This window comes from Actinomadura kijaniata, assembly GCF_014138665.1.
GTDB lineage: Bacteria > Actinomycetota > Actinomycetes > Streptosporangiales > Streptosporangiaceae > Spirillospora > Spirillospora kijaniata.
In genome coordinates this window covers 1-53,990 of sequence record NZ_JACJIA010000008.1, presented here as the reverse complement: position 1 = coordinate 53,990, position 53,990 = coordinate 1, and the positions used below count along the sequence as shown (strand labels likewise).

General features: G+C 70.3%; 61 protein-coding genes, 1 tRNA gene and 1 CRISPR repeat array (1 of these 63 running past the window's edge). Of the genes, 24 read left to right on the top strand and 38 right to left on the bottom strand.

Features of this window, described 5'->3' with window-relative positions; translation table 11 throughout:
- The 4 genes from HNR61_RS50715 to HNR61_RS27665 all read left to right on the top strand — a co-directional run.
- Positions 1–969: the 3' portion of an NADH-quinone oxidoreductase subunit B gene (locus HNR61_RS50715; RefSeq protein ID WP_182846133.1), read on the top strand. 144 nt of this gene lie to the left of the window's left edge; the window shows 969 of its 1,113 coding nt (coding positions 145–1,113); its start codon lies off the left edge, out of view; the stop codon is at positions 967–969.
- A complete protein-coding gene (locus tag HNR61_RS27675; RefSeq protein ID WP_182846132.1) occupies positions 966–1,520 on the top strand; it encodes an NADH-quinone oxidoreductase subunit C in 555 nt (184 codons plus the stop codon). The genes HNR61_RS50715 and HNR61_RS27675 overlap by 4 nt, the downstream gene beginning before the upstream one ends.
- Entirely contained in the window at positions 1,513–2,469 is a 957-nt protein-coding gene (locus HNR61_RS27670) for a complex I subunit 1/NuoH family protein (RefSeq protein ID WP_067812354.1), read from the top strand. The genes HNR61_RS27675 and HNR61_RS27670 overlap by 8 nt, the downstream gene beginning before the upstream one ends.
- Positions 2,470–2,592: 123 nt before the next feature.
- Positions 2,593–3,222, top strand: a complete 630-nt coding sequence (locus HNR61_RS27665; RefSeq protein WP_182846131.1) for a mycothiol-dependent nitroreductase Rv2466c family protein — start codon at positions 2,593–2,595, stop codon at positions 3,220–3,222.
- Positions 3,223–3,341: 119 nt separating this feature from the next.
- Here the strand turns inward: HNR61_RS27665 and HNR61_RS27660 are convergent, their stop codons facing one another.
- The 3 genes from HNR61_RS27660 to HNR61_RS27650 all read right to left on the bottom strand — a co-directional run bounded on the left by HNR61_RS27660 (position 3,342) and on the right by HNR61_RS27650 (position 5,051).
- A complete protein-coding gene (locus HNR61_RS27660; RefSeq protein WP_182846130.1) occupies positions 3,342–3,623 on the bottom strand; it encodes a hypothetical protein in 282 nt (93 codons plus the stop codon).
- Positions 3,624–3,931: 308 nt separating this feature from the next.
- Positions 3,932–4,363, bottom strand: coding sequence for a PPOX class F420-dependent oxidoreductase (locus tag HNR61_RS27655; RefSeq protein WP_182846129.1), 432 nt, complete (start codon positions 4,361–4,363; stop codon positions 3,932–3,934).
- Positions 4,364–4,406: 43 nt separating this feature from the next.
- The gene (locus HNR61_RS27650) at positions 4,407–5,051 is read right to left on the bottom strand and encodes a ComEA family DNA-binding protein (protein ID WP_182846128.1); all 645 of its coding nucleotides are present in this window, start codon (positions 5,049–5,051) and stop codon (positions 4,407–4,409) included.
- A gap of 346 nt (positions 5,052–5,397) precedes the next feature.
- Here HNR61_RS27650 and HNR61_RS27645 point away from each other — a divergent pair, with 346 nt between their 5' ends.
- From HNR61_RS27645 to htpX, 7 genes are all read left to right on the top strand, one after another.
- A complete protein-coding gene (locus HNR61_RS27645) occupies positions 5,398–5,934 on the top strand; it encodes a NuoI/complex I 23 kDa subunit family protein (RefSeq protein WP_174567347.1) in 537 nt (178 codons plus the stop codon).
- Positions 5,931–6,470, top strand: a complete 540-nt coding sequence (locus tag HNR61_RS27640) for an NADH-quinone oxidoreductase subunit J family protein (RefSeq protein ID WP_312898125.1) — start codon at positions 5,931–5,933, stop codon at positions 6,468–6,470. The genes HNR61_RS27645 and HNR61_RS27640 overlap by 4 nt, the downstream gene beginning before the upstream one ends.
- Positions 6,470–6,850: an NADH-quinone oxidoreductase subunit NuoK gene (gene nuoK, locus HNR61_RS27635; protein WP_182846127.1), complete on the top strand. Its 381-nt coding sequence runs from the start codon at positions 6,470–6,472 to the stop codon at positions 6,848–6,850. Before HNR61_RS27640 ends, nuoK begins: the two co-directional genes overlap by 1 nt.
- Complete coding sequence (locus HNR61_RS27630; protein WP_182846126.1) at positions 6,847–8,904, top strand: NADH-quinone oxidoreductase subunit 5 family protein; 2,058 nt, start codon at positions 6,847–6,849, stop codon at positions 8,902–8,904. The genes nuoK and HNR61_RS27630 overlap by 4 nt, the downstream gene beginning before the upstream one ends.
- Entirely contained in the window at positions 8,901–10,409 is a 1,509-nt protein-coding gene (locus HNR61_RS27625) for a complex I subunit 4 family protein (RefSeq protein ID WP_312898124.1), read from the top strand. The genes HNR61_RS27630 and HNR61_RS27625 overlap by 4 nt, the downstream gene beginning before the upstream one ends.
- Before the next feature lie 4 nt (positions 10,410–10,413).
- On the top strand, positions 10,414–11,886 hold the full coding sequence (locus HNR61_RS27620; RefSeq protein ID WP_182846125.1) for an NADH-quinone oxidoreductase subunit N: 1,473 nt from the start codon (positions 10,414–10,416) through the stop codon (positions 11,884–11,886).
- A 78-nt stretch (positions 11,887–11,964) separates the two neighbouring features.
- The gene (htpX, locus tag HNR61_RS27615) at positions 11,965–12,819 is read left to right on the top strand and encodes a zinc metalloprotease HtpX (protein WP_182846124.1); all 855 of its coding nucleotides are present in this window, start codon (positions 11,965–11,967) and stop codon (positions 12,817–12,819) included.
- A 7-nt stretch (positions 12,820–12,826) separates the two neighbouring features.
- On the opposite strand, the gene map is transcribed toward htpX, so the two are convergent.
- Positions 12,827–13,597 (bottom strand): type I methionyl aminopeptidase, encoded by a 771-nt coding sequence (gene map, locus HNR61_RS27610; RefSeq protein WP_182846123.1) that lies wholly within the window; start codon positions 13,595–13,597, stop codon positions 12,827–12,829.
- 35 nt (positions 13,598–13,632) lie between these two features.
- On the opposite strand from map, the gene HNR61_RS27605 reads away from it, so the two are divergent.
- Positions 13,633–13,911: a helix-turn-helix domain-containing protein gene (locus tag HNR61_RS27605; RefSeq protein ID WP_067812339.1), complete on the top strand. Its 279-nt coding sequence runs from the start codon at positions 13,633–13,635 to the stop codon at positions 13,909–13,911.
- Between the two features lie 153 nt (positions 13,912–14,064).
- Here the strand turns inward: HNR61_RS27605 and HNR61_RS27600 are convergent, their stop codons facing one another.
- The gene (locus HNR61_RS27600) at positions 14,065–14,553 is read right to left on the bottom strand and encodes a YajQ family cyclic di-GMP-binding protein (protein ID WP_182846122.1); all 489 of its coding nucleotides are present in this window, start codon (positions 14,551–14,553) and stop codon (positions 14,065–14,067) included.
- Positions 14,554–14,804: 251 nt separating this feature from the next.
- Here HNR61_RS27600 and HNR61_RS27595 point away from each other — a divergent pair, with 251 nt between their 5' ends.
- The 3 genes from HNR61_RS27595 to HNR61_RS27585 all read left to right on the top strand — a co-directional run bounded on the left by HNR61_RS27595 (position 14,805) and on the right by HNR61_RS27585 (position 15,848).
- Positions 14,805–14,960 carry a hypothetical protein gene (locus HNR61_RS27595; RefSeq protein WP_157419645.1) on the top strand — a complete coding sequence of 52 codons (156 nt, stop codon included), beginning with the start codon at positions 14,805–14,807 and terminating at the stop codon, positions 14,958–14,960.
- On the top strand, positions 14,960–15,697 hold the full coding sequence (locus HNR61_RS27590; protein ID WP_182846121.1) for a peptidoglycan-binding protein: 738 nt from the start codon (positions 14,960–14,962) through the stop codon (positions 15,695–15,697). The genes HNR61_RS27595 and HNR61_RS27590 overlap by 1 nt, the downstream gene beginning before the upstream one ends.
- Positions 15,698–15,766: 69 nt before the next feature.
- Positions 15,767–15,848: transfer RNA gene (locus tag HNR61_RS27585), tRNA-Tyr, on the top strand.
- Positions 15,849–15,936: 88 nt separating this feature from the next.
- On the opposite strand, the gene HNR61_RS27580 is transcribed toward HNR61_RS27585, so the two are convergent.
- The 5 genes from HNR61_RS27580 to HNR61_RS27560 form a co-directional block, all read right to left on the bottom strand.
- Positions 15,937–17,916, bottom strand: coding sequence for a tyrosine-type recombinase/integrase (locus HNR61_RS27580; protein ID WP_182846120.1), 1,980 nt, complete (start codon positions 17,914–17,916; stop codon positions 15,937–15,939).
- Positions 17,913–18,149 (bottom strand): helix-turn-helix transcriptional regulator, encoded by a 237-nt coding sequence (locus tag HNR61_RS27575; protein ID WP_182846119.1) that lies wholly within the window; start codon positions 18,147–18,149, stop codon positions 17,913–17,915. Before HNR61_RS27575 ends, HNR61_RS27580 begins: the two co-directional genes overlap by 4 nt.
- A 120-nt stretch (positions 18,150–18,269) precedes the next feature.
- A complete protein-coding gene (locus tag HNR61_RS27570) occupies positions 18,270–18,500 on the bottom strand; it encodes a helix-turn-helix domain-containing protein (protein ID WP_182846118.1) in 231 nt (76 codons plus the stop codon).
- A gap of 47 nt (positions 18,501–18,547) precedes the next feature.
- On the bottom strand, positions 18,548–19,615 hold the full coding sequence (locus HNR61_RS27565; RefSeq protein WP_182846117.1) for a bifunctional DNA primase/polymerase: 1,068 nt from the start codon (positions 19,613–19,615) through the stop codon (positions 18,548–18,550).
- Between the two features lie 433 nt (positions 19,616–20,048).
- The gene (locus HNR61_RS27560) at positions 20,049–22,214 is read right to left on the bottom strand and encodes a DUF927 domain-containing protein (protein ID WP_182846116.1); all 2,166 of its coding nucleotides are present in this window, start codon (positions 22,212–22,214) and stop codon (positions 20,049–20,051) included.
- Between the two features lie 623 nt (positions 22,215–22,837).
- On the opposite strand from HNR61_RS27560, the gene HNR61_RS27555 reads away from it, so the two are divergent.
- Entirely contained in the window at positions 22,838–23,113 is a 276-nt protein-coding gene (locus HNR61_RS27555) for a hypothetical protein (RefSeq protein WP_182846115.1), read from the top strand.
- A gap of 197 nt (positions 23,114–23,310) precedes the next feature.
- A complete protein-coding gene (locus tag HNR61_RS27550) occupies positions 23,311–23,982 on the top strand; it encodes an Imm1 family immunity protein (RefSeq protein WP_182846114.1) in 672 nt (223 codons plus the stop codon).
- A gap of 431 nt (positions 23,983–24,413) precedes the next feature.
- On the opposite strand, the gene HNR61_RS27545 is transcribed toward HNR61_RS27550, so the two are convergent.
- The 7 genes from HNR61_RS27545 to HNR61_RS27515 all read right to left on the bottom strand — a co-directional run bounded on the left by HNR61_RS27545 (position 24,414) and on the right by HNR61_RS27515 (position 31,136).
- Positions 24,414–24,773, bottom strand: coding sequence for a hypothetical protein (locus HNR61_RS27545; protein ID WP_182846113.1), 360 nt, complete (start codon positions 24,771–24,773; stop codon positions 24,414–24,416).
- Between the two features lie 293 nt (positions 24,774–25,066).
- On the bottom strand, positions 25,067–27,289 hold the full coding sequence (locus HNR61_RS27540; protein WP_182846112.1) for a hypothetical protein: 2,223 nt from the start codon (positions 27,287–27,289) through the stop codon (positions 25,067–25,069).
- 253 nt (positions 27,290–27,542) lie between these two features.
- Positions 27,543–27,872, bottom strand: coding sequence for a hypothetical protein (locus tag HNR61_RS27535; protein WP_182846111.1), 330 nt, complete (start codon positions 27,870–27,872; stop codon positions 27,543–27,545).
- 53 nt (positions 27,873–27,925) lie between these two features.
- A complete protein-coding gene (locus HNR61_RS27530; protein WP_182846110.1) occupies positions 27,926–28,891 on the bottom strand; it encodes a hypothetical protein in 966 nt (321 codons plus the stop codon).
- Positions 28,888–29,145 carry a hypothetical protein gene (locus HNR61_RS27525; protein WP_182846109.1) on the bottom strand — a complete coding sequence of 86 codons (258 nt, stop codon included), beginning with the start codon at positions 29,143–29,145 and terminating at the stop codon, positions 28,888–28,890. The genes HNR61_RS27530 and HNR61_RS27525 overlap by 4 nt, the downstream gene beginning before the upstream one ends.
- A gap of 56 nt (positions 29,146–29,201) precedes the next feature.
- Entirely contained in the window at positions 29,202–29,384 is a 183-nt protein-coding gene (locus HNR61_RS27520) for a hypothetical protein (RefSeq protein WP_182846108.1), read from the bottom strand.
- A 96-nt stretch (positions 29,385–29,480) separates the two neighbouring features.
- The gene (locus HNR61_RS27515) at positions 29,481–31,136 is read right to left on the bottom strand and encodes a hypothetical protein (RefSeq protein ID WP_182846107.1); all 1,656 of its coding nucleotides are present in this window, start codon (positions 31,134–31,136) and stop codon (positions 29,481–29,483) included.
- A gap of 228 nt (positions 31,137–31,364) precedes the next feature.
- Between HNR61_RS27515 and HNR61_RS27510 the strand changes: the two genes are divergently transcribed.
- Entirely contained in the window at positions 31,365–32,429 is a 1,065-nt protein-coding gene (locus tag HNR61_RS27510; protein WP_182846106.1) for a hypothetical protein, read from the top strand.
- Here HNR61_RS27510 and HNR61_RS27505 read toward each other — a convergent pair.
- The 16 genes from HNR61_RS27505 to HNR61_RS27430 all read right to left on the bottom strand — a co-directional run bounded on the left by HNR61_RS27505 (position 32,407) and on the right by HNR61_RS27430 (position 42,686).
- On the bottom strand, positions 32,407–33,027 hold the full coding sequence (locus tag HNR61_RS27505) for a hypothetical protein (RefSeq protein WP_182846105.1): 621 nt from the start codon (positions 33,025–33,027) through the stop codon (positions 32,407–32,409). The two genes, HNR61_RS27510 and HNR61_RS27505, sit on opposite strands and share 23 nt — an antisense overlap.
- Before the next feature lie 232 nt (positions 33,028–33,259).
- Positions 33,260–34,537 carry a DNA polymerase III subunit beta gene (gene dnaN / locus HNR61_RS27500; protein ID WP_182846104.1) on the bottom strand — a complete coding sequence of 426 codons (1,278 nt, stop codon included), beginning with the start codon at positions 34,535–34,537 and terminating at the stop codon, positions 33,260–33,262.
- Positions 34,534–34,869 carry a hypothetical protein gene (locus HNR61_RS27495; protein ID WP_182846103.1) on the bottom strand — a complete coding sequence of 112 codons (336 nt, stop codon included), beginning with the start codon at positions 34,867–34,869 and terminating at the stop codon, positions 34,534–34,536. The genes dnaN and HNR61_RS27495 overlap by 4 nt, the downstream gene beginning before the upstream one ends.
- A gap of 71 nt (positions 34,870–34,940) precedes the next feature.
- Positions 34,941–35,333, bottom strand: coding sequence for a hypothetical protein (locus tag HNR61_RS27490; RefSeq protein ID WP_182846102.1), 393 nt, complete (start codon positions 35,331–35,333; stop codon positions 34,941–34,943).
- On the bottom strand, positions 35,330–35,956 hold the full coding sequence (locus HNR61_RS27485; RefSeq protein ID WP_182846101.1) for a hypothetical protein: 627 nt from the start codon (positions 35,954–35,956) through the stop codon (positions 35,330–35,332). Before HNR61_RS27485 ends, HNR61_RS27490 begins: the two co-directional genes overlap by 4 nt.
- The gene (locus tag HNR61_RS27480; RefSeq protein WP_182846100.1) at positions 35,953–36,198 is read right to left on the bottom strand and encodes a hypothetical protein; all 246 of its coding nucleotides are present in this window, start codon (positions 36,196–36,198) and stop codon (positions 35,953–35,955) included. The genes HNR61_RS27485 and HNR61_RS27480 overlap by 4 nt, the downstream gene beginning before the upstream one ends.
- A gap of 14 nt (positions 36,199–36,212) precedes the next feature.
- Complete coding sequence (locus HNR61_RS27475; protein ID WP_182846099.1) at positions 36,213–36,806, bottom strand: hypothetical protein; 594 nt, start codon at positions 36,804–36,806, stop codon at positions 36,213–36,215.
- A gap of 153 nt (positions 36,807–36,959) precedes the next feature.
- Positions 36,960–37,304: a hypothetical protein gene (locus tag HNR61_RS27470; RefSeq protein WP_182846098.1), complete on the bottom strand. Its 345-nt coding sequence runs from the start codon at positions 37,302–37,304 to the stop codon at positions 36,960–36,962.
- Positions 37,301–37,501: a hypothetical protein gene (locus tag HNR61_RS27465; RefSeq protein WP_182846097.1), complete on the bottom strand. Its 201-nt coding sequence runs from the start codon at positions 37,499–37,501 to the stop codon at positions 37,301–37,303. Before HNR61_RS27465 ends, HNR61_RS27470 begins: the two co-directional genes overlap by 4 nt.
- 95 nt (positions 37,502–37,596) lie before the next feature.
- The gene (locus tag HNR61_RS27460) at positions 37,597–37,791 is read right to left on the bottom strand and encodes a hypothetical protein (protein ID WP_182846096.1); all 195 of its coding nucleotides are present in this window, start codon (positions 37,789–37,791) and stop codon (positions 37,597–37,599) included.
- Positions 37,788–38,504 (bottom strand): hypothetical protein, encoded by a 717-nt coding sequence (locus tag HNR61_RS27455; RefSeq protein ID WP_182846095.1) that lies wholly within the window; start codon positions 38,502–38,504, stop codon positions 37,788–37,790. The genes HNR61_RS27460 and HNR61_RS27455 overlap by 4 nt, the downstream gene beginning before the upstream one ends.
- A 39-nt stretch (positions 38,505–38,543) precedes the next feature.
- Entirely contained in the window at positions 38,544–39,485 is a 942-nt protein-coding gene (locus HNR61_RS46960; protein WP_220509889.1) for a DNA cytosine methyltransferase, read from the bottom strand.
- Between the two features lie 719 nt (positions 39,486–40,204).
- The gene (locus HNR61_RS27445; protein WP_182846094.1) at positions 40,205–41,248 is read right to left on the bottom strand and encodes a hypothetical protein; all 1,044 of its coding nucleotides are present in this window, start codon (positions 41,246–41,248) and stop codon (positions 40,205–40,207) included.
- Positions 41,245–41,586: a WhiB family transcriptional regulator gene (locus HNR61_RS27440; RefSeq protein ID WP_182846093.1), complete on the bottom strand. Its 342-nt coding sequence runs from the start codon at positions 41,584–41,586 to the stop codon at positions 41,245–41,247. The genes HNR61_RS27445 and HNR61_RS27440 overlap by 4 nt, the downstream gene beginning before the upstream one ends.
- Positions 41,587–41,709: 123 nt before the next feature.
- Positions 41,710–42,249, bottom strand: a complete 540-nt coding sequence (locus HNR61_RS27435) for a hypothetical protein (protein ID WP_182846092.1) — start codon at positions 42,247–42,249, stop codon at positions 41,710–41,712.
- The gene (locus tag HNR61_RS27430; protein ID WP_182846091.1) at positions 42,246–42,686 is read right to left on the bottom strand and encodes a hypothetical protein; all 441 of its coding nucleotides are present in this window, start codon (positions 42,684–42,686) and stop codon (positions 42,246–42,248) included. The genes HNR61_RS27435 and HNR61_RS27430 overlap by 4 nt, the downstream gene beginning before the upstream one ends.
- Before the next feature lie 328 nt (positions 42,687–43,014).
- On the opposite strand from HNR61_RS27430, the gene HNR61_RS27425 reads away from it, so the two are divergent.
- The 4 genes from HNR61_RS27425 to HNR61_RS27410 are packed head-to-tail and all read left to right on the top strand — an operon-like array spanning position 43,015 to position 45,641.
- A complete protein-coding gene (locus HNR61_RS27425; protein ID WP_182846090.1) occupies positions 43,015–43,512 on the top strand; it encodes a GntR family transcriptional regulator in 498 nt (165 codons plus the stop codon).
- Positions 43,513–43,534: 22 nt separating this feature from the next.
- A complete protein-coding gene (locus tag HNR61_RS27420; protein ID WP_182846089.1) occupies positions 43,535–44,392 on the top strand; it encodes a DUF5919 domain-containing protein in 858 nt (285 codons plus the stop codon).
- On the top strand, positions 44,389–45,213 hold the full coding sequence (locus HNR61_RS27415) for an inositol monophosphatase family protein (RefSeq protein ID WP_182846088.1): 825 nt from the start codon (positions 44,389–44,391) through the stop codon (positions 45,211–45,213). Before HNR61_RS27420 ends, HNR61_RS27415 begins: the two co-directional genes overlap by 4 nt.
- On the top strand, positions 45,195–45,641 hold the full coding sequence (locus HNR61_RS27410) for an NUDIX domain-containing protein (protein ID WP_182846087.1): 447 nt from the start codon (positions 45,195–45,197) through the stop codon (positions 45,639–45,641). Before HNR61_RS27415 ends, HNR61_RS27410 begins: the two co-directional genes overlap by 19 nt.
- A gap of 15 nt (positions 45,642–45,656) precedes the next feature.
- Here HNR61_RS27410 and HNR61_RS27405 read toward each other — a convergent pair whose 3' ends face one another.
- The 3 genes from HNR61_RS27405 to HNR61_RS27395 form a co-directional block, all read right to left on the bottom strand.
- On the bottom strand, positions 45,657–46,268 hold the full coding sequence (locus tag HNR61_RS27405; protein ID WP_376770277.1) for an NUDIX hydrolase: 612 nt from the start codon (positions 46,266–46,268) through the stop codon (positions 45,657–45,659).
- A 164-nt stretch (positions 46,269–46,432) separates the two neighbouring features.
- The gene (locus HNR61_RS27400) at positions 46,433–46,672 is read right to left on the bottom strand and encodes a hypothetical protein (RefSeq protein ID WP_182846086.1); all 240 of its coding nucleotides are present in this window, start codon (positions 46,670–46,672) and stop codon (positions 46,433–46,435) included.
- Positions 46,672–46,929: a type II toxin-antitoxin system prevent-host-death family antitoxin gene (locus HNR61_RS27395; protein ID WP_182846085.1), complete on the bottom strand. Its 258-nt coding sequence runs from the start codon at positions 46,927–46,929 to the stop codon at positions 46,672–46,674. Before HNR61_RS27395 ends, HNR61_RS27400 begins: the two co-directional genes overlap by 1 nt.
- Positions 46,930–47,028: 99 nt before the next feature.
- Between HNR61_RS27395 and HNR61_RS27390 the strand changes: the two genes are divergently transcribed.
- Positions 47,029–47,583 carry a hypothetical protein gene (locus tag HNR61_RS27390; RefSeq protein WP_182846084.1) on the top strand — a complete coding sequence of 185 codons (555 nt, stop codon included), beginning with the start codon at positions 47,029–47,031 and terminating at the stop codon, positions 47,581–47,583.
- 691 nt (positions 47,584–48,274) lie between these two features.
- Positions 48,275–49,822 carry a pentapeptide repeat-containing protein gene (locus tag HNR61_RS49415; RefSeq protein ID WP_182846083.1) on the top strand — a complete coding sequence of 516 codons (1,548 nt, stop codon included), beginning with the start codon at positions 48,275–48,277 and terminating at the stop codon, positions 49,820–49,822.
- Between the two features lie 228 nt (positions 49,823–50,050).
- Positions 50,051–51,116: direct repeats of the CRISPR family, unit length 29 nt; unit sequence CGGACCACCTCCGCCTGCGCGGAGAGAAC.
- A 90-nt stretch (positions 51,117–51,206) separates the two neighbouring features.
- Here HNR61_RS49415 and HNR61_RS50105 read toward each other — a convergent pair.
- Both HNR61_RS50105 and HNR61_RS27375 read right to left on the bottom strand, forming a co-directional pair.
- A complete protein-coding gene (locus tag HNR61_RS50105) occupies positions 51,207–53,132 on the bottom strand; it encodes a DNA/RNA helicase domain-containing protein (RefSeq protein WP_182846082.1) in 1,926 nt (641 codons plus the stop codon).
- A complete protein-coding gene (locus tag HNR61_RS27375) occupies positions 53,129–53,695 on the bottom strand; it encodes a hypothetical protein (RefSeq protein ID WP_182846081.1) in 567 nt (188 codons plus the stop codon). Before HNR61_RS27375 ends, HNR61_RS50105 begins: the two co-directional genes overlap by 4 nt.
- Positions 53,696–53,990: the final 295 nt, after the last annotated feature.

The window sequence follows — 53,990 nt, the reverse complement described above, 5'->3', positions numbered from 1 at the left end:
ATCGCGACCTCCATGGGGCGGCACGACTTCATCCGCCTCGGCGTGATCCCGCTGGCCCCCGGCCCCCGGCAGGCCGACCTGATGGTGGTGTCGGGCACCGTCAGCGACAAGATGGCCCCGGCCGTGCGCCGCCTGTACGAGCAGATGCCCGAGCCCAAGTACGTGATCTCGTTCGGGGCCTGCTCCAACTGCGGCGGCCCGTACTGGGACTCCTACTGCGTCACCAAGGGCGTCGACCAGATCATCCCGGTCGACGTGTACGTCCCCGGCTGCCCGCCGCGCCCCGAGGCGCTGCTACACGGGATCATGAAGCTCCAGGAGAAGATCGCCGGGGAGTCGCTGGGCGACCGGTACGCGCGGGCCGGCGAGCCCGTGGCGCCCGCCCCGCCCCGGCGACCGCTTTCGGCCACGGTGCTGCGCCGCCCCCTCCTGCCCCCGCCGACCCAGGACGAGACACCGACCCTGGAGGTCCCGGTCGTCCCGGACGAGGCCCTGCCGCCGGAGGCGCGGGGTCCCGAGTCGGGTCGGGCGGGCCAGACGGCCCCACTGCCGGCTGAGGCGGCGCCGGAGTCGGAGACGATGGAGGTCCCGGTCGTCCCGGACGAGGCCCTGCCGCCGGAGGCGCGGGAGCCCGAGCCGGGCCCGGCGGACCGGACGACGCCGCTCCCACCACCCGAGCCGAAGCCCGAGCTGACGCCGGAGTCGGAGACGCTGGAAGTGCCGGTCGTCCCGGACGAGGCCCTGCCGCCGGAGGCGAAGGCGGCGCCCGAGGTCGCGGGCCCGAGTGACGAGACGGCCCCGCTGACGCCGGTCACCGAACCCCCGCCCGAACCCGCGCCCGAACCCGAACCGCCGGTCGAGGCCGGGCCGGCCGACTCGACCGAGCCGCTGCGGCCGGTCGACAACTCGATCGTCCCGGGCTTCGACGACGGCGAGGACGACGACCAGATCGGGCGGGCCCCCCGGTGAGCGCGCAGGAGAGCGCGGCGGCCTGGACGGAGCGGTTCGGCGACGTGGCGGCCGTCGAGGAGACGTCCGGCGGGCTGGCGGTGACGGTGCCGGCGACGGCGTGGATCCCGGCGCTCACGTTCGCGCGCGACGAGCAGGGCTGCGGGTTCTTCGACTGGCTGACCGGCGTGGACGAGCTGGAGGACGGCTTCGCGGTCGTCGCGCACGTGTACTCGCTGGAGACGGGGTTGCACCTGCTGGTCCGCACGCGGGTGCCGCGCGAGGACCCGCGCCTGCCGACCGCGACCGGCGTGTACCGGGGCGCGAACTGGCACGAGCGCGAGACGACCGAGATGTTCGGCGTGGTCTTCGACGGGCATCCGAACCCGGTCCCCCTCCTGCTGCCGGACGGCTTCGAGGGGCACCCCCTGCGCAAGGACTTCGTGCTGGCCTCGCGCGTCGCCAAGCCGTGGCCGGGCGCGAAGGAACCGGGCGAGTCGGGCCACGGCGCGCCCAGCCGCCGCCGCGTCCGCCCGCCGGGCGTGCCCGAGGACTGGGGGTCCGGTGCTTGAGATCATCCTGAAGCTGGTCGCGGTCGCGGCGGCGTTCGCCGTCCTGCCGCTGATCGTCGGGCAGGTCGAGCACAAGGCGATGGCGCACATGCAGGGCCGGCTCGGCCCGATGTACGCCGGCGGCTTCCACGGCTGGGCGCAGCTGATCGCCGACGGCGTGAAGTTCGCGCAGAAGGAGGACGTGATCCCGCGCGCGGCCGACCGCCGCGTGTTCAAGCTGGCCCCGGCCGTCGCGCTGGTCCCGTACCTGCTGGTCCTGCTGGTGATCCCGGTCGGCCCGGACGGCCAGGTGGCGCTGGACCTCGGCATCGGCGTGTTCTTCGCGCTGGCCGTGATGGGCGTCGGCGTGATCGGCGCGATCATGGCGGGCTGGGCGAGCGCGAACAAGTACTCCCTGCTCGGCGGCATGCGCGTGGCGGCCCAGCTGATGTCCTACGAGCTGCCGATGGTGTTCGCGGCGTCCTCGGTCGCGATGGCCGCGGGCACCCTGTCGCTCAGCGGCATCGTCGAGGAGTGGCGCTGGTGGTGGCTGCCGTGGCAGGCGGTCGGCGCGGTGGTGTTCTTCGTCGCGGGCCTGGCCGAGCTGCGCCGCCCGCCGTTCGACATGCCGATCGCCGACTCCGAGATCATCTTCGGCCCGTACACCGAGTACGGCGGCCTGCGCTTCGCCCTGTTCATCCTGGCCGAGTACGCGGGCATCGTGGTGCTGTGCGCCCTGACGACGGTGCTGTTCCTGGGCGGCTGGAAGGGCCCGTTCCTGGACGCGGAGCTGGGCTGGCTGTGGACGCTGCTGAAGGTCTTCGCCCTGTCGTTCGTGGTGATCTGGCTGCGCGTCAGCTACCCCCGCCTGCGCGAGGACCAGCTCCAGAAGCTGGCCTGGGCGTGGCTGGTCCCGCTGTCCCTGGCCCAGCTCGCCCTGACCGGCGTCCTCCGCGTGGCCCTCGCCTGACCAGCGGCTTTCCGCCGGGAGGGTCGGCACCGCGCGGACGGTCCTGCCACCGCTGACCGGGTAGCGCCTGGCTGTGAACGGGAACGACACCCTCACATCCCTTTCGCGATCAAGGAGTATGTGATGGCTCCGACCACCGTGGACCTCTGGTTCGACCCGATCTGCCCGTGGACCTGGCTGACCTCCCGCTGGCTGACCGAGGTCGAACGGATCCGCGATGTCCAGGTGAACTGGCACGTGATGAGCCTGCCGATCCTCAACGAGGGCAGGCTGGACCAGGTGCCCGAGCGGTTCCGCGAGATGATGGGCCCCAAGGGCTGGCGTCCGGTGCGGGTGCTGTCGGCGGTGGCCGACCGGCACGGCAACGCCGCCGTGGGCCGCCTCTACACCGCCATGGGCACCCGCCAGCACCTGAACGGCGAGGACGTGACCCCGGACTTCATCGCCGGGTCCCTCAAGGACGCCGACCTGCCGGCCGACCTGGCCGCCGTCGCCGACACCACCACCTACGACGAGGCCGTGCGCGCCTCCCACCAGCGCGCCCAGGAGGCGTTCGGCCAGGAGACCGGCACCCCGGTCCTCGCCGTCACCGGCGCTGACGGCGGGCCGGTCGTGTTCAACGGCCCCGTTCTCACTCCCGCCCCCACCGGTGAGGAGGCCGGCCGGCTGTGGGACGCCGCGGTCCTGCTGGCCGCCGCCCCCGGCTTCTACGAGATCAGGCGCGCCCGCCCCGACGGCCCCGACCTGGGCTGACGGGCCGGTCCCGTCCCACCGCCCGGCCCTCAAAGGGGCGCGACCCGGGCGACCTTGAGATCAGCGGTTGCGCCAGGCGTTCCCGCGGGTCACGCGACGCGAACCGCGCACGTCACTCCTCAACCCCCGGAACGGTACTGGGCGGCGAGCTGGTGCAGCCGGTCGATGAGATCGGTGACATGCGCGGCGGCCCGCGCGGTGGCATGTTCGGAGGCGTGCAGCTGGGCGCGGGCCCGCTGGACGGCACGGTGAGCGTCGGCGACGACCCGGGTGTTGGCCTGCAGGGTCTGCTGGCACTGCTGGGCGGCGTCGGCGGCGACCGCCACGGCCGCGGCCAGATCCGGATCCGGATGGTGGGCCGGGGGGTGGGGCGAGCTCTGGTGAGGGGCGGGAGCGTTCATGGAACCGACCGGCTTTCGGTTGCTGACAGCACACGAGTGAGCACGCAAGGTTCAACTGTGACACAAGTGGGCCCGCGCCGTGCCGTGGTCGAGCGGTTGTTGACGTTCGGATTTCGACGTCCGCGACCTGGGCCCGCCGCGCTCCTCCGCGAGGGTGCAGAACAGGACCGCGTCGGCCCCGGCGATGAGGGCGCGCATCCGGGCGACCTCCGGGGGCGGCGGCTCGACGTCGTGGTCCGGGTTGAAGTGCGGAGGCCCCGCCAGCCCCAGGTACGGGCGGGCCGCGTCGCCGAGGACCCCGGCCGGCGTCAGCCGATGCTCTCGCCGTAGACGTGGTCGACGGTCATCGTCATGAGCACCCGGCGGTCGGACACCATCACCGAGCGGTACTCGTCCCAGTCCGGGTGCTCCCCGGCGGCCAGGCGGTAGTAGCGCACCAGCGCCTCGACCTCGGGGCCGTGGGGGTCGGTCCCCGGGCCGGTGAGCGTCGCGACGCCCTCGGCGGTGGCCCACGAACGGCCGTCGGGGCCGGTGACCTCCAGCGTGGCGCGCGGGTCGCGGCGCAGGTTCGCCGTCTTGGCCCGCCCCTCGGTCATCGACACGTGGATGACGTCGTTCTCCGGGTCGTAGTAGGGCATGACGGGGGAGAGCTGCGGGCGGCCGTCGGACTTGATCGTGGCCAGGACGCCGAGGCGGCTGTCGGCGAGCAGCGCGCGCGGGTCGAACGGTTCGTCGCTCATACCAGGATCGAACCGCGGCCGGAGGGCGATCATTCCGGGGGCGTCAGGGCAGGAAGATCGCGTACTCGGCCAGCTTCGGCAGGGCGTCGGCCGGATAGTCGACGTCCAGCGCCAGCTCCTCCGCCGACACGAAACCGCCCTGCGCCCGGCGGCGTTTCACGACACGGGCCACCAGTTCGTCGGTCATGCCCGGCAACGTCGCCAGCGCCTGGGGCGCGGCGTTGTTGACGTCGATCAGGCCCCCGTCGTCGTAGGCACGGGGGAGGTCGGGACGGCCGATGCGCAGCTCGTGGGCCAGGGCGGGGTCCTCCGCCACCAGGGCGCGGGCCTCCTCGCGGAGCGCGCGGCGGTACTTCGCCACCTGGACGGCGTGCTGGTTCATCCGGTTGGGCGGCGTGGTGGGCGGGAACACCGAGGGCCGCACCGCGAGGGTGTGCACCGTCCCGCCGATCCACAGCAGCATCAGCAGGAAGCCGCCGAGCACGTCCAGGGCCGGGACGCCCACGTTCACCAGCGTGAACACCAACGCCAGCGCGCCGCCGTAGCCCGCCGCCGTCAGGCCGTGCCCGGCCGAACGCCGCCGGGCCGCCGCGTACAGGAACGTGAACGGCGTCCCGAACCCGAGCGTGAAGAACGGCGTGAACGCCCACAGGTACCCGCTCGGCTCCGGCTCGGGCGGAGGGAACAACGGGTACGCCGGGGGCGGCGGGGGCGGCATCTGGTACGGGGCGCGCCAGGCGGGCGGGACCGGACGCGACCCCGGCGGATACGGGTGCCGGGAACCGGACGGGTACGGCCCGGCCCGGAACTGCTGATGAGGGTGGTGCGGCCGTGGCGGATGGGGGTATGACGCGTGCGGAGGCACGCCCGGAGGGGAATCCCCGTCCGGGTTGTAGGGGCCGTACCTGTTGTCGCTCACGGGCCCTCCCGAGGGGTGTCGGCGGTGCCGGCGTGCCGCCTGACCCATGCCCCGTTTGACGAACGCGACCCCCGCCGCGTTCCCCAGCGACGCAAGGTAAGGAATCATGTGACCCGTGGGACGGCTACCAGGAGGCGGGCTGGCCAAGGGGCTGGCCGTCACGTTGCGGACGATGACCAGGCGTTCGATCACGCGCCAGTACCCCGACGCGCGGCCGGAGCTGCCGCCGCGCAGCCGGGGCGTGATCGCGCTGTTCGAGGAGAACTGCACCGTGTGCATGCTGTGCGCGCGCGAGTGCCCCGACTGGTGCATCTACATCGACTCGCACAAGGAGACCCTGCCCGCCGAGGGCGGCGGGCGGCCCCGCACGCGGAACGTGCTCGACCGGTTCGCCATCGACTTCGCGCTGTGCATGTACTGCGGGATCTGCGTCGAGGTGTGCCCGTTCGACGCGCTGTTCTGGTCGCCGGAGTTCGAGTACGCCGAGTACGACATCGCCGAGCTCACCCATGAGAAGGACCGGCTGCGCGAGTGGATGTGGACGGTCCCGCCGCCGCAGGCCCACGACCCGCTCGCCGAGCCGCCCAAGGAGATCGCGACGGCGGAGAAGTCCGCGGCCCGCGCGGCGCGCCGCCCCGGAGGGGGCGCGTGACCGGGCCGGAGGTCGTCTTCACGCTGCTGGGCGTCGTCGCCGTCGGTTCGGGGATCATGGTCGTCACGACCCGGCAGCTCGTGCACGCGGCGCTGTGGCTGGTGGTGTCGTTCGGCGCGCTGGCGGGCGGCTACCTGGTGCTGACCGCCGAGTTCGTGGCCTGGGTCCAGGTGCTGATCTACGTGGGCGCGGTCGTGGTGCTGCTGCTGTTCGGGATCATGCTGACCCGCGCGCCGATCGGCGAGAGCGAGGACCTGGACTCCGGCAACCGCTGGGTCGCCCTCGGCGTCGCGCTGGCGACCGCCGGGGTGCTGGTGACGGTGCTGGTCATGGGCTTCCGCGACGCCTACACGCCGCTGAAGGGCGACCAGGGCGCGGCCGAGGGGATCGGCGCGAGCATCTTCCGGACGTGGGTGCTGCCGTTCGAGGTGCTGTCGGTGCTGCTGCTGGCGGCGCTGGTCGGCGCGATCGTGCTGTCGCGCTCCGACATCGGCCCGCAGGACCCGGCGTCCGGGAACGGGAAGGGGAACCGCTGATGCACCTGGCGTATCCGGCGGTGGTGTCGGCGCTGCTGTTCTCGATCGGCGTGTACGGGGTCCTCGCCCGCCGCAACGCGATCCTCGTGCTGATGTCCGTCGAGCTCATGCTCAACGCCGTCAACCTCAACCTCGTCGCCTTCGACGTCCACTGGCGCGACCGGCTGCACGGCGGCCAGGTCCTCACGCTGTTCACCATCGTGATCGCGGCGGCCGAGGTCGGGCTCGGGCTGGCGATCGTGCTGCTGGTCTACCGCAACCGCCGGATGATCGACGTGGACCGGCTGCGGGCCCTCGCCGAGGACGGCGCCGACGGGAACGCCGCCGGGGAACGGCCGGACGCCGACGCGCGGCACGGGGCGGAGGTCTCCTCATCGTGATCGTTCTCGCCTCGCTGACGATCCTGCTGCCGTTCCTGGCGGCGTTCGCGGGCTTCCTGCTCGGGCCGAAGCTGTCGGAGGCGCTGCGGGCCGGGGGCGCGACGCCCGCCGAGCCCGAGCCGCCCGAGGACCCGCGCGCCGTCGTCTTCGAGAAGGTGCCCGGCGGCGGCCCCCGTACCGGCGAGCGCGTCTGGCGGCGCGCCGCCGTCGTCGCCGAACGCACCCCGCTGCGCAACGGCCCCGCGCTGGCCGCCTGCCTGCCTATGGCGGCGGCGACGGTGCTGGCGGCGATCGTGGCGTTCACCGTCTGGCGGTCGCCGGGCGAGCGCGCCGGCACGCTGACCCTGGTCGGGACCGGGTCGGTGCCGATCCGGATCGGCCTTCAGGTGGACGGCCTGGCCGCCGTCGTCGCGCTGATGGTGTGCTGCGTCGCGCTGGCCGTGCAGGTCTACTCGGTCGCCTACATGGCCAAGGACCCCCGGTACTCGTCGTACGCGGCGTTCATCTCGCTGTTCACGGCGGCGATGCTGCTGGTGGTGTACGCGGGCGACCTGCTGCTGCTGTACGTCGGCTGGGAGGTCATGGGCGTCTGCTCGTACTTCCTGATCGGCCACCACTGGGAGAACCGCGAGAACTCGCGGGCCGCGGTGAAGGCGTTCCTGGTCACGCGGCTGGGCGACGTCGGGTTCCTGTTCGGGATCTTCCTGCTGGGGATCGAGGCGGGGTCGTTCCGGATCTCCGACGTGCTCCAGCGGGTGCCGCTGATGCCCGACGCGACCGTGACCGCGGCGGCGTTGCTGCTGCTGGCGGGCGTGGCCGGCAAGAGCGCCCAGTTCCCCCTGCACACCTGGCTGCCCGACGCGATGGCCGGTCCGACGCCGATCAGCGCGCTGATCCACGCGGCGACGATGGTCGCGGCGGGGATCTACGTGGTCGCGCGGCTGTACGGGGTGTTCCTGACCGGCTCGGCGGCGCTGACCGTGCTCGGCGTCCTCGCGGTGATCTCCATGGTGGGGTCGGCGCTGGCGGCCCTGGCCCAGGACGACATCAAACGGGTGCTGGCCTACTCCACGATCAGCCAGCTCGCGGTGATGGCCGCCGGGCTGGCCGTGGGCGCGAAGTCGGCGGCGATCTTCCACCTGCTGACGCACGGCGCGTTCAAGGCGCTGCTGTTCCTGGCCGCCGGATCGGTGATCATGGTCGCCGGGTCCAACCTGCTGCGGCACTACGGCGGGCTGCGGCGCGCGATGCCGCTGACGTTCTGGTCGATGACGGTCGGGCTGGCCGCGCTGGTGGGGATCCCGCCGGTGAGCGGCTGGTTCAGCAAGGACTCGATCATCGAGGCGGCCCAGCACGCGGCGCTGGACGGCACCGGGACGAACGCGCTGGTCCAGGAGCTCAAGAAGAGCGTCCCGCCGGGTACCGACTTCTACGTCGGAGTGGTCGAAACGTCAGGTCAGTCCAACTGGGCCGCCTGGCTGGTCTACCTCGGCCTGCTGCTGACCGTCGCGCTCACCGCCGCCTACGCCGCGCGGCTGTGGCTGATGACGTTCTTCGGGGAGACGCGCGGGGAGTTCGAGCCGCGCGAGGCCCCCAAGATCATGGCGTGGACGGTCGCGGCGCTGGCGGTGCCCTCGGCGGTCCTCGGGTTCTTCGGCCTAGGGGCCGCGGAGCTGCGGCCGCATCTCGGGACGGCCCTGCTGGTGCTGCTGCTGGCCGCGCTCGGCGCGGGCGGCGCGTTCCTGCTGTGGAACCGCGACCCCGCCGCCGACCCCGCGAGCAGGCTCGGCCCGCTGCGGCCGGTGTTCGCTAACGCCTTCCACGTGGACACGCTCTACAACGCCGTCGTCGTCCGCCCCGTGCGCGTCCTGGCCCGGCTGGTCGTCCGCGCCGACGACCGGGGCATCGACGCCGCCGTCCTCGGCACCGGACACGCCGCGCGCCGGCTCGGCGGGCTGCTGAGGATTCCGCAGAACGGCAACCCGCAGACCTATCTCACCGGCGTGCTGGCCGGTGTCGTCGTCATCGCGGCCGTGGTGGTGATCTCGCTTTGATCTTCCTGCTGATGATGGCGATCCCGCTGGCGGGGGCCCTGGCGCTGGCGCTGCCGCGCGAGCGGTTCCTCGGCGACGACGCCGCGCTCGGCCGGTTCGCCGTCGGGCTGTCCGGCGCGACGCTGCTGGTGGGGCTGTCGGCGCTGACCGCGTTCGACTTCGGCGCGCCGGAACGCATGCAGCTCCGGGTGGACTGGCCGTGGGCCCCGTCGATCGGGCTCCGCTTCCACCTCGGCGTGGACGGGATCTCGCTGCCGCTGGTGCTGCTGACGGCGCTGCTGACGTTCCTGTGCCTGGTCTACACCGCCAAGCACCCGCCCGCCGGGGGACGGCTCCGCCTGTTCACCGCGCTGCTGCTGGTGCTCGAAGTTGGCATGCTCGGCACGTTCGTGGCGCTCGACCTGGTCCTGTTCTTCGTGTTCTTCGAGGTCGTGCTGGTCCCGATGTACGCGGTGATCGCGATCTGGGGGACCGGCGACCGGCGCGCGGCGGCCCTGAAGTTCATCCTCTACACGCTGCTCGGCTCCGGCCTGCTGCTGGCCGGGATGCTGCTGGTCGGGGTCAAGGCCGGAACGCTCGACATGACCGTCCTGGCCCAGCGGCACGGCGAGGGCCTGACGCGCGGCGTGCAGATCGTCGCGTTCCTGCTGATGGCCCTGGGCTTCGGGGTGAAGGCCCCGATGTGGCCGCTGCACACCTGGCTGCCCGACGCCCACACCGCCGCGCCCACCGCCGGATCGGTCCTGCTGGCCGGGGTCCTGCTGAAGATGGGCACCTACGGGATCGTCCGGATCGCGCTGCCGTCCGCGCCCGAGGGGGCCGAGTTCTGGGCCCCCTGGCTCGGGCTGCTCGCCGTGGTCGGGATCGTCTACGGGGCGCTGGCGTGCCTGGCGCAGACCGACCTCAAACGGATGATCGCGTTCTCGTCGGTCGGGCACATGGGCTTCGTGCTGCTGGGCATCGCCACGCTCACGCCGGTCGGGGTGAACGCCGCCCTGTTCGGCAACATCGCCCACGGCCTGATCACCGGCCTGCTGTTCTTCCTCGCCGGATCGGTCAAGGACCGGTACGGCACCGGCGACCTGCGGGAGCTCGGCGGCGGGCTGCTGACCTCCGCGCCCCGGCTGGCGTCGGTGCTGACGTTCGCGTCGGTGGCGAGCCTGGGGCTGCCGGGGCTGGCCGGGTTCTGGGGCGAGATGCTCGCGCTGCTCGGGGCCTACCGGCCGGACGCGGACCTGCCGCGCGCGACGTTCGTGACGTTCATGGCCGTCGGCGGGATCGGCGCGGTGCTGACCGCCGCCTACTTCCTGCGGATGCTCTCGAAGATCACGCACGGGCCGGTGCCCGACGCGCGCCTCACCGCCGGGCCGGTCGTGGCGGTCACCCGCCACGAGTACGCCGCGTGGCTGCCGCTGGTCGCGCTGACCCTGCTGGTCGGGCTGTGGCCGAAGACGCTGCTGGACGTGACCACCGCACCGGTGCGCGCGCTGCTGGGAGGTGGCTGACCCCATGATCCAGGGGATCGACTACGCGGCGATCGCGCCGCCGCTGATCCTGGCCGTCGCGGCGCTCGGGGCGCTGCTGGCCGACGCGTTCGGCGCGCCCCGCCGGGCGCTGGCGCTGGTCAGCGGCGGGGCCCTGGGCGTCGCGCTGCTCGCGGTGGCCGCGCTGGCGTTCGGCGGGCGGCGCGCGACGTTCTGCCTGCCCACCGGGCTGCGCGGGAACGGGCCCCGCTCCTGCTCCTACGTCGCCGACGACTTCACGCTGCTGTTCCAGGGCGTCGTGCTCGCGGCGGCCGTGATCGTGGTGCTGCTGTCGGTCCGGGAGGTCGTCGAGTCGCGGATCCCGGCCGGGGAGTACCACTTCCTGCTGCTGGCCGCCGTCGTCGGGGCGCTGACGCTGGTCGCCGCGCGCGACCTGGTGCTGCTGGCGGTGTCCCTGGAGACGCTGTCGCTGCCGGTGTTCGCGCTGGTCGCGCTGCGCCGCTACGACGGGGTCGCCTCCGAGGCGGCGCTGAAGCTGTTCCTGGTCTCGGTGATCTCGGCGGCGGTGATGCTGTTCGGGATCAGCCTGGTGTACGGCGCGACCGGCGCGATGCACCTGGACCGGATCGCGCCCGCCCTGGACCGGCTGCCCGCGGAGCTGGAACCGGTCGCGGTCGTGGGGATCGTGCTGGTGCTGGCCGGGTTCGCGTTCAAGGTCGCCGCCGTGCCGTTCCACTTCTGGGCCCCCGACGTGTACCAGGGGGCCCCGCTGCCGGTCGCGGCGTTCCTGTCGGTGGTGTCCAAGGCCGCCGGGTTCGCGGGGCTGGCGATCGTGCTGGCGCTGGGCTTCCCGGCGTTCGGGCACGTCTGGGGGCCGGTGGTCGCCGTGCTCGCCGCCGTCACCATGACCCTCGGCAACCTGCTGGCCCTCCGGCAGACCACCGCGATCCGCCTGCTGGCCTGGTCGTCGGTCGCCCAGTCCGGCTACATGCTCGCGCCGCTGGCCGTCGGCCGCAGCCGCCTGCCCGAGGCCGTCGCCGCCACCACCGCCTACGTCGCCCTGTACGCGGTGATGAACATCGGCGCGTTCGCCGTCGTCGTCGCCGTCCGCGAGCGCCTCACCCGCGACGCCCTCGACGACTACCGGGGACTGGCCCGCACCCGCCCCGGCCTGGCCGCCGCGATGGCGTTCTTCCTGATCTGCCTGGCGGGCCTGCCGCCCGGCGTGATGGGGCTGTTCGCCAAGGTCGTGGTGTTCCGCGCGGCCGTCGCCGGGGACGTCACCTGGCTCGCCGTCGTCATGGCGGTCAACACGGTGATCGGCCTGTACTACTACCTGCTGTGGGCGGTCCGGCTGTTCACCGCCCCGGCCGGGCGGCCCGCCGACGTGGCCCCCGGAACGCCGGTGCGGGCCGCCGTCGCCGCCGCGTTCGCCGGGGCCGTGGTGCTGTCGGTCGCGCCGCAGATCGTCCTGCAGACCGTCGCCACGGTGAGCTGACAGGACGCATCCGGGAACATTTCACCTGGTCAAACCGTTGCGTTGAGTGACACTCCGACAACGGGGAGGCAGGCGGAAGTGCGGTTCAACGGCGTCAAGACGGCGGTCCTCATCGCCGCGCTGTCGGCGCTGATGCTGGCGGTCGGCTGGGCCCTCGGTGGTCGTGCCGGGCTCACCATCGCCCTGGTCATCGCGCTGGTCACCAACGGGATCGCGTACTTCTACAGCGACCGGATCGCGCTGCGGTCCATGCACGCCCACCCGGTCAGCGAGGTCGAGGCCCCCGCCCTGTACCGCATCGTGCGGGAGCTGGCCACGGCCGCGCGCCAGCCCATGCCGCGGCTGTACGTGTCGGAGACGAGGCAGCCCAACGCGTTCGCCACCGGCCGCAACCCGCGCAACGCCGCCGTCTGCGCCACCCGGGGGATCCTGGAGATCCTCGACGAGCGCGAGCTGCGCGCCGTCCTCGGCCACGAGCTGTCGCACGTCCACAACCGCGACATCCTCATCTCCTCGGTCGCCGCCGCCCTCGCCACCGTGATCACCTATGTGGCCAATCTGGCGATCTTCCTGCCGGTCGGGCGGTCCGACGACGACGAGGGGCCCGGCCTGCTCGGCGCGCTGCTGATGATGGTCCTCGGCCCGCTCGCCGCCGCCGTCGTCCAGATGGCGATCTCCCGCACCCGCGAGTACCAGGCCGACGCCTCCGGCGCGCGGCTCACCGGCGACCCGCTGGCGCTCGCCTCCGCGCTGCGCAAGATCGAAAGCGGCACGCAGGCGCTGCCGCTGCCGCAGGACCCGCGGCTGGCCTCCACCAGCTCGCTGATGATCGCCAACCCGTTCCGGGGCGGCGGCGTCGGCAGGCTGTTCTCCACCCACCCGCCGACCGCCGAGCGCATCGCCCGCCTGGAGAGGATGGCCGGCGGCCGCTGAGCCCGGCTCAGGGGAGGGTCAGCACCCGCGGCCCGTCCGCGGTGACCGCGACGGTGTGCTCGAAGTGCGCCGCGCGGCTCCCGTCGGCCGTCACGATCGACCAGCCGTCGTCCAGCACCCGCGTCGCGTCCTCGCCGCCCTCGTGGAACATCGGCTCGATCGCGATCGTCAGGCCCTCCCGCAGCCGCAGGCCGCGTCCGGCGGAGCCCCGGTTGGGAACGGGCGGATCCTCGTGCATGGAGGTGCCGATGCCGTGGCCGCCCCACCCGTCGAGGACGCCGTAGCCGTTCGCCCGCGCGATCCGGTCCACCGCGTGCGAGACGTCGCCCATCCGGTTGCCGGGCCGCGCCGCCGCGACGGCGTCGTCCAGCGCTTGCGCGGTCGCGGCGAGCAGGCGTTCGGCGCCCGCGTCGGCCGTCCCGACCACGAACGTGATCGCCGCGTCGCCGTGGTAGCCGCCGACCTCGGCCCCGCAGTCCACCGACACCACGTCGCCGTCCTCCAACGTGATGTGCGCGTGCGGGATGCCGTGGACGACCACCTCGTTGACCGAGACGCAGACCGTTCCGGGATAGGGCACCGAGGTCCAGCTCGGCCGGTAGCCCAGGAACGACGGGCGCGCCTCCATCCGCTTCAACGTCCGCGCCGCCACCGCCTCCAGCTCGGCCAGCGGCACGCCCGGCTCGGCCGCGTCGCGCACCGCCGCCAGCGTGCGCGCCACCGCACGGCCGGCCTCACGCATGATCTTCCACTCTCGGGGGCTTCGATAGGTCACCATGACGCGTATTTTAATACCAGTATTAGAATGCTCGCATGGTCCGCACACCGCTCACCTCCGAACAGCGCGACCGGGGCCGCGCCCTCGGTCAGATCCTGCGCGCCGCCCGCGGCCCCCGCCCCGCCTCCTCCGTCGCCGCCGAGGCCGGGATCTCCATCGAGACCCTCAGAAAGATCGAACGCGGGGCCATCGCGGTCCCCGCGTTCTTCACCGTCGCCGCGCTCGCCCGCGTCCTCGACCTGGACCTCGCCGAGCTGGCCCGCACCCTGGACGGCTTCGAGGACCGCCGCGACGGCGCCTCCATGGCCGGCTGAAAAAATCTCCGAACCTCCGGGCCGCCTCCTGCGTCATAGAAGAACAAGAGCGCGCCGACGGCTTCTGCGGGGGAAGAGGTCGGCGCGCTCATCAGGGACGTCACGCGGCCGGACCACCAACCCCCCGGCGCTCCGGCCGCGTGACCCCGCTGGTCAGCGGTAGTTCACGAACTGCAGCGCGACATCCAGGTCCTTGCCCTTCAGCAGCGAGATGACCTCCTGCAGGTCGTCCTTCTTCTTCGACGACACCCGCAGCTCCTCGCCCTGGATCTGGGCCTTCACGCCCTTCGGGCCCTCTTCCCGGATGATCTTGCTGATCTTCTTGGCGTTCTCCTGGGAGATGCCCTCCTTCAGCGACACCGACAGCTTGTAGAGCTTCCCCGACAACCTGGGCTCGCCCGCGTCGATCGCCTTCAGCGAGATCTGCCGCTTGACCAGCTTGTCCTTCAGCACGTCCAGAACGGCGTTGGCGCGCTCCTCGGTGTTGGCCTGGATGTCGATCGTCTCGCCCGACCACCGGATCCCCGCGTCCACGTTACGGAAGTCGAACCGGTTCGCGACCTCCTTGGCGGCCTGGTTCAGCGCGTTGTCGACCTCCTGCCGGTCGAGCTTGCTGACGATGTCAAAACTGCTGTCTGTCACTGCTGATCAGTCCTTCTAGCTGCGAGAACGCCTGCGCCGGTCCCCGGCCAGACGCGAACTTGCCAGCGCCACGGGCGCGTTCGCAGGCCCAGCGTATCGACCCGGACACCCCATCGTGCGCCCCCCGCACGCGCATCGAACGCGTCCGAGCGGGCACCACCCCACCGGCCATTCCAAGTCTGCTGAACCCCACCAAAACCAGGAAAACCCCCACTACGGTCTACCGAACACAGATCGTTCCCGGAGGAACCGTGAAACCGGCCGACCGCGAAGAACTCTCCAACATGCACATGGTGGACGCGCACCCCGACGTCCACCGCGCCACCGAACCCGACGAGGAGCAGATCCTCCGCGACCTCTACGGGCCCCCCGACGCCGACGGCGTCTACCGCGGGGAGGCCGACTGATGGGAACCGCCGCCGCGATGCTCGCCGAGGCCCGCCGTTCCCTCGGCCTGTCGGGTCGCCCGAACCGCATCACCCGCGACTACGCCTCCCGGCACGGCGACGACTTCCTGAGCGCCGCCTGGTGCGACATGGCCGTCACCTACTGGGCCCGCCGCTCCGGCAACGCCAAGGCCGTCCTGCCCTCCGGCGACCGGGCCTACACCGTCTGGCACGCCCAGGACTTCCAGCGCATCGGCCGCTGGCACACCGGCACCGCGGCCAACCTGGACAAGGCGCGCCCCGGCGACATCGTCTTCTTCGACTGGGGCAACTCCAACTCCGTCGGCGCCATCGACCACGTCGGGGTCATCGAGAAGGTGCTCGGCGGTGGCCGCGTGCAGACCATCGAGGGCAACACCGGCGACGCGGTGCGCCGCCGCGTCCGCTCGGCCAGTTCGATCGCCGGCTACGGCCGTCCCGCCTACGACTCCGCGCCGGGCGGCAGCACGCCCGCGCCCAACTGGACGGAGAACCTCGTGAAGAAACTCCCCACCCTCAAACGCGGCGCCAAGGGCGAGCACGTGGAGAGCGTCCAGGCGCTCCTGCGCGCCCGCTCCCACCCCGAGGTCGAGATGGACGGCGACTTCGGCCGCACCACCGAGGACGCGGTGAAGGCCGTCCAGAAGTGGGGCGGAGTCACCGCCGACGGCGTGGTGGGACCCAAGACATGGGCCATCCTGCTGCGCGTCCACGCCTAGCCGCCCGATGTCACAACCACGCCCGGGTTCCGCTATTCTTTCCAGTGCCACCGCGGAACGCGGAGCCCCGGCGGGTTGCCCGAGTGGCCAATGGGAGCGGACTGTAAATCCGTCGGCTTAGCCTACGCAGGTTCGAACCCTGCACCCGCCACAGCACGAAAAGAGGCCCCTCACCAGGGCGAACCTGGTGAGGGGCCTTTTACGTTGATGTCCGGTTGTGTACGGCCGCGACCGGGGTTCTACGGCTGATCGGGACCTATACGGGACCCAGAATCAGAGGGGCCCCACGACCGGAACAGTAGAGGGTTACTCGCGAGCGCCTTCTGAGCGACGGCGAACTCCAGGACGTTGAACAGCACGGACCGCCGCCGGGCCGCGACGGCCGGCTGGGCGGGCTGGCCGTCCAGGCGGGTCCCGAGATGCTCCAGAACGCTCCGAAGGATCTCCACGTCCGCCAGAGAACCGACCAGGGGCGAGTGCTGTTCCACCCAGGCGATGACCTCGGCCTGGTCTCCGGGGATGTTCTCCCAGCGGTCGCGGTTGAAGGCGTAGGTGGTCAGGGCCCGGCCCAGTTGGGGTGTCGTCGGCCACGGCCCCTTGCGAGGGAGCATGGCCATCGTCACCTTGGTGAGGGCCTCGACGACGCCCCGGCGCGTTGTCGGCTTGATCGTTTCCCACTTCCAGTCGACGTAGTCCAGGGCCAGCTCACACCAGGTCACCTCCTCCAGCCGGATCGGCCACTCGACGTCGTAGTCCAGAGGCTGCTGCTCTTGCACGTCCATGCCCTGGTCCCAGCCCAGCTTGGCCAGCGCCTGGGCGACGCCGCCGGTCAGGCACTTGGCGTAGACGCCCAGCAGGACCTTGACGCTGTTGCCCGCCCACTCGGCGACCTGCGGAGGGTGGATCCCCGCGTTGAGCCAGATCGACAGGCGGGCATGCCGAAGGTCGTAGGGCCGCCTCGCCAAGGGACCCCTGACCTCATGGGGGGCCAAGACGGCTTCCCGAGTCGCCTGCCAGACCCGGCTGTAGACGCTCTCGGACAGGACGTCGCCGCTCTCCCCGCGGAACAGCCGGCCGTCGGGCGCGGTACCGAACAGAGCGATGTGCCTGCGCAACAGCTTGCACAGCGGCGGGCAGACCGGAACCGACCGGGTCTCCTTCTCGCTCCGGTGCTTGAGAGAGCGCCTCTCGCGCTTGCCGCTGTCGGTCCAGCGACCGCTCACCTCGGGGGAGGAATCCCCCAGGTGGATCCAGCCCCACTCGTCCTCATTTTCGGGAAGGTCCAGTTTGTCCTCGTCCAGCAGGACCGCTTCGCCCGGCCGGAGCCCGGCCAGGAAGAGGCAGCCGAAGAACGCCTGGAGATGCTGGCCCATCGAGCCCTGACGGCCGACCCCGTCCACCAGGGCGTGCCCCTGCACCTCGTTGACCACCTGGTTGCGCTCGACAACATCGGTGCTCTTGGGAGGCGTCCAGCTGACCGACGGCAGGGGGTTGGCGTCGAAGTGCTTCTTCTGGACTGCATATGACAGGGCGTTGTAGAAGGTCGCCCGCTTTCGCCAGTAGGTGGCGGGCGCGGCCTTCGTGCCGTCCAGCGTCAGCGAGAGCCGTCGGAGCACTTCCCTCAGCAGATCTGGATCGGCCAGCTCGGTGACATCCACTGAGTGGGCCTTCACCCAGTCGATGACCTTCACCAGCTTCGCAGGAGGCTCGGCACTACGGGCCTCACCGGTGAAGGCCCATGTCGTCAGCGCCTGGTAGATCTCGCTGTGAGCCGGTGATCGGTCCTCCCACCGCACCAGGGCCAACGTCGCGGTCCCCAGGGCCTCGGCGATGCCCCGGCGGGACTTGGGCGAGACCTCCTTCCATTTCATGTCGGCGTAGGACATCGCGAACTCGTACCACGTGGGAGGCGGGGCGGCCTCTTCCGGTTCCTCCTTCGGAATCAGAGACACCGGGAGGCCGGACTCGACGTCGAACGGCTCGCCCTCGTTCGCGGCGGTGCGCAGCTTGGACTGGAAGCTGATGGCCAGGGCGCTGTTGGTGAAGTTCTGGCTCTTGCGGTGCCCGGCGACCCGCCACCGCACCCGGTAGGAGCGCTTGCCCTTGGCGCGGTCGATTCTCTGGATGTTCTCGGAGATCCGTACTTCGTAGGAGACGGCCTGGGGGCCGGGCCCCGGCTCCTTCGTGGAGCCGGGACCGGTCTTGCGTGCGCGGGTCACGCAACGTCCTTTCGCTCGTTCAGCCACGTCTTGTAGTCGGCCAGCGCGATGCGGATCTGCCGGTTGGGCAGCACGTGGCAGGTCGGGGCCGTGCCCTTCTGCCGCCAGTCGTAGAAGGTCTGGCGGGAGATCTTCAGCGCCTTGCAGAACTCCGCCAGCGTGAGGAACTCCTCGGGCCCGTCGTGGACGGCTTTTGCGACGACTGGCCTCTTGACCATGGTCGATCGGGGCATCCTTCTAACGCTCCTTGGTGAAAGGGGTGGCGGCCTCGACGGTGTGCTTGGCGGTACGGCCGTCGGGGCCGTCGAACTTGGGGGGTTGCGCGGAGGGGCAGACTCCGCGCCTGGCGGAGGTCAGCAGACCGGGACGGCCTCGGCCTCGGCCTCCAGCAGCGCGATGTACTCGCCGATGGCGGTGGCGGGGATCAGGCGAGAACGGCCGCGCTTGACCCAGCGGAGCCGCCCCTGCTTCATCTCCTCATAGAGAATCGAGCGGCTCAGCGACAGGATCCGCATCGCGTCGGGAACGGTGTGCAACTGGATGTCCGAGGCGGGGCTGACCTCGATGGTGCGGACAGAGATCATGCGTGCCCCTTTCATGGCGGCGGTGGTCGTGGCGGCGGGTGCCCAGGTCAGTGGACCGCTGTGGGTGCGTGCCTGGTCGGTCCGGCGAGCGGGCGGGCGAGGCCGTTGTTCAGGGCGCGGTGGACGATGCGGCGGGCGAGCCGTTCGGGCAGGCCGCTGGCCAGTCCGGCGTGGACGAGACGGTCCTCGACGTCGCCGCGGTTCAGCCCGGACCAGGCCAGGAGGCCGCCGGACTTGTAGGCCAGGGCCGACAGGGCGCGTTGGCGGCCGTCGGCGAGGGCGGCCAGCTCGGTGGCGCCGTTGTCGATGACGGTGGTCAGGTAGGCGGCCGGTCGGCCGCCGCTGGCGGGTGGCGCGACCGGCGCCGGGGCCGGTGGGGAGAAGGGCCGGTCGGTGGCGACACGCCAGACTTCGTCGGCCAGCCAGTCGGGCATACGGCCCACGCGAGTGGGGGCACCGGCGATGACCTTGTAGGGGCCGTTGGCGGCGGTGGCGCCAGGAGCGATGCCGTAGCTCCATCCGGCCTTGACGTCGACCTGCCAGCCGAGCGCACCCAGCGCCTGGCGGAGGCGGCGGCCGTTCTCGACGCGGGGAGTGCGGTACCACAGGTGGCGGCCGCCCGACGGGGTGGTGACGGTGACGGGCTGGTGGTCGGAATCGGTGGGCCAGGGGCGGGAGCCGCCGCGAAGCCGGGCCAGCAGCAGCAGGACATCGCGGCCGGTGCGGATCGCCTGGATGCCGACGGGGATCTGGTCGTTGGTGAGGTGGATGCCGGGCAGCAGCTCGGTGGCCGGGTCGGCGGGGAGCTGGTCGGTGTGGGCGTCCAGGTCGATGAGCACCAGGCCGGACGGCCCGGCGGCGACGGCGGGGACGGCGTAGGGCTGGCGTCGCCACCAGGTGCGGATGCGGTCGGGGTCGGTGGTGGCGGCGCGCACACCGTGGCACCACTGGCCGTCGGGCAGGCAGGGGCAGGCGGTGTAGTTGTCGCGGCTGCAGGTGGGGTTGTCGCGGCAGTGCAGGCAGTTGGCCAGAGGCCGCTTGTCGCGGGGCGACAGGGGGAAGACGTGCCAGCCGGGCGCGGCCAGCGTCAGGGCGAGATCCAAGTGGGGGGTCATTGCGGTCCTCCTTCCGGTCGGGTGCGAAAAACAGAGGTGCGCCGAGGGCGGCGAAGGTGACAGGGGGATGCCTCGTTTCTTCCGGGAGCGTCGACGGTGGCTGCCCGGAAGAGGTGTGTGTGGTGCGGAAGGTGACAGCGGGGTGAAGGAGAGAGGCATCCCCCACCCCCGCGTGTTTTTTTGGGGTGTGTTTCGCGCAGCGGCCAGTACCGGCCCAAAATTAGGGTTGACCTGGGAGAACGCCGGTACTGCTGAGCAGTACCGGTCCCAGTACCACCCGCCCGAGGGCCCGGACCGGTACTGGGGCAGTACCAGGCAGTACCAGCGGCAGTACCACCCCGAAACTTGACTGACCTGCGTAAATAGTGATTGTTTCGGTGCTTGGTACTGAGGTACTGCCTGATGCCGCTCACACGCGCTGAAATGGGGGCGGTCAGGAACCGGTGTCGTTGGCTCCCAGGGCTTGGCCGGTGAACACCAGGCACTTGACCTGCTCGCCAGCGATGCGGCGCTTGAGCTTGTAGCGCGGGGTCTGCTTGGAGGTGGGCGGGTGTTCGTGCAGGGCGTCCATCTCGCGCCAGGTCGGTAGCACCGCGTCCAGTTCGTATCCGGCCCGGTCGAGGGCTTCACGGACCTTCTCGGGCATGAGCGCCACGGCGTTGGGGTCGCCTTCTTCCTGGGTGCGCACGCCGATCCATCCGGCGGCGGGGGCGTGGCGGTCGGGCTGGTAGAGGCGTTCGGCGTTGGTGGCGATGTATTCGGCGATGACCTCCAGGGCCAGGGCGGCGCGGTTGTCTCGGGGGTCGTTGGCGGCGAACAGTGAGGTCCAGACGTGGTCGTCGGGGGAGGGGAAGGGCACCAGGTTCCAGGTGTGGGCCAGCTCGGCGGCCAGCCGCACTACCGCCACCAGCGGGGCGCGGCGGCGGGCCAGGTCGCTGGCGCCTTGGCGGTGGATGCCGGTGAGGGTGGCGTGGCGGTCGCGTAGCCAGGCCGGGCCGTGCTCGCCCACGTAGGCGCGCAGGTAGCCGACGAAGGCGGGTCCGGCGTGGCCGTAGTTGGCGGTGACGCCCTCGCGGAAGGTCTGAGCGTCGTGCCCGGAGGAGGGGGTGTTGCCGAACGGAGCGCCTTGCAGGTCCAGCACGCGGGCGCTGATGCCTTGGTGGGTGGCGAACGACAGCGCCGAGCGTTCCCCGGTGGAGAGCACGATGGTGCGCCACCGGTAGGACTTCCACTCACCCATGCGGCCTTTTCCCTGATTCTGGGTGATCTGGTAGAGCGCCTGGGAGACGTGCTCGGGGCGCTCGGCGGTCTGGGTGTCGTCGAACAGCACCGGCACGCCGTTGCCAGCCAGCGCCAGGCGGGCCTGGTAGGCGGTGCGGGTGGAGGCCCAACTGGTGATGGCCCCGCCAGCTTCGTCGGGGTTGGCCCAGCACGACAGCCCGGCCTGGGCGGCGGTGGTCTTACCGGAGGTGGAGCGGCCGCCCAGATTCAGGGTGAACGACCCGACCCCCAGGATCTCCAGCAGCGGCGCGGCCAGGCCCGCGTACAGGGCCATAGCGGCCAGCGGGTAGCGCCCCAGGATCTTGATGGCGTCCTGCCACTCCGACAGGGTGCCGCGGGCGTGGTGGGCCTCCAGCGCGCGCTGAAGCTGAGGCTCGACGCCGTGGATCTCATAGGGGGTGCCAGAGGCGACCACGAACTGGCCGTCAGCCTGCCAACCCAGGGAACGGGCGATGGTGACCTCGTCGATCACGTCGGTGTTGGCGGTCTCCACGGCGGCCAGCCACCGTTCGGCGGCCTTGGCGTCGGCCTCGGTGACCGGCAGCCCGAAGTCGCCCAGTTCCTTGACCAGCATCCGGCCGCTCTTGGCCTTGCCGCGCGGAATGATCCGCCACTGCCAGCGGCCGCGGTTGAGCCAGACCAGTTTGACCATCTGTTCTCCTTCGGGGTCGGTGAACACCTGGGTGACCGCCAACGGCGCCCAGGTGATGCGTTCGGGGTCGCGGTTGCGGGGCTCGATCCAGATCCCGTCGGGCGAGATCGTGTAGGGATCGGGCACCCGGTAGCCGTCCGGGAGCGGGCAGCCCGGCAGCTCCAGCACGCTGGCCAGGCCGCGGTCCTCGGCGATGGGAGCGGTGAAGGTGACGCCGTGCTGGCGTAGCCACTCGGTGGCGGCCGCATCGTCCAGGGGAGCGTCCTGGGCGGCGCGCTCCAGGTCGGCCACCACCGACCGCAGCGTGCGATCGTCGGGCGGTTCCTGGTCGGGGTGGGCTTTGCGCCACAGGTAGCGGGCCTCGGCGCACAGATCACGGCGGCCCGCGGCGTTGAAGCGAAACAACCGGCCACCGTTGCCACTGCCGGTGTCACTGCTGGTGTCGGCGTCGCGGGCATAGGGCCAGCCGCCGTGCTCGCTGCGACGCAACTGCAGGTGCTGGCGTAGCAGCGCCAGGGCACGGTCGCGCTTGGTGGGCGGCCGCTTGTCGGCGGGCTGGTCAGCGACGTCCAGGTCAGGTGCCGGGGGGACGGAGGAAGGGGAGGAGAGGCCGTCAGTGATGGGGTCGTGGGGGCGATCGTCGTCGTTGTGATCACGTGTGCTCATATGCGACCCTCCTGGTGATTGCGTGTGCAGCAGCAGGCCCCGGGGCATCGGGGCCTGCTGCTTTTTTTGCGGGGTGTGTCGATGACCACCGGCAGCGGCGGTCTGCAGCGGTCGCGGCGGCGGGGTGGCCGGACGGCGTCGTGCAACTGCCACAACGCGACCGCCTCGGCGGGGGCGTGCGGGTTGAGCGGCCACAGGGCCGGCGCGTCTAGACCCCCGTCGGGGACCAGGTGCTGGATCAGCGCCTGCAGGGGAACCGCCGCAGCGACCAGCTCGCCGGTGTCCACGTCTTCGACTGGACACAGGGTCAGCTGCTGCCGCACTGCCTGAGCGCGGTGGTCGGCGGTCGGCCGGGACGCCGATGACCGCCAGGATCGGCGGGAAGCCCTCTCGGCACGGGGCGCGGCGTAGCCGGTGACCTAGCTGGGGATCGATCCGGGTCTCGCGCGCCCGCGCGTTTTGGCCTGTGAATCCCGGTCCGAAAAGCAAGCGGTTCAGCGAAGAGGGATCGCCGTTGATGCGGCCTGGCAGCAGTGAAGCTTCCGCTCAGCCCAAGAGGGCTCGCGTGTGCGCCACCCCTAAAGCAGTCGTGACGCGCGCAGCTCAGTGGCACGATCGGCTCTATGAGCAGCGATGGGTCTCGATACTTCGATGGCCAGAGCACAGCCTGGCAGCTGATCTGGTTTGGTCCCGACGAATGGGTCGCAGGAACCTTCCCGGTGACTCGCGAGCAACTCCTCCAGCTCCGCCATCTGTTCGACTATGGCGACGATGAGTGGTTCGCCCGCACCTACCCCATCGAACCCCACCACTGGCCCACGCTGCTCCGCGTTTTGTCCTGTCCAGAGCCCGCGCCAGAGTACAACTACTTCATCGAGGGCTATGCGACAGACCTGTGAAGCCGTTTTCCGAGGATTCAGCCGTTCTCAGCCGCCTCTGCGAGTTCCGACTAGCAGACAGGTCGCTCTACCAAGCTCTGACTGGACCTCGCGCGCCCGCGCGAAGACGGCTTCGATCGGTCTGTGAAGGCTGGGTGCAGAAATTGGCGCTCGGGACTGGTTCGAGGTCTGTCGGATCATGCGAAAGTGGGCAGGCCATGTTGATCCTCAACGCGTCCATGGGGCACTCGCGGTACTTCGGCATGTCGTGGCCGCAGGCGGAACGGCTGCTCAACGAGGTGGCTGAGAACCGGCCGGACATCGAGTTTCCCGAGCCGGAGCCCGTCGGTGACGGCAGCGTGCCCGCACACTTCCTGGCCGCGACCACGGACCTCACTCGGTCGACCTTGCCCTACGGCGGCACCCAGGCGTCCTTCACACTGAACGCCCCGCACCGGGGGCCGCGCTGGGAGGAGTGGGACAGCATCCTGGACATCACGATCAACGCCAGAACCGGCTACGGCGCGCTGCGGTGGACAGTCTCTGCTGACACCACGGTGCCGGTCGCCCCCGAGATCGCCGAACACCTCTGGCTGTCGGACAACCCCATCCCGCCCCGCATCGACCCCAGCGTGTTCGCCGACCCCTGGCTGCCCAGCTACCACCATCCCCACAGCGCCCTGCCAGTCGCCCAGATCCGCGCCGCCGTCGAAGAGTTCTGCCGCAGCCGCACCGGGCAGCGCCCCGCCTGCATCGGCTGGATCCCTGGCGAATGGGCCGGCCACCGCCTCGACATGCCCCGACCCCCACGCAAGGCCATAGAACTGGCCACCCCTGGTGTGCCTGGCGACCCATGGGCCCAACAGTCCCTAGAACCACCGACTCACTGACAACCTCCTGGTATTTGGCAAGTAGCGCCATTTCCTGCACCCAGCCTCCTCGCGGTCCGATCTCGCTGAACGTCCTGAGTTCCTGACTGGGATTCACAGAGCGGAAAAAGTGGAGGCCAGAGCGTTATAGCGGTTCTAGCTGCGAGAGGTCGCACAGGGGACCTGTGAGGGGCCGGGCCGCGGGTCAGCGGGTGCCGAGAAGGGCTTGTGCGGGGCTGGCGTGACAGGTGGGACGTGCAGAGGCGAAGAAAAGCCCGGACGACCGCTGCGTGGGGTCGTCCGGGCTGGAGTGTGGTAGCGCTGTGAACCCGCTGGGAACGGGTGTGGATAGCGGTGTGATCTGTCCTCGGGCTGGTGGGCGGATGGGTGAGCCCGCCGTCGACCAAAGCCTCGACGGTGTCGGCGGCGCGGGACGGCGGCCGGCGCGATGGTTAGCGGGGCAGGTTGCGGGTGGAGCCGGTGGGGTGGCGGGCTCCGGGACGCAGCTGGCGGCGGGTGCCATTGCAGCGGGGGCAGATCCGCATGGCGTCGTTGAACATCGCCGAGCGCTGCCAGCCGGTGCCGTTGCAGCGGCGGCAGGTCCGCAGCGGGTAGCGGGAGGCGTCGATGAGGTAGAAGATCCCCCACAGCAGCCCGAACAGCAGCAGCAGGAAGATCAGGCCGCCGGAACCGGTGGCCTCGCCGGACTCGGGGACGCCGGGCGTGCTGGTTGGGGTGGGGGCCGGGGTGAGCGTCGCGGTGACGGTGGGGGCGGGCGAGGCCAGAACCGAGGGCAAGAGCGGATCGAGCATGGGCTTCTCCTGAAGGCGTGACAGAACGCACGCAGTTGGCGAGACGCGGGCAGGGACGTGTGCACGGCCGTCTGGGCGTGGGAGCACGGACAGCGCACGGAGGCGGCCGCACCGGTGTGGTGGCGCGGCCGCCTCCGCGTGATGGTGACGGGGAGTGAGGGGCGGAATTGTCTAACGGGAACTGTCTCAACCAGCTCACCGATGGGGGATTGGGGTGGGCTACGCGGGCGCGAGACGGTTAATGAGACAGTTCAGTGAGACAGTTGGTGATACGGTTCGCCCCCGCCCGATGACTACGGTTTGTGATCGCCGAGCGGGGTGTCGGCGAGGTGGTAACGGGCGGCCTTGCCCTTGCCGATGCGCATGAGGATCTGGTTCTGGCAGAGCTTGCTCAGCCATCGGGACACGGTGGGCGTGGAGTTGCCCAGGTGCTGGATGATCTCGCTGCGGCGGGCACCCTGGTCGCCGCGGGAGGCCACGAACTCCACGATGGCCCGCTGGGCGGCGGGGGGCACGGAGGTGAGGTCCAAGGCCTCCTTGTTGGCGATCAGGTCGTCCATCGGAGTGGGGGTGGCGGCCGGTTCGGGCATCTTGGCCAGATGCCGTTCGATTCCGGCGACCAACCCTTCGGCGGCTTGGGTGATGGCCTGGTCGTCGTCGGGATCGATGCCGAAGCTGCCGTCGCCGCCGCGCGGCGGCCTGGCCGCCGAACCCGACGCCGGACCCGAGGCGGGGTCGGAGGGGGGTTCGGGCTTGGCCGGCGGGGCCGCGTGGTGGTGGGTGGGCGGGTCGGTGAACATCGGGTCGGTGCCGCCACCGGTGGACGCCGAAGGGCCTCCGGCGGTGACCATGTGCCGCTGGGGATAGCCGGGGAGCTGGGCGGCGATGTCGGGTTCGAGGTGGGCGTCAGGGCGGCCGCGGCTGGCGGCCAAGTGCCGGACGGCCTTGAAGTCGCTCAGGTCGCGGATGCGTCCGGCCTGCCAGGCTCCTCCGTCCTTGACCAGCAGGGCGACGCCCTTGACGCCGGGGGCGTAGGTGGACATGTCCGGGACGCCCAGGGTCATCCAGTCGTCCAGGGCCTTGGTCATCTCGTAGGTGTTCATGACCCGCAGCACGATCTTGGTGGGGGCGTTAGCCGAGCCCTCCTTGCTGCCGGTCTGCTGCTGGACGTTGCGCTGCCCGGCGCTGACCACCACGATCCCGGCCGAACGGCCGGCCTGGTGCAGGCCGTCCACGATCGGCTTGGCCTCATGGGCGACCTCGGAGGCGGTTCCCAGCAGCTTGGCCTGCTCATCGATGATCAGAATGATGACCGGGGCCTCGGAGCTGGGGATGTGGTTGCCGCCACCGTTCTTCCGCGAGCGTTCCTCAGCGATGGTTTCCAGCCACTGCAGGATCTGGATGGCCTTGTCTTCCTCGCCGATCCCGGCGGCGGCGTCCAGGACCTCACCCCACAGGTGGGGGATGGTGCCCTTGCGCAGGTCGATGGCGACCACCAGCACGTCGCGGCACTCGTTGGCCTGCTCCACGATGTTGGACAGCACGACCGTCTTGCCCGCGCCGTTGGTGGCGATGATCTGGACGTGCCGGGCGCCACCTTCGTCGAAGACCACCAGCTCCAGGTCCTCGCCGGTCTCGGGGTCGGTGCCCAAGACGAACGGACCGTCCAGGATGGACCGGCAGCCCTTGGTCGGCACGCCCACGGCCGGGGCGGGGTTGAGCGGGATCCCGGCGGCGGTGAGGGCCGCCTCGGCGGAGGTGTCGGCGGCGTCGGCGGGGGCCAGGGCCGGGTGGGTGATGGGCTGTCCCCAGGGGTCGCGCAGCTGCAGGGTGATCCACAGGATGCGGGCGTTGGAGGGCTGACCGTTCAGCCGGACCTGGTTGGTGCCGATGCCATACAGGCGGGCGATCTGTTCGGTGAGGTTGCCCGACAGCAGCCGCGACACCGAGGGTGCGTCGGGGGAGGCGCCAACGTCGACCTTGAACCGCACGCCCACGTGGGTGGGTTCGGTCTTGACCAACCGGGTTCCGGCCAGCTCGGTGGAGGCGGCGATGGTCTGCCACTGGGCCTGCTGGGCGGCCAGGGCGCGGCGATGCTTCAGGACGTCGGACCAGGTGTAGGCCGACCAGGTTGCGGTCGCGGTGGCGGTGTAGGCCAGCAGGGTGGGCAGGTTGGTGATGCCGGTGTGGGCGGCGGTGGCCAGCCACACCGGAACCCCGGCGGCAGTGGCCGCCAGCGTCGCCGAGTAGCGGGGCGACTCGTGCTGCTTGTAGGTGGCCACCCAGGCCGCCAGCGCGGCCGGGGGCGCGAACGCGCCCAGCAGCAGGGCGTCGGCGGCGTACTGGTGGGCCAGGTGCCCGACTGGGTAGAGGGCGGCCAGCCCGGTGCCCAGGCCGCGGGTGTCGGGCGACTGGCGGACCCATCCGACATAGCCGTGCACCGCCGCGCGGGCCATGCGCCCGATCCAGGAGGGGCGGGATTGTGCGGCGTAGTACTCGGCGGGCACCGGAATCACCGGGTCGCTGTGGTCGGACCACGCGGCCGGACCACGACCACGACCACGGCTGAAGGGCCCGCGACCCTTGCCGGGGCGGCCGGGGTGGCGAGGGGCGGGGCGGCCAAAGCCGCGGGAGGAACGCGCCATAGGAGATCACTCCTTCGCAGGATCTGCAGGTTGCGGGGGCACACGAAAAGCGCCGCTGCACCGCCGGAGGAAGTCGGCGGCGCAACGGCGTAGCGAGCCAGATGGAATGAGACGGACAGGTGGGTCAGGCGGCGTTGCGGCCGCCCAGGATGCGGATCCCGGCCGCGGCGATGTCGCGGGACTCCTCGAAGATGTCGGCGAAGGTCGTCGCGGCGTTGCGGGCGTTGTAGGCGGCCTCGTGCAGCTCCTCGGCGGCGGTCGTCCACTGGGCGACGATCGGGGCGGGCATGCGCCGCCTGATCAGGTCGTTGCGGTAGTCCTCGACCAGGTCGGCCAAGGCGGCCAGCAGGTGGGCGATGCCCAGGGTGGTGGAGATGAACTCGGCGTCGGACTCGGGCGGCTCGAACACCACCTGGTAGCGGCCGTGGCGGCGTCGGGGCAGGGGTTGGGGCATCGGGGACCTCCGTTGGTCGGTGCGGGGATGATTCAGCGGAGCAGGGGGAGAGGTCAGGCCGGGTCGTCGCCGGTGAACTTGATCCCGGCGGTGGCCAGGTCGATGGCCTCTTCGAAGATGACCTCGAACACCGTCGCGCCGCGCTGCACAGCGGCCGAAGCCTCGGTCATGTGCTCGCCGATCAGCAGCAGGGGGTTGGTGACGGCGGCGGGCATGCGGCGGATCATCACCTCGTCGGTGAAGTCCTCCACGGCCGCGGCGAACCCGCGCAAGAACTGCTGCAGATCGATGCTGGTCTCGATGAACTCAGCGTCGGAGGTGGGCGGGTCCATGTTGATCGGCGGCCCGGCCGCCCACACCCGAGCGCGCGCCCGCCGCGCCCCGGCCGCCGCGGTCCCCGTCCGGGGCGGCGCGGCAGACGGCGAAGCAGGCCGGGCGGCAAAGGGGCCGCCGATGGGGCGCGGTGCGGGTTGCGGGCCGCCTCCGGTCTGCTGGTCGGGAAACAGCGGCGGGGGCGTGCCCTGGCGGCGCGGCGGGCCGGGCCGTTGCGCCGCACTCCCAGTGGCCGACGCGGAACCGGCGGGCCGCGCCCGGTTGCCCTGGTCGCCGTTGTCACGGTTACGGCGGGGGAAGGCGATGACGGCGCGGTCGGAACGGTCGCGTCGTTCCCAGCGACGCTCGGCGGCGCGGGTGGCCCACCGTCCGGCGCGGCGGCCCTGGCGACCGGCAGCACGGCCGCCGTGGCCAATCGGGCGGGCGGTGCCGCGCACGACCTTGCCGATGGCACGGCCGCCCAGGTCGGCGATGGCGTCGGCGAGCTGGGTCTCTTGAGTGGGCGGACCTCCGGCCGACTTCCACGCCTTGACCAGCAGCGACGAAGGTTGCGGGTCGGTCCAGCCACCGGCACGGCCCGGCTGGGTGCGTCGGGCCGGGCCGGTGGGGTGGGCAGCGCGGGCCTGGCGGGCGGCATGCGTCGCGCCCGCGAACGCCGCGCCCCCCAGAAACAGCAACTCGATCACGGCTGGTGGTCCTCCTTCCGCGGCTTGGCGGCGGGCGAGTCGGCGGGCGGGGCGACAGCCGAGGACTGACGCAGCTCGGCGATGGAGACGAACAGCATCAGCGCCACATACAGCCCCCACAGCGGGGCGGCCACGGTCCAGATCGGCCAGCCCAGCACCGCGTGCGCGGCGCCGGGCACCGCCAGCAGGAACGCCACCGCGCCCAGCGAGGGGCGGTTGCGGCCCATCTGCACGGCGACCGCCCGTGCCGTCATGCGTGTGCCGGGAGGCGGCGACGTGGAAGGGGTGGGCGAGGGCGAGATGGGGTGGGTCATGACAGCCACCCGTCGAGCTGGCTGGAGAGACCCCGCAGGATCTTCACCAGCGGTTCGCCGATCGGGGTGGAGGCCGCCAGCAGCCCCCAGGAGATCAAGACGAACGCAAGGAAGTTGTTGATCTGACGGGACCAGATCAAGATGAACAGCCCGCCGGTGAGCACAGCGAACAGGGCCATGAGGGGATCTCCTAACAAGTGATGAGCCCCCAGGCCGAATGACCCGGGGGCGGAACCGGAGCGGAGACATGCGGTCTTCGCCCCCGGGGGGATGAATCAGGCAGCGGTGATGTGCTTGCTGCGGATCTTTTGGACCAGGTCCAGTGCGGCGGGTTTGCCGATGCGCATCGCACGGGCGAGTTTCTCGGCGGGGATGGGCCGCCCGTGCTCGGCGCGGTATTGGGCGTCGATGGTGCGGGCCTTCTCCAAGCGCTCATGTGGCGAGGTTCGGACCCGCTTGCGCTTGCGGGTCCGGCGCGGTTTGGACGGCTTGGGGACCTCCTTTCCCTGGTCGGTGTCGGCGGGATGGTTGGTGTCGGCGGACCGGTCCGATGCCGGGTCCGCATCCGGGGCCGGGACCTGACCGTCAGAGGGCGCTGGGACCTGGGTCCGGTCACGGGCGGGTCCCTGGTCGCCGGGCCGGTCGTGGACCTGGTCCGCTGCAAGACCTATGACCAGGTCCGGCACCGGGTCTGGCACCGGCTCTGGCACCGGCTCTGGCACCGGGTCCGTGGCCTGCTTGGAGAGCTGGCCTGAGACCGGGGCCGGCGGGGTGACCGGGTCGGGGGTCGTCTGAGCTGCGGAGTCGTCGGGGTCTGCCTGGCGGGGCGGGGCGATGCCCAGGCGGGCGCGCAGCGCCGCGGCCGGGGCCGCGCCAGGGGCGTGGGCCATGGCGCGGGTGATGTCGCCCTCGGCCAGCTGCAGACCGAACCGGTCGGCCAGATACTCCTGGACCTTGGCCGACTCGAACCCCAGCGCCACCAACTCCTCCTCCGAGCGGGGACGGCCGGCGGGCGGCAGAAGCGCCTCGGTCGAAGCCAAGGGCGCCGGGGCGGGTTGCCAGGGGGCATCCAGGTTCAGGTCGGCCAGGTCCGAGGCGTGATACAGCAGGCTGATTTGGGCCAGCAGGATCTGCTGGCGGGCCGGGTCGGTGGCCAGGTGGGCGTGTTCGACGGCGGCGTCCATCGCCTTGTCCAGCCGGGCCAGCGCCCGCGCCAGCGTGCGGGGCTTGGCGCCTGCGGCACGCAGGATGCGGACCTTCTTGGCGGCCTTGGCCAGACGGGCCAGGCGGCGGTGGACATCGACGTCGGAGGCGGTACGCCCAGTCGGCTCAGCGACCCCCAAGCGCACCAGCAGCCGTTCGGGGGTGAGCCGCCAGTGGATACGGCCGGTGCGGCCGGTGGCGCGGCGGCGGTCGGCGGCCAGGCCGCGTTCCCACAGCCAGGCGGCCACCAGCGGGGCCGCCAGGCGGATCAGGGCCTGGCGGACGCCGTCGGCGTCGCTGGCCGACAGCACCGCCGACAGCACGGTGAACACCCACACCGCGACCCCGTCGGCTCCGGCCGAGTGGCTGGCGGACTCGCGGACGTTGCGGCGGGCCCGCAGCGCCGAGGTCACCATGGCGACCTCGACGAAGGCGAACAGCGCCACCCGCAGCGGGATCGGCAGGTCCAGCACGTCGCCGAAGAACTTCCACATGCCGGTGGCGGCCACGGCGGTGGCCAGGCACGCGGCCAGCACGGTGGTGACGTCCTCCAGACGGGCGCGGGGCGCGGTATGCGGTTCCGGAGCCGGGGCGTCGGGGCGGCAGACGCGAAGGGTGCGGGCCAGGGCCCGCAGGCCCCAGGTCAGGAGAGCCAGAGCGCACAGTGCAGCCAGGCCGCCGCTGGCCAGCACAGCCAGGCCGGGGGCGCGGGGAAGGTCGGGCAGCATCAAAGATCACCTGTTCGAAGGGGCGCCCGGCCGTCACGGCCGGGTGCTGGGACGGCGAGCAACGATCGGGAAAGGACTGCCGTGGCCAGCGGAGGCTGGCCACGGCAGGACGCCGGCGGGCGGCCGGTGGTGGTCAGCGGCGGTTGAGGAGTTGACGGCGGCGGTATCTGCCTGTCGATCGCCCCGTTTGAAGCCGTCTGGGGTGTTTGCCGCTTTGAGGGATGGCTCATGGCGCATCAGGAACCCGAGTTCTCCGCTGCCCTCACTCATGCGTTGACCGATGCGGTGCTGGTGCAGGCGAGCGCGAACGAACTGGACAAGTACAGCGAGTTGGCCGACCAGGCCGGGTGCGGGCTGGTGGTCACCGGCAAGGACGCGATCGGCGGATTGCGGACGATGCGCCAAGCCGGGATGAACGCGCCGGTGCTGGTCGACCGGCGTCGCTATGCCGGGAAGCGGCGGATGCCAGGGACCGCGCCGCTGACGGCCTCATGGCTACAGGCGCAGTATGAGGCGGGTGCGACAGCCATACTGACCGACTCGGGCTATGTCGGCTGCGGTGATGAGCCGGCACTGGATGCGGTGCTCAGCCAGACAGCCGCCTATCAGCGGCGATGGGACGGTAAGGCGACGCTCTGGGCGGTGTTGCCGCTGCATCAGTCCTGGTTGCGGGGACAGCGGGCGACCCTGACCGGCTACCTGCGCCAATACCGAGTGCCGGTGGCGCTGGTGCTGGAGCACGCCACTGACCCGCTGGGCACCCAAGTCGCGGTGCAGGGGCTGGTAAAGGTGCTAGATGCGCCGGTGCCGGTGGCGTTGCTGTGTACCGACGTCTCAGCGTTGGGAGCGCTGGCGTTTGGTGCGGTGTTCGCTGCGGTCGGGGTGCGCACCAGCCTGCGGCACCTGTATCCCCAAACTGAGAATGGTCCGCGGCCAACCGGAGTGACCAGCACGTTGGTGGACCCGGTGCTGTCGATCGTGTCGACCAACAAGATCGCAACGGCTTATGCGGCCAGTCCTGATGACCAGGTGTGGCAGTGCTGCTGCGAGTACTGCCACGGCCGTGACCTGACCTGGCTGGCCACCGCCGGGCAGGTGCAGGCTAACCACCACACCTTCACCGCGCTGCTGGCCCGCCGCGAGGAGATGGAGCTGATCCCTCGTGGTGACCGCCGCCGCCGATGGTGGCGATCCTGTTGCAGTGATGCGTTGTGGAACTATGACGCTCTGCAATTGGTGGAGCGACACCGATGGACGGTTCCGGGGTTCCTCAAAGCCTGGGACGCGGGGTAGCCGCTGACGCGGACACCGAAGCGGAACTGGATGATCGCGCGTCCAGCACGGCCTGGAAAAGATGTTCCTCCACCAGCCGGTGCACCCAGGTCCCACGGCCAGTGGCTCGCCGGTCGGGTGGATGCACCAACTGCAGGTCGCCGCCTGAACCATCCTCGCTCCAGCCATGGCCACCGCATGGCCGAGGGATCGGCGAGGCCAGCGGGTCGACCGCAGGGTAGTGAGCGATGACGCCGAACCCCTCCACCAGCGCGAGCATCGTCAGATGGCTGGACCGGGCTTGCGCGGGTGGCACGATCGCCACTCGTGGCCCGAAGGCCACAAACCCGCCCAGCGGGGTCAAGGCTCCGTGCCAGGTCCGCCGTGCCGACAGCGCTCCGTCGATCTGTACCGGCGCGGACGCGGCGGCGAAATCGGTATCGGTGGCCAGCACGAACCGCAGCGTCATCGGGTCAGTGACCGCGGCCTGACCGTTTCGCAGGCGATGCTGGCCGGCCTCGGTGAGGCGGGCCGCCACCCACAGCCGACAGCCGAGCACATCGACCTCGACAGGGGAAGCGGCCCAGCCCAGCAGAGCCGCCGCGTGCTCCATCAGCATCCGGGAAGTGTCGTTATTCAAGATCCTCGACATCAGTGCCTCGCAGAGGGCGGCAGTCACAAACATTCGGGCGAACAACACGGGCGGAACGACGAGTCATCAGTCAGGTTCCCTGCCCGACCACCTTGGCAGCCAGCGGCTCACCGCAGCGGCCGGGCACGCAATCGTTACTGTTCCGGCGTCCACTCCCAGTCACTGGCTCTGCCAGTGACTGGAGAAGACAGAAAGACGGTCAGCCGGACAAGCGGACCGGCATCAGGAAGTGCCAGTAGATGGGGCCGTCGGGGTCGGTGCTGGTGTCGGTCAGCAGCGCCGGGCGTCCCTTGGCGTAGTCGGTGGTGAAGGCCAAGCGGCACACCCCGGGGCCCAGCGAGGTCAGTGCCTCCAGCAGGAAGGTGGGGTTAAAGGCGATGGTGGCCTCCTGGCCCGGTGCGATGCCGGTGCAGCGGACCGGGAGCACGTCACGGCCGGCGGCCTCTTCGCCGTTGCCCGACTGCAAGGTGACCTCCCCACCGGTCCCGTCGGCCCCGTTGGTCCTGTCGGCGCTGGCGGTGACGGTGAGCCGCACGGGGGTGTTGCGCTCGGCCACCACCGCCACGCCACGCACTGCCGCGGTGAGCGCGGCGGTGTTCACCTCGACGGCCAGGGGCCGTTCGTCGGTCAGGAAACGGTCGATGGCAAAGACTCTGCCTTCCACCAGGCGGGTCACCACCGTGCGGTCGGGCAGCTGCACTCCGAGCGTGTGCGGGGAGCCGTTGTCATCAAGCTGCAGGCCCACCGACAGAGCGCTGGGGCAGGCCATGGTCTTGGCGATCGTCAGCATGGTCGGCCGGTGCACGAACACCGACATCGAGCCGTTGTCCTCCTGCCCGTCGGGCTGCTGGACCTGGTCCTCCTCGGCATCGGCGCTGGTGCCGGGGGTGGGCAGGGTGGGTTGCCAGGTGGGCAGGGTCCGCACGGCCAGGCGGTAGCTGTCGGTGGCGAACAGCCGTAGCGGCTGGTCGAGACGCACGTCGATCCGTATCGCGCAGTGCATCGGCACGGTGTTGGTGTGCGCGGCGGCCACGGCGGTCTGGGCGATGGCGCGGGCGAAGAACGCCGCGTCGATCTGCCCGATGACCGGCGGCATCTGCGGCAGCGTCGGGTAGTCCTCCAGCGGCATGGTCAACAAGGTGAACTCGGCGCGTCCGGCGCGCAGGATCACCTTGGCGCCCTCGGCGATCACCTCGGCGCTGCTGCTGTGCCCGCTGAGGTGCTGGGCGATGTCGGCCAGCAGCCGGCCGGGCACCAGCACGGTCCCGGAGGTGGCCACGCGGGTTCCAGCTTCGGCGTTCACGGTGGCCTGGGCGGCCACCTCGTAGTCGAAGGCCGCCAGGGTGACCTGGTCGGCCGCCGCATCAGCGTGCAGCCGGATCCCGGCCAAGACCGGCGCGAACGGCCGGGTTGACAAGAACCGGGCCGTCCAGGCGACCGCCTCGGCGAAGGTGGCCGCATCGGCGGTGAACTTCATTGCGGGCCTCCCCCGCACGCGTTGGGGCAGTCGCGCTCGGTGCGGCACTCGCAGTTGTCCAGGACGCAGTGCCGGGTGCAGTCGTGGTAGGGGTTGGCCAGGCTGTCGGCCAGGTCGGGGTGGATGAACTCCCACAGCGTCTGGTCCAGCCGCTGGCGCTCCCAGGAGTGGTAGACCGAGACACCGTGCTGCTCCAGCACCTGAGCGACCTGGTCGGCCAGCTCAGCGAAGCCGCGCGGTTCCATTGGCAACGGCCCCGACGGCGTCGATGACGTGGCCGACGTGGCCGACGTGGCGGTGGCCGGGGTGCTGGTCGTGGTGGTAGTCGGCAAGTCAAAGCTCCTTTCAACAGCGAGTGGCCCCGCCGGGAAGGCGCGGGGCCACTCGTGGTCGCTGGGGACGGTCAGGCCGGGGGCCGCTTGGCCAGGCCGGGCGCGCTGAGGTCCGAGGACTCGTCGGCGTGCCGGTCGGGCTCGGCGGTGTCCTTGGCGGAACTGCCGTCGGCGGGTTCGTCGGGGTCCTGCTGGGCGAGGCGCCGCATGCGCACGGCGCGGAACTGACTGAAGGCCAGCAGGGCGACCAGTAGCGTCAACATCACCGTCACGCTGAGGCGGACGTGGAGGAGGCGGTCCAGGAGTAGCCAGGCGCTCCCGGCGGCGATGCCGGTGAGCAGGACGATGTCGATCGGGGAGAAGTCGACCGGGGCCAGCAGGTAGCTGATCAGGCCGCGCCGCTGTTCGGTGTCGGGCGCGGGGTCGGGGGCGAGATCGGGGGTGTGGTTGCGGGAGGTGGTCATCGTCGGGCCTCCGTGCGGTCGGGCTGGACCGGGAGTGGGGCCAGGCGGTTCAGCGGGACGACCTGGGCGGGTTGGGTGTCGCGGTGGATGACCACCCACGGCTGGTCCATGGCGGGGTCGGTGATCCACCACAGCACGTGCGCGATGTGGTCGGGCAGGTCGGTCAGGGTGTCGGTGTCGTTGGTGTTGGTGGTGAGCAGGACGGTCTGGCCGGGGGCGTACCAGCGGCGCTGCGGCCGGTAGCCGAATCCGGTGGTGGGGTCCCAGGTGTGGGGCCACCGGTAGTGCTGGGCGGTCCAGTCCCACAGCGTGGTGGTGGCCCGGTAGAGCCCGTACAAGGCCGCGGCCGTCGTCAGCAGCTGCCACCGCGTTTGCGGCGGGAGCGTGATGACCAGGGTTATGCCGATCGTGGTGACCAGGGCGGCGAGGGCGATGTGGGCCGCCAGGCGGTGGCGGCGGGCGGCGGTGGACTGCTCGTGCAGCCGCCACAGGTCGCTGATCTGGTCGCAGGGGTCGTTGCCGGTGAGGGGGGTCAGGGAGTGGCCGGTGGGCGGCACGAACGTGACCCCGGTGCGGGCCTGGTCGGCCCGGCGGGGCGGGGTGGTCTTGCGCAGGTTGATCATTGGTTCTCCTGGTGGCGGATCAGGGGGCGGTGGGTCTCGTGGGGCAGGTCGGCGGCGGGCAGGCCGCGACCGCAGGGGGTGCAGTAGAAGTGGGTGGGGCCGCCGTCCAGCGACCCGTTGCAGTGAGGGCAGGACCGGGTCGGCCACGGCGAGCACCCCGGTCGCCCGCCCGCCGGCACACGGCCGAACGAGGCGAGCGAGGGGACGGCGGTGGCGGACACGGCGTCGGCGGGGGAGGTCATGACGGTCGCCGGGGCTACCAGCCGGTGGGGCTGACCGGTTCGGCCACCTCAGCGCCCCAGAAGGGCAGGGCCTCCTCTACCAGGAGGTGGAGGCACGGGGCCGCCGTACCATCGGGCGTGGGCGGGGAGACGCACAAGGGGTGGGTGGGGCCCTGGACCAGGGCGCGGCCGACGTCGGCCAGGGTCTCCAGCGGTCCGGCGTCGCCCAGGCCCTGGCCGGTGGCGTCGGAGGCACGCAGCCACAGCCAGCCCTGCCGGGCGCACGCCCACACGTAGCGGCCGCGTGCGACTGCCTCGCCACCGAGGGTGGTGTGCCAGGTGGGGGCGGCGATCAGGGTGGTGACGGTGCCGTCGGCCTCGATGTGCATCGGGGCGCCCACCAGCCCGTCTTCCCAGTCGGTGTCGCTGGGGTCGTCGGGCTCGGTGAGGTCGTCGGTGGCGATCGGGGTGATGTCCAGCTCGGCCAGCTTGCGGGTCAGGGCGGCGGTGTCGGTGACGGCCGCCTGGTGCCGCTCCACGCGGTAGGCCTCGATGGCCAGGGTCAGGCCGTCGGGATCGGGAGACTGGTCGATCGGTCGCGCGCCGGTGAGGGCGGAGTTCAAGGACATGGGGCACCTCGCAGGTGAACAGGGAAAAGGGGGAGAAGCCGGGCCGTTGCCACGCGGGCGGCAACGGCCCGGCCGAAAGCAGGCGGGAGTCGCCGGGCAGCGCTGCGGTGATCGGGTCGCCGGGGCTGTCAGCGCAGGCCGGGCGGGAGGGGATCAGCGAGCGGGGCCGCCGTGGCGGCGGACCGTGGGGAGGGGCAGGGTGCGGGCCAGGCGGCGGGCCGTCGGGCGGGCCCGGTGCGGGAGGCGGCGGGCCTGCTGGGTGAGGTCGTAGACCAGGCCGGGCAGGCCGGCGGGGCGGAAGAGGGGGTCGATGAGGCGGGCGGCCAGCTCGGGGATGCAGTCGGGGCAGTAGATCGCCTGCTCCACGCGGGGGCCGGCCAGCCACGGGTCGATGTCGGCCGCCGACGCGGCGAGGGTGCAGTGGTCGCAGGTGGCGGTCCACTCGTTCAAGCGGGTCAGGTCGGGCACGCCGTTGGCGTCGAACACCGGGTGGATCATCGGTGCTCACCTCCCGGCCGCGCCGCGATGTCGGCGCGGCGGACGGGCGGGGGCGTGCACAGCGGGCACGGGATCGGCCCGGCGGGCGGGTTCCACATCTGCCCGGTGTCGTGACAGGCCAGGCAGGCCGGGCCGGGCGGCTCGGGACGGTCGGGGAGTCGGGTGCAGGCGGGCACCGACCGCGTCATGATGGACATGGACGGTTCCTCCAGGAGCGAGCTGGATGGGATCGAGCAAAAGGGCCCTGACCGGTGCGGACACACCGGCCAGGGCCCGAACCTTGGGCGATAGCTCAGCGGCCGTCGCCAGAGGCGTCGGCGGGGGCGTCGGGAACGACGACGGTCAGGTAGCGGCGCACGCCGTCCTCACGCCGGTTGGGGTAGGGCGCCGAGACGTCGGCGACGTCCAGCCCGGCGCTGATCTGGTCGATCACACCTGCCACGTCGCCCGCCGCGCCCGACAGGCAGATCTTGACCAGGCGGCTCATCCGTTGCCCGCCTCGGCGGCCTTCAGCGCCTGAAGGACGTCGATCAGCTGCTCCTCCAGCCATTCGGCCAGCCGCCAGACGGCGGTCTTGGCGGTGGTGGTGTCGGGCAGCTCCGGCGAGTCGGGGTCGGCCTGGGGGCGGGTCAGCGCCTGGTCGGGGACGCGGATCAGCAGCAGGGTGCTGGTGAGCATCGCCGGGCCGTGCTTGAGCATCCGGTCCTCGGGGGTGAAGTAGCCGCTGTAGCCGTACCTGGCGCTGCGGTCCCACTCGCGCCAGCCGCGCAGGGCCAGCAGCTCGGGCGGGCGCGGCACCGCGACCTCGATGCGGACGATCAGGGAGCCGTCGTCCTCGCTGAAGTAGGTGTCGATGTCGCGGATGCGGTCGGGCAGCCACTCCAGGTAGGGCGAGGACATGATCGGGCCGGTGGCCACCTCCCACGCCGCCGCCGTGAACTCGGCGGCGCTGGTGGTGATCGCCTTGTCGTCGGTCCAGTCGTCGGCGAACTTGGCCTTGTTGAGACGCAGATAGGAGCCGTAGCGGCTGACGCGGTCGCTGGCCATCTCGCGGTCGTCGTACTCGTTGAGCCGGAACACCCGGTACAGGGTGGCCAGGTCCTGGCCGGTGAACAGCACGTCGGTCGGGTCGGTCGGGTCGGTCGGGTCGGTGAGGTCGGTGAGGTCGGTGGTTCGGTGGTCGGTGCGGGCAGAGGCCATCACAAAATCTCCAGATCTTGAAAAGGGGGATGGGGCGGTTCAGGCGGTGTCCAGGTCTTCGCCGGACAGGCACTCCACCAGCGCCGAGACGATGAGTTCGGCGACCGGTGGCGTGACGGCGTTGCCGAGCTGGCGGACCAGGTCGCGTTTGGCGGTGCCGCACAGGACGTAGTCGTCGGCGAACGCCATCGCGCGTTTGATCTCGTGGGGCTCCAGCATCCGGAACCGCACCTGGTCCAGGTCGACCTCGGCGGCGACTTCGGCCGCGACCTCAGCCACGGTCTCGGTGGGCAGGCCGGTGACCAGGGACCAGCGGTCGCGGGTGGGCTGGGTGCCCAGCGAGTCGGTGACCGGGCGGGCGTGGCCGTTGCCGTTGTAGGGCACCAGCAGGTGCCGCTGGCCGGTCACCGACGCGGGAAGGGCGGGTTCGGCGAGCACCAGGCCGTGGTGGTTGCCGCCGGAGGTGACCGCCCGCAGCGGCTGGTCGATCCCACAGGCGCGCTGTTTGTCGCCGCCGCCGCGCAACGGCACCAGGAACGGCGGCCAGGCCACCCCGGTCTCGTTGCGGGCGGTCTGGGTGCGCATCGGGCCCGCCGCCGAGGCCGCGGTCTTGCCCGGGCGGCCTTCAACGGGCACCAGCAGCGGCGGCCCCTGCGGTGGTACCGCGATGCCGTCGTTCTCGCGGGTGGTGCGGGTGGGCATCGGGGCAGTGGCGGGGGCGGCCTGGTCGCGCCAGGTCCCGCCGGCCGGGGACAGGATCGGGACCGCGTACTTGCGCAGGCCCGCCCGGATCCGGTCCAGGGTGGCCTCGGCGAGTGGGTCCATGCCCAGCTCGGCGCGTTCGCCGATCCGCACTCCCGGCAGGGACCAGTCGATCGCGGCCAGGGCGGGCAACGCCTGGGGCTCCACGATGCGGCCTCGGCAGGAGTGGTGTGGGCAGCGGTAGACGTACTGGCCGTGCCGGATGCCGTAGCGGCCCATGTCGTTGCGCGGGTTCTTAACACCTGCAACGCGCTGATCGCCTCGTCGCAGCCGGGGCAGTGCGCGCGGGGCCGCAACCACTTGTCCCAGTCCGGGCGACGGCCCAGGGCCGTCAGCCAGTAGGCCACATACAGCCGGTCGCGGGACTGTGGGGCCCGCTCCGAGCGCGGCGGGCGGGCGTGCATGGAGTTGAAGGCGATCACGCGGGTCTGGTAGCCGAGCGCCCGGATCTCGCCCAGCCAGCGGTGCCATTCGGCCCACCAGCGGCACTGGATGACGTTCTCCACCACCCCGCACAGCACCGGGCGACCACGGGTGGCCCAGTGCTGCAGGTAGCGGGGGATCTCCTCCATCAGCTTGCGCGCCCGCATGGTCTTGTCATCTGGGCCGCTCTCGCCGGGCATGCCGGGCAGCTGCGGGGTGGCCTGATCGAAATCCCGCTTGACCCCGCGGGCATCGGTCCAGGGCGGGCACGCCGGGGAGGCCCAGAAGATGTCGGCGCGGGCGAACCGGGTGATCGGCGTGGTCACCACATCGCCCAGGATGTGGTCCACGTGCGGGAAGTTGGCGCCGTGGGTGTCCAGGGCCAGCTTGTTGTGGTTGGCGGCCTGCACCAGCTCCACGCCCGGCACCACGGCGGCGCCCTGGCTGGAGCCACCCGCCCCGGCGAACTCGTCGTACAACGTGAAGGTCATCGGGCAGCTCCCTTCGGCGGGTGCTCACCCATCGCCGTCCTTGTGCAGGTCGGCGATGGCGTCAGGGTGGGTGTTCCACGGGGCGACCGGGCTGGTAGGCCGGTCGTTGCAGGCGACCGCCAGCAGCGCATCGGCCAGCGCGGCGACGTCATGGAGCGGATGGCCGATCGCGCCCGGCAGCGGCAGGGTGCGGTCGGGGTGGAAGTAGGCCGGGTCGCTCTCGCCGTGCATCGGCTGGCCGTACCAGGCCCCGTACAGGCCCTGCAGGTCAACCACGTTGTTGTAGCCGGTCAGCCACGGCAGGTTCCCGGCGCGGCGGCGAGCCTCCGACAGCGCCGCCTCCCGCAGGGCGCTGACCTCCTCATAGGGGCCGTCGCCGTAGCAGGGGAAGGGCAGTTCGGGGACCAGGAGCCGAAGCAGCCCCTCGCGCACCTGCCAGGAGGTTTCCCAGCACAGCAGGGTCGGGGTGGGGTTGCCCCAGGACTCCAGGCGGGCGGCCACCATCCGCAGCGCCCGCAGCGCGTCCTCGGCCGGGGCCTGGCCCGGCACGGTGTAGGGCGTGGGGGTCAGCGTCGTGGTGAACGCGATCCCGCGTCCGGCGACTGCCAGGCGGTGCGGGTCGCCGGTGTCGTCGACCATCAGCAGCACCGCCTGGCCATCACGCAGCTGCCCGACGTGGTGGACGGCCTGGTCGATCGCGTCCTGGTGGTGACGGCGAAACACCCCCTGCACCGCCCGGCAGCGGTCGCAGGTGCGGCCCTTGCCCAGCGGCTCGTCCTCGCGGCGCGCACACAGGCGGCACACGTGCTGCAGCTCGCGCGCCCGGTTCAGCGCCGCGCGCTGAGCCGCCGACACCGGCCGCTTGGGCACGGTGGCCGCCAGCGTGAACAGCGGGGCGTAGCAGTTGCCGTGATACAGCACCTGCGCGGCCGGGACCGCGCCGGGAGCGGGCTTGCGCGGCGGCGTCAGCTTGCCCAGCTCGGTGCGGGTGTACAGGTAGGCCGGGACCTTGTCCCAGGAGGTGTAGCGGGGAACGCCGTTCAGGGCGGGCCGGTAGCTGCTGCTCACGCCACGGCCTCCGTCCGGGTGGCCCGGCCGGAACGGCGGGCGCGGCGGCGGATCAGCGCGCGGCGTTCGTCAGCGGTCAGCCCGGCACGGATGCCGTGCTGATCGAAGGGGCTCAACGCCAGCTCGGTCTCCAAGCAGAACTCCACGACCGGGCACCACGCGCACAGGTCCTTGGCCTCCTCCTCACGGGCCGCGGCCTCCTCGGGGGACTCGCGGCGGCCGTCCTCGGGGCCAAACCACAACTCGATCGGCGTGCCCAAGCATGGCCGGGCGTTCCAGTCGGCAGGTTCTCGCTGCCAGAGCAGCTTCGGCGGCGGGGCGGAGGTGGTGGTGTTCATCAGGTGCGTCAACTCCTTGCGATCGCGGTCGGGCAGGGCGTGCGGGGCGGGGAAGCGCGAAGTGCTCCGCCCGTGGGGAAGCCGGGCGGAGCACTTCGCGAGAAGGAAGGAGGGGGCAGCCGATCAGGTGCCGGTGTCCCTGGGGGTGCCGTTGCTGGTACCGGACAGGGCGGGCCGGTCGTCGGGGACGCTGGCGTGCCGCAGCTCGCCCACCAGGGTGCGCAACGTCGCAGCGGCCGGGGGCTCGCTGGCCGGGTCGGCGGCGGTGCCCAGCAGGGACTGGACCGCCGCGCCGAAGGCGACCGCCTCGGCGCTGGTCAGCGTCACCACGCACCGGCCGATGGGCGAGAACGGCGTGGCCAGCGCGGCGTCGATGTGGTCCAGCAGGTCGGGGTCCTCCAGCGGCAGGGTGAACAGCGGGTCGTAGCCGTTGAACAGCATCCGCACCTGCCACCGCTCCAACCGCCAGGTGGCCGGGTCGGGGTCGGCCTGCTCCAGCACCACCATCAGATCCGGACCCTCGGCGCGGGGCAGCGACCACAGCAGCATCTGGCAGTCGAACGACTCCAGCTCGAACCCGTGCAGGCACAGCCGGGTGTTCAGATCGGTCAGCAGGTAGCGCGAGGGACCGCGCGAGGTGGCGTGAGGCAAGGGGATGGTCATCGCGGATTCTCTGTTCCGGAGGCCGCCAAGGCAGCGGCCAAGGCCTTTTCCCGGGCGCGGGCGATCTGGTGCACGGCGGGCGGAACTGGCGGGCGCGGCTTGGTGAACTGCGGGGCCGAACGGCGGGTGCTGGCGTCGGCGACGACCTGGGCCAGCTGCTCACGCCAGGTGTCGTAGGAGATGTTGACGATGACGCGCTGGCCACTACCTGGGCAGCGGGGAACGCGACCGTCGATGGGACGGCGGCGCCGGTCGCGGTGCGGGTGGACCATGTGGCGTTTGAGGGCCACCCACCAACCGCAGTCGGGACACACGATCAGCGTTTCCGGGCCCTCGGGGGGACGGCCCTTGGTCTTCGGCTCGGGCTTCAGGCGCAGGTCCAGGTGGGTGATGGGGAGATCGCTGGCGTAGATCGGGGGGCGGCCGTTGTGTCGCATCGGCACCTCCAGGGATCAAGAGGATGCTGGGGTCTCACGCACTCCAGGCCGCACCGACCGAAACCGGTCGATGCCTCCTGGGCAGCGCAAGCGCCGCACGAAGGTGGTGCTCGTGGACCGGGTCGCGGGGACCTCGTAGTTCGTCCTCCCGCAGATGGGCCACGTGCAGTTGTTCATCCGGCGACGTCCGGTGAACCTCGACTAGGTCCGAGCTTATGCACATTGCTCAACTATGTACATATGGCTGAAGGGTTAGATCGATGTAACCCGTCGCCCGGTGTGGTCCACTGGGCGTACCAGGCGACGCAATGTGTGGAAGGAGTGGGGCGTGACCGACGAGATCCCTCGCACCGCCTACGAAGAGGTGGCCGACAAGCTTCGCGCCCAGATCGAAAGCGGCACCCTCAGGGTCGGAGACGCGATCCCCTCAACCGCACAGATCTGCAAGGACTATGGGGTGTCCACCACAGTGGCGCGGCGGGCGGTCTCCGAGCTTCGATCGGCCGGACTGCTCATCGGCAGAGCAGGCAAAGGCGTGTACGTGAAGGCCACCCCGAAAGAGGTGGAAAGCCGGAAGGTTGACCTTGATGGCCTTGCCCAGCAGGTCGGAGAGCTTCGAGCAACGGTCGAAGAGATTCAGGCAGCTCGTGATGAACGAGTTGACGCAGAGCTAGGACGCTTGCGACGGCAGGTTGGGCTCATCCACACCCAGCTCATGGACCTGTACGCACGGCTGGGCCAGAGCTACCCGCACGAGAGCCTGGCGGAGTTCGAGAATGAGACCCCGCCTGACCGTGAATCGACCAACCGCCGTACCGGTACCTGAACGCCTTGACCTGGAGCCCCCCATGACCAGCCAGGAGAACTACGGCGAGCTCATCGACCTACGCGGGCGGGCGGCCTACCGGCCCGACGTCGCTTCCCTCGCGCGCAGCCAGCTCGCCGCGGCGCGAGCCGAAGCGAAGCTGACCGAAGAAGAGTTCGCGGAGCTGCTCAGCCCCATGCTGGGGTGGCCGGTGACCGCCGAAGCGGTGCACGCATGGGAAACGGTGACCGTCCCGCCTGGCGACGCACTCGTGGCGGCGGGCCTGGTCCGCCACTCAACACCCACGACACCAGCCACCCAACCGTCCGTCGACCTTGTCGGACAGCTCATAAGCGATCGTTTCTCCGACGTCACGGCGGTGTACGCGAGTCGTTCCGAGTTCATGTCGTCCATGCCTCCGCACCGCTTGTTCGACGGGGCGAAAAGCATCGACGCTGTTGGCCTTTCCCTCAATCTGATCTGCCAGCAGTACTCCTTGCCTAGCCTGTGCTCGCTCCTGGAGTCGGGAACGATGATCAGGTGCCTGTTCCTCGACCCAGAGGGGGAAGGGATCAAGCGGCGCGAGGAAGAGGAGCGATACCCTCCCGGCCATCTGTCAGCGTTGAACGCTCTCAACATCCAGACTCTTCAGCAACGTGTTCTCGGCCAGATCTCCCCAGAGGCGCAGGCACGGCTACAGATCGCCTTGTATGACGAGACGATCAGGTTCAACGTCATCACAGTGGACGCACGGCTCTGCGTGGTCCAGCCGTACCTCCCCGAGACAAGGGGAGTCGACTCTCCCACAATCCTCGTCCAGCGGCGTTGGCCGACCGCCGGCCTCTTCCCCATCTTCGGCCAGGTGTTCACCTCACTCTGGGAGCGGAGCGTTCGTCTATGACCGACCTGAAGGACCTGCTGCCGATCGCCCAGGCCGCGGTGGACCTCGCGAGCCGCTTCATCAAGGAGCATCCCGTCGAACGTGTCGTCTCCAAGGGAGACCGCGACATGGCCTCGGACGTGGACGTCAAGGTCGAACGCGCAGTCCGCGACTTCTTGCAGACCGAGACGCCTCACATGGCTTTCCTCGGGGAGGAGGACGGCGGCGACGGCAGCTCGGAGCTGTCCTGGGTGCTCGACCCGATCGATGGCACCGCCAATTTTGTGCGCGGCATCCCGCTGTGCGCTGTTTCCCTGGCGGTTCTACATCACGGGAGGCCAGCGCTCGGGGTGATCGAACTGCCCTTCCTCCAAGGGATCCAGTACCACGCCGTCGAAGGGCATGGGGCGTTCAGAGACGGCGCGGCCATCTCCGCGAGCACAACGAAGTCCTTGCCGGACGCGATCGTGGCCGTCGGCGACTACGCGGTAGGAGTTGACGCCGCTGCCAAAAACCGGCGGCGGCTCGCTCTGACCACTCTGCTGGCAGATCGCGTGCAGCGTGTCCGAATGTTCGGAACCGCCGCCATCGACTTGGCCTGGGCCGCCGAAGGCAGGATCGACGCGTGTGTGTCGTTGTCCAACAAGCCGTGGGACGTTGCGGCAGGCGTCATCATCTCCCGGGAAGCCGGGGCCGACGTTGTCGGTTTGGCTGGCGAGGAACACCATGCGGACTCCGAGGCGACCATTGCAGTCACCCCCACTCTCCGGTCTAGTCTCTTCGAACTGATCGAAAGCGCAATCAAGGACGCGGACAGCGGCGAATGGGTGGCCGAAGAGTGAAGCGTGATGCCCTGCCCCTGCACTCCGTCAGCGTCACCGGGGTCGTCGTTCGTGATGATGGATACGTCCTAGCGATCAAGCGCGCTGACGACGGACGCTGGGTGCCGCCGGGTGGTGTCCTCGAACTGGATGAGACTCCCCAGGAGGGGGTCGTCCGGGAAGTGTTCGAGGAGACGGGGCTGAAGATCGAGCCCGAACGGCTGACCGGCGTCTACAAGAATGTGAAGCTCGGCGTCGTAACCCTGGCGTTCCTATGCCGCCCCGTGTCGGGCGAGGCGGGACCGTCAGCAGAAGCCACACAGGTTGAGTGGTTGTCCCCGGAAGAAGCAGCTAACCGGATGCCCGAGGCACGTGCCGCCCGGGTGGCGGATGCCCTGCGCTCTGGAGGACCGTTCGTTCGCTCCCACGACGGCAACGCGCTCTTGTAGTGGCGAGGCGTACAGCTACTGTCCAGCTCTGGAAGCCAAAAGATGTAGGGCCGCTACCAGCGTCCCGGAGTTCGCAATCGCGCCACGCTGGATGAGCCCACGCAGCTCATCGATAGGGACCCAGGCTGTTTTCTGTGCCTCGTTCTTCTCGATTGGTTCGGCCACGTACTCGACGCCTCTCGCCACAAAGACGTGGTGGGGGCTGTGCACAGTGCCGATCATCGGCTCGAAGCTGGCGACATGTTCAAGGGAGCCAGTCGGCCGGTAGCCGGTCTCTTCTAGGACCTCTCTCGCCGCGGCCTCGGCAGGATCCTCGCCTTCGTCGACGACGCCCCCAGGCAGTTCCCAGTTCCACACGTCCGGAACGAAGCGGTGCCGCCACATCATGAAGACCCGGTCATTGTCGTCGACCATGGCCGTCACCGCCGCCGAGGGCAGGCGCACCTTGTGGTGCTCGAACCGCTCTCCGTCGGGCGTCTGGATGTCGGCCATGGCCACGGTGACCCAGCGGTTCTCGTAGATGGGACGTTCCCCGTGCACAATCCAGGCCGTCGACCGGTCGCCGTCGTCCTCGAAGTTCGGCTGGCGGGTGAGGGGCCTTTCCTGGCCCTTCGCGCTGTTCGCCACCTAGGCTCCCCTCGTTGTGGCCTCTGTGCTTCAACCTAAGAGGCTTCCGTTGATCGCCGCCACACGTCCCACCGGGACACATCGGCTCACAACCGGGGCTGGCCCTGAAACAAGAAAAGGCAGCCCCAGAAGGGGCTGCCTCATGGCGCGACGCGCCAGCACGATCACGTGTTCGGACGGACGTACACAACGTCGATCTCCTCGCCGATCAGGCGGTAGAAGATCGTGACGTAGGCCGTCGTCAGGCGGTAGGTGTCAGGGGCCGGCTCATAGGTTTCGGAGCCAGAAGGAAGCGGATCAGCCATGAGGCCGCCGACCGCGAGTAGGGCGTCCCTGCGGAGTTCTTCGGGAAGTTCCTGGAGTTGTGTCCAGGCGGCGCCGCGCCACTGGACGTTACGCGGCATCAGTCCAAGCCCGCCGCGCGCATCATCTCGTCGAGGTTGTCGAAGGAGCGACGGGGCGAGTCGTCGGCCAAGCCCTCGCGGACCTTGCGGAGGTCGTCCTCGTCTTGGAGACGCCGGAGGCGCTCATACGCCTCAGCGGGGATGACGGCGGCGAGACGGCGGCCGTGCTCGGTCAGGTGGACGACCTTGCCCTCGTCGGCGGCCTCGTGGGCAACCTCGGCCAGTTCCGGAGTGTGCTCCAGCGGCAGCTCGCTCATGACCCCAGAGTACGACGCATGGTTTTCAGATGCGGCTCGTTGCCAAGTTGTAGGCGTAACTGCCGATCGCCGCGTGTCTTCAGAAGCCAGACTGTTCAGATGATTCTTGCGCAGACACAAGAGGTCAACGCCGTTGAGATCTGGGCTGCAGTCGGCCAGTGGGCGGGGGCGATCGCTGCGGCGGGCGCTGCGATCGTAGCCTTGATCATTTCTGGTCGGGAAGGACGCAGGCAAAGACGAGCCGAAGCGGTTCGCGCGTTGGCCCAGGCTCGCCTAGTGGAGGTTGACGGACCAGCCTTCTGGGTGGTCTCTGAAGGTCCTACACGCAGTGAAGTGAGGGCATTGATCGTCAATCACGGAGCGCAGCCGATCATCAACGTCCACGCCGAACTCTGGCCAGTCCGCGAAGACCTCAATGAGCCCGCCCGGTTCCGCGCCCATGCGCCCTTCATCAGGGCGAATGACACCCACCGGATGGACTTCGAAGGCAACCCTGTTGATGGCTTGGTGGAGATCGGTCGAGCCGCTCGCGTCCGATGGTCAGACGCAGAAGGCAACCAGTGGCAGGTATGCCTGACAGAACAAGGGCTTCAAGGTCCCGAACCCTTCACTGGTCAACTTCCCACCCCTTACCGGCAGCGTCGGACCTCCTGAACAGCCGGTGCACCGGCCCCTTGATCGCGCGCTTATGGCCAGATCCACGGCCTGCCCCATGCGAGAAGCGAAGTGCTTGGTTTCGGCAGTCCGCTTTCTCAGCCTGGCAGGCTGAGAAGAGTGCTCCCCGCTCGCGCGGGGATGGTCCCAGTCAGCACGATCGCTCAAGAGCCACGACTTCGTGCTCCCCGCGCACACGGGGATGGTCCGCCGACCGCCCGGCTGTTGGTGTCCGAGGGCGCCTGCACCCTCGCACGCGCGGTGGTGAACCTCGTCAAAGAGGCTCGGTGATGGTTGCGCTGGCGTGCTCCCCGCCCAGGCAGAGGATGGTTGTGATTCGGGGACGCCTTTATGACGCGGCGACCTACTTGCACCCCAGGAGCATCTGCGTCCGCCGCAACTTTGGAGATCGCCCAGGCCACGCTAGGTGCGCGAGAAGATGGTCAAGCGGACTCCAGGGCCGTATTCCCCCGAGGCGATCCAACCGCGGATCGTGGTCTCGACTCCCGCCGCCACATCGCCCATGAAGTAGATAGCCCTCCCGTCGCGAACCATCTGGCCAAGTCTAGGCCGCGCATGTGGACCCGCCCTGCTCGGTGAAAGCGGTCGATGCAAACCAGCTTGTCAGCGTTCGCGTCTGAGAGGTGAGCGGCCCGGTGTGCTGTGGGCCAGGCGGTGAGGGGCTACCGGTATGGCCGACGGCGACAGCGGACGCACTCCTGCCCCGGCTGAGGAACCGGGGCGGCGGGAGTTGGAGCGGCGGGCGGGGTTGTGGCCGATCGGCCGGGCGCTGACGGCCGCGACCGTCGCCGCGGTGGTGGGGCTGGCGTTGGTGATGATCGCGGTGCTGGCGGCACTGGGTTTCCCACGCCTAGAGCCGGCCAAATCCCTGCCAGCCAGGCAACTGCTGGATGTGCTGAAGTTCGTGCTGGGTACCGTCGCCGGGGTCGGTGCGCTGTTCGCGCTGGTGATGGCCTATCGCCGCCAGCGTCTGGCTGAAGAGGCCCACCGTCTAACCGAGGACGCCCACGTCCACAATCAGCACGACGCGACCGAGCGGCGGGTGACCGAGTTGTACAACGCCGCCGCCACCCAACTGGGGTCCGACCAGGCCCCGGTGCGCCTGACCGCCCTGTACACCCTGGAACGGCTGGCCAATGCCAACCCCGACCACCAGCAGACGATCGTCAACATCATCTGCGCCTACCTGCGCATGCCCTACACCCCGCCCGCTACCACCGACTCTGCTGACCATCAACGCCAAGCTGCCCGCCGCTATCACTCCGCCCGCCACAGCACCCACCTGGACCAGCCCCCTGCGCCCAGCCGCGACCCGCACGAGGAACGTCAGGTCCGCCTCACCGCCCAGCGCATCCTGCACACCCATCTGCAACCTAGCGCCACCGTCCATTGGGCCAACATCGACTTGGATTTGACCGGTGCCAGTCTTCTCGATTTCAACCTGGCCTTCTGCCATCTCAACAACGCTTACTTCAGGGAAGCGATGTTCAGCGGCGACACTGTGTTCAGCGGGGCGGTGTTCAGCGGCGAAGCTGTCTTGGGCGGGGCGGTGTTCAGCGGCGACGCCGAGTTCGGCGGGGCGGTGTTCGGTGGAATGTCAGTGTTTGTCGAGGCGAGGTTTGGCGGCCATGCCGGGTTCGAGCGGGCACAATTCGACCATCTCAGCATGTTCAACAGGGCGGAATTTAGCAAATACACGGAGTTCGGTGAGGCGAAATTTGACGGCAGCGCCGAGTTCAGCAGGGCGGTGTTCAGCGACGTCGCCGGGTTTGGCAGAGCGGTGTTCGGCGGTGACGCCCGATTCAGCAAGGCAAAGTTCGATTGTGACGCCCGATTCAGCAGGGTGGCGTTCGGCGGCGATGCCCGGTTCGACGAGGTGAGGTTCAACGGCGACGCCACGTTCGTCGAGGCGGAGTTCGGCGGTGATGCCCGGTTCGACGAGGTGAGGTTCAACGGCGACGCCCGGTTCAGCAAGGCGAAGTTCGACGGGCGCGCCGTGTTCGTCGGAGTGGCGTTCGGCGGCGGTGCCGTATTTGTCGAGGCGAAGGTCGGCGACGTTGTGATCTTTCGTGCCGTGGAAGTCGGTGGTGTCCTCGATTTGGTGTCTCTAGGGGTGGCGGACCGGTCTCAACCGCACGAACTGCCGTCGGGGTGGCAGATCGAGCCGGGAGAAGGCAGCGAGGGGCGGGTGGTGGCCGAGACGGCACCGGGGGCCTGACCGGCCGGCCGAGAACCACTTGACCTGCGGGCTGCAGTCCTTTTCCTGACCCATATGGGACCCAGATGAGTTTGGGGAACTCGCCCTCGCGCTGTTTGTGCTGGTCATCGCTAGTGCGCAGGGAAGGGGGCAAGCGGACTGGCCGACCGCATCACCTGCCCACCTACGGAAACCATCCCGTGTGCGCGGAGAGAACTGAGAGAGGCCCCCGATGTCTAACAGCGACGCCGGACCACCTCCGCCTGCGCGGAGAGAACGAGCGCGGCGGCCCCGCCGTGGAGTTCCTGGACGGACCACCTCCGCCTGCGCGGAGAGAACGAGCGCGGCGGCCCCGCCGTGGAGTTCCTGGACGGACCACCTCCGCCTGCGCGGAGAGAACCGCTCCCCCGAGGGCAAGCAAGACAGCCGCAACGGACCACCTCCGCCTGCGCGGAGAGAACGGCTCGGCACTGAAGAAGACCACGGTGCCGCCCGGACCACCTCCGCCTGCGCGGAGAGAACACCGGGCGCATGATGCCCTCGGGGTCCGGGGCCGGACCACCTCCGCCTGCGCGGAGAGAACCACACGCCAAGTCCGGGAAGGAAGGCTATGCCCGGGCCACCTCCGCCTGCGCGGAGAGAACTTGTCGATCATGTCGGCCCACGCCGCGACGTACGGACCACCTCCGCCTGCGCGGAGAGAACGGTTCACCGACCGCGCCGGGCGCCGCTGGGAGCGGACCACCTCCGCCTGCGCGGAGAGAACGGTTCACCGACCGCGCCGGGCGCCGCTGGGAGCGGACCACCTCCGCCTGCGCGGAGAGAACGCCGCCCGACCGGCCGACGAAGACGACCCCGGCGGACCACCTCCGCCTGCGCGGAGAGAACCGCCTGCAGGACTACGCCAAGAAGCCGGTCAACGGACCACCTCCGCCTGCGCTGAGAGAACACGGCGATGTTGACCTGCTCCCGGTCGTAGAGCGGACCACCTCCGCCTGCGCGGAGAGAACAGACGCCCGGCACGCGAACGCCCCCGCTCCTCCGGACCACCTCCGCCTGCGCGGAGAGAACGGTGTTCGGGATGGTCCCGGCGGTCACGTTTGCGGACCACCTCCGCCTGCGCGGAGAGAACAGACCGGTCCGGTGACGAGGAACATCATTCCCCGGACCACCTCCGCCTGCGCGGAGAGAACGCGGCGGCGATCACCGATACCGCGGTCATGAACGGACCACCTCCGCCTGCGCAGAGAGAACACAAGCCCCTGACTCTGGAGGAGTTCGAGGGCCGGACCACCTCCGCCTGCGCGGAGAGAACGCTGGCGCTACCAACACCGACAGGGATCATTTCTGGGCCACCTCCGCTCGTGTGGAGGGAATGCTGCTGACCTGCAGGTCTTTCATGGCTCTAGATCGACGAACCTTGCTTTTTGGCGAGTGCAAGGTGTGCTTTGAGGAAGCGTTGGGTTTCGGGGTCGGTGGAGTAGACGCGCATGGCTCGGGTGCTGCGGGTGAGCAGGACGCGGTAGATGTTGAGAGCCAGCGGCAGGTACTGCTGCGAGGTGAGGTTCCTCATCGAGGGGTCGTGGCTGTGTTGAGGGTGCGCTTGCCAGGTGCCGCCACGGCGTACTAGGTCAGGACCGAAGAAGACACCACCGTAGTCGTACTCCAGACCTTGGGCGGTATAGATGCAGCCAACTTGTTGGTGGCCTCCAGGGTCGGTTGCCCAGTATTTGCTGGCGGGGGCGGTGGTATCGCCGGTGATGGCTTTGACGGCGTTCCAGGGGGCGGTCCAGGTCTGCTCGGCGCCGTGCTGATCGAGCCAGGGGATATTCACCTCGGGCAGGAGTTTCCGTTGGTCACGTTTCCATGGCCAGCAGAAGCCGGCGGCGATGCGGGCGCGAGCCCCTGCGGCGGCGTAATGGTTGATCCACTCCTGTAGTTGTGGAGGATCGGTGGCCAGGGCCAAGTCGAAATCGGCCCCTGTCCATGGGGTGGGGGTGCCGTAGAGCAGGTTGTCGACCCAGGCTGCGTAGGCGCGTGAGCCTCCGGTGCGGAAGGTTCCTGCCAGGGAGAGGACATGCATTCGCGCGCCGTGTTCGGCGGCGGCCTGCTCGACCTCGCTGAGGGTGATTCCCTCGTTGGGGCGGATGATCTGCCGCTCATCCAGGAACAACACGACGATCGAGACCGCTTGGACGAGTTTCTGCAGCACGCTGGGACCGCGATCGATCCTGGTGAGCCGCTGAGCTTCATCCAAGACCACCATCCGGGCTCCTGCAGTTTTCCTGCCGACGGCCTGGTCGGGATAGGTGAACAGGTTGTCGGCCCCCTGCTGACGGGTGCTGCGGCGCAGCTGCGCGATCAACGTGCCTGAGGGGCTGGCGTAGCGCACGTCCAGCCGCGAATCGCGCATGCTGCGTGCCAGCAGGCGGGTGGCGATGACGGTTTTGCCGCTACCGGGTCCGCCTGTCACCGCGACGACGGCTGATGATCCTTCCTGCAGGGCCGTGTCGATGACGTTGAAGATTTTCACCAGGGCATGCTGTTGGTCTCCGATGAGTACGAAGGACGGGTCGCCTTCGAGCATGGCGCCGACGCTGTCCAGCAGGCGCCGCGACGGAACCCATCGGGCCCGCTCGAACTTTTGGATCCGTTCGTCATGGGGCGGCTGCAGATCGGCCATCAGGAGCAGTTCGGCCAGCCGCGTCGGCGGCGTGTCCACATCCAGGTCGTCCTTGCTGAGAATCGGGACTTCCAGGCAATGCTCGTTGCGGCTGTCGCGCAGTGGCTGCACGTCGGCAGTGCGGGCGTTGTGCAGGAAGGCTAGGCCCCGGATCTGCACTGCGGTGGTCCCGGCCTCGAACCAGTGGCGCAGGAACGCCAGATAACTGCTTACCTGGGCAGCCGGGTGCATGACCTCCTCACCGTCGGAGCGACGCACCAGGTGTGGCGACAGCACCTGGGCCCCGCGCCACTGCTTGAGCTCGATCACCACTAGCGCGGGTGCTCCGTCGGAGGCGGTGGCCAGCACCAGGGCGTCGATCCGTTGGGCGCCACCCGCCGCGCCGAACTCCAGATACACCTGCATCTGATCCAGCCCGGCACGCAGCAGCACCTCCACCAGCACAGGCCAACTCCGCTCCCAACTGCCGTACTCGCCGTCGTCGACGACTCCGAACCCGACCTGCTGGTAGCGCTCGATGCACTTCTGCAGGAACGTCGGCTGCTGCAGGCACTCGGCCAGCTCGGCCACGCGGCCGCTCCACACACACGGCACCTGAGACTCCGGCGGCGTCAGGGCTTGTGGAGCGGTGGGGTCGGTAGCGATCACGCTGGCTCCTGGGCAACGTGGGTGCGGTGCCAGGCGAAGTAACCGCGGCTGTCAGGCCCGAAGGCGGCGCAGCTCTGCCCCATCCTCTCCTGGAGAGGGCCGGCCAGCCCTGGATCGGCCAGACCCGAGGCCGATGCCGTGATCTTTCCAGTGTCGTCGACGTACAGATAACCGTGCTCGAACAGCACATCGCAGCCCAAAACGCAGGCGCCCATGATGTTGGCCAAGTCCCGTCGCTCGTCGAAGCTGCAGTCTCGACGCCGCTTGATGTGCGCGGTGTGAACCACGCGGGCTGGCAAAGTGCGACCGCACAACGCGCACGTCAGCCGTTCGGCGTTGCCGAACTTCTGGGCGCGCAGCCGCTGCTGCTCTCGCCGCACCAGCGTGCGAGCCCGCTGGTCCAGATCACCGCCGATGTTCAGGTATCGGTCAGCGGTGTGGTCGACGGACTCGGTGGCCGCGGTCTGCTTGGCCACAGCGGCGACGACACCGTCGACGGCTTCCATCTCCGGGCGCCGGACCGGCGAACCCTGCTTGTTAGCCGACAGACGCAGCGCCTCCATGGCCGCTGCCCCAAGCATTGGGCCAGGTACGTCCTTCTGGATTTCCAGGACGTTCAGCCGAACCCGGTAGGGATAGACGTCATCGGGCCACACGGACGCGGTTGCCTGGAAAACCCGTCCAACGACTTGGGCTACTACGAGTTGCTTGATCTCAGCGCCAGCCCAGCCACCGGGGGAGACCCGGGCGTTGGGGCCTTTGTGCCCTAGGTCGTGTCCGGCAGATCTTGGTGTTTGGCTGAGGTTGATCAGTGGGCCGGGTTGTGATGGTGGCCATGGTGCGTCGTCATGAGCTCAC

Excerpts from the sequence above, each read along its gene's own strand:
- HNR61_RS27545 (WP_182846113.1), bottom strand. The coding sequence starts at position 24,773 with ATGCTCGATCCGCTCTTGCCCTCGGTTCTGGCCTCGCCCGCCCCCACC.
- HNR61_RS27375 (WP_182846081.1), bottom strand. The coding sequence starts at position 53,695 with ATGGAGGCGCTGCGTCTGTCGGCTAACAAGCAGGGTTCGCCGGTCCGG.
- HNR61_RS27605 (WP_067812339.1), top strand. The coding sequence starts at position 13,633 with ATGGTCCGCACACCGCTCACCTCCGAACAGCGCGACCGGGGCCGCGCC.
- HNR61_RS27455 (WP_182846095.1), bottom strand. The coding sequence starts at position 38,504 with ATGGCCTCTGCCCGCACCGACCACCGAACCACCGACCTCACCGACCTC.
- HNR61_RS27575 (WP_182846119.1), bottom strand. The coding sequence starts at position 18,149 with ATGCCCCGATCGACCATGGTCAAGAGGCCAGTCGTCGCAAAAGCCGTC.
- HNR61_RS27590 (WP_182846121.1), top strand. The coding sequence starts at position 14,960 with ATGGGAACCGCCGCCGCGATGCTCGCCGAGGCCCGCCGTTCCCTCGGC.
- HNR61_RS27655 (WP_182846129.1), bottom strand. The coding sequence starts at position 4,363 with ATGAGCGACGAACCGTTCGACCCGCGCGCGCTGCTCGCCGACAGCCGC.
- HNR61_RS27410 (WP_182846087.1), top strand. The coding sequence starts at position 45,195 with ATGGGTGGCCGAAGAGTGAAGCGTGATGCCCTGCCCCTGCACTCCGTC.
- HNR61_RS27660 (WP_182846130.1), bottom strand. The coding sequence starts at position 3,623 with ATGAACGCTCCCGCCCCTCACCAGAGCTCGCCCCACCCCCCGGCCCAC.
- HNR61_RS27440 (WP_182846093.1), bottom strand. The coding sequence starts at position 41,586 with ATGAACACCACCACCTCCGCCCCGCCGCCGAAGCTGCTCTGGCAGCGA.
- HNR61_RS27570 (WP_182846118.1), bottom strand. The coding sequence starts at position 18,500 with ATGATCTCTGTCCGCACCATCGAGGTCAGCCCCGCCTCGGACATCCAG.
- HNR61_RS27470 (WP_182846098.1), bottom strand. The coding sequence starts at position 37,304 with ATGATCCACCCGGTGTTCGACGCCAACGGCGTGCCCGACCTGACCCGC.
- HNR61_RS27535 (WP_182846111.1), bottom strand. The coding sequence starts at position 27,872 with ATGCCCCAACCCCTGCCCCGACGCCGCCACGGCCGCTACCAGGTGGTG.
- nuoK (WP_182846127.1), top strand. The coding sequence starts at position 6,470 with ATGCACCTGGCGTATCCGGCGGTGGTGTCGGCGCTGCTGTTCTCGATC.
- dnaN (WP_182846104.1), bottom strand. The coding sequence starts at position 34,537 with ATGAAGTTCACCGCCGATGCGGCCACCTTCGCCGAGGCGGTCGCCTGG.
- HNR61_RS27515 (WP_182846107.1), bottom strand. The coding sequence starts at position 31,136 with ATGCTGCCCGACCTTCCCCGCGCCCCCGGCCTGGCTGTGCTGGCCAGC.
- HNR61_RS27460 (WP_182846096.1), bottom strand. The coding sequence starts at position 37,791 with ATGAGCCGCCTGGTCAAGATCTGCCTGTCGGGCGCGGCGGGCGACGTG.
- HNR61_RS27465 (WP_182846097.1), bottom strand. The coding sequence starts at position 37,501 with ATGTCCATCATGACGCGGTCGGTGCCCGCCTGCACCCGACTCCCCGAC.
- HNR61_RS49415 (WP_182846083.1), top strand. The coding sequence starts at position 48,275 with ATGGCCGACGGCGACAGCGGACGCACTCCTGCCCCGGCTGAGGAACCG.
- HNR61_RS27620 (WP_182846125.1), top strand. The coding sequence starts at position 10,414 with ATGATCCAGGGGATCGACTACGCGGCGATCGCGCCGCCGCTGATCCTG.
- HNR61_RS27395 (WP_182846085.1), bottom strand. The coding sequence starts at position 46,929 with ATGAGCGAGCTGCCGCTGGAGCACACTCCGGAACTGGCCGAGGTTGCC.
- HNR61_RS27525 (WP_182846109.1), bottom strand. The coding sequence starts at position 29,145 with ATGACGGCACGGGCGGTCGCCGTGCAGATGGGCCGCAACCGCCCCTCG.
- HNR61_RS27430 (WP_182846091.1), bottom strand. The coding sequence starts at position 42,686 with ATGCGACACAACGGCCGCCCCCCGATCTACGCCAGCGATCTCCCCATC.
- HNR61_RS27505 (WP_182846105.1), bottom strand. The coding sequence starts at position 33,027 with ATGCTGATGGAGCACGCGGCGGCTCTGCTGGGCTGGGCCGCTTCCCCT.
- HNR61_RS27555 (WP_182846115.1), top strand. The coding sequence starts at position 22,838 with ATGAGCAGCGATGGGTCTCGATACTTCGATGGCCAGAGCACAGCCTGG.
- HNR61_RS27435 (WP_182846092.1), bottom strand. The coding sequence starts at position 42,249 with ATGACCATCCCCTTGCCTCACGCCACCTCGCGCGGTCCCTCGCGCTAC.
- HNR61_RS27520 (WP_182846108.1), bottom strand. The coding sequence starts at position 29,384 with ATGGCCCTGTTCGCTGTGCTCACCGGCGGGCTGTTCATCTTGATCTGG.
- HNR61_RS27480 (WP_182846100.1), bottom strand. The coding sequence starts at position 36,198 with ATGACCTCCCCCGCCGACGCCGTGTCCGCCACCGCCGTCCCCTCGCTC.
- HNR61_RS27390 (WP_182846084.1), top strand. The coding sequence starts at position 47,029 with ATGATTCTTGCGCAGACACAAGAGGTCAACGCCGTTGAGATCTGGGCT.
- HNR61_RS27560 (WP_182846116.1), bottom strand. The coding sequence starts at position 22,214 with ATGAGCACACGTGATCACAACGACGACGATCGCCCCCACGACCCCATC.
- HNR61_RS27565 (WP_182846117.1), bottom strand. The coding sequence starts at position 19,615 with ATGACCCCCCACTTGGATCTCGCCCTGACGCTGGCCGCGCCCGGCTGG.
- HNR61_RS27420 (WP_182846089.1), top strand. The coding sequence starts at position 43,535 with ATGACCAGCCAGGAGAACTACGGCGAGCTCATCGACCTACGCGGGCGG.
- HNR61_RS27490 (WP_182846102.1), bottom strand. The coding sequence starts at position 35,333 with ATGACCACCTCCCGCAACCACACCCCCGATCTCGCCCCCGACCCCGCG.
- HNR61_RS27550 (WP_182846114.1), top strand. The coding sequence starts at position 23,311 with ATGTTGATCCTCAACGCGTCCATGGGGCACTCGCGGTACTTCGGCATG.
- map (WP_182846123.1), bottom strand. The coding sequence starts at position 13,597 with ATGGTGACCTATCGAAGCCCCCGAGAGTGGAAGATCATGCGTGAGGCC.
- HNR61_RS46960 (WP_220509889.1), bottom strand. The coding sequence starts at position 39,485 with ATGGGCCGCTACGGCATCCGGCACGGCCAGTACGTCTACCGCTGCCCA.
- HNR61_RS27665 (WP_182846131.1), top strand. The coding sequence starts at position 2,593 with ATGGCTCCGACCACCGTGGACCTCTGGTTCGACCCGATCTGCCCGTGG.
- HNR61_RS27415 (WP_182846088.1), top strand. The coding sequence starts at position 44,389 with ATGACCGACCTGAAGGACCTGCTGCCGATCGCCCAGGCCGCGGTGGAC.
- HNR61_RS27400 (WP_182846086.1), bottom strand. The coding sequence starts at position 46,672 with ATGCCGCGTAACGTCCAGTGGCGCGGCGCCGCCTGGACACAACTCCAG.
- HNR61_RS27485 (WP_182846101.1), bottom strand. The coding sequence starts at position 35,956 with ATGATCAACCTGCGCAAGACCACCCCGCCCCGCCGGGCCGACCAGGCC.
- HNR61_RS27475 (WP_182846099.1), bottom strand. The coding sequence starts at position 36,806 with ATGTCCTTGAACTCCGCCCTCACCGGCGCGCGACCGATCGACCAGTCT.
- HNR61_RS27510 (WP_182846106.1), top strand. The coding sequence starts at position 31,365 with ATGGCGCATCAGGAACCCGAGTTCTCCGCTGCCCTCACTCATGCGTTG.